Annotated in this window: 55 protein-coding genes, 3 tRNA genes and 3 rRNA genes (2 of these 61 running past the window's edge); 39 read left to right on the forward strand and 22 right to left on the reverse strand. The window is 67.8% G+C overall.

Annotated features, from left to right (window positions below):
• The 4 genes from HALDL1_02375 to HALDL1_02390 all read right to left on the reverse strand — a co-directional run.
• Positions 1-281 carry the beginning of a leucyl-tRNA synthetase gene (locus tag HALDL1_02375; protein ID AHG02600.1) on the reverse strand. Its footprint begins 2,560 nt before the window's first position, so 281 of the gene's 2,841 nt are visible here — the first part of the coding sequence; it begins with the start codon at positions 279-281; the stop codon falls past the left edge of the window.
• Between the two features lie 165 nt (positions 282-446).
• A complete protein-coding gene (locus HALDL1_02380; GenBank protein ID AHG02601.1) occupies positions 447-842 on the reverse strand; it encodes a heat shock protein Hsp20 in 396 nt (131 codons plus the stop codon).
• Between the two features lie 266 nt (positions 843-1,108).
• On the reverse strand, positions 1,109-1,918 hold the full coding sequence (locus HALDL1_02385; GenBank protein AHG02602.1) for a prephenate dehydratase: 810 nt from the start codon (positions 1,916-1,918) through the stop codon (positions 1,109-1,111).
• A 48-nt stretch (positions 1,919-1,966) separates the two neighbouring features.
• A complete protein-coding gene (locus HALDL1_02390; GenBank protein ID AHG05093.1) occupies positions 1,967-2,119 on the reverse strand; it encodes a hypothetical protein in 153 nt (50 codons plus the stop codon).
• Between the two features lie 302 nt (positions 2,120-2,421).
• Between HALDL1_02390 and HALDL1_02395 the strand changes: the two genes are divergently transcribed.
• Positions 2,422-2,574, forward strand: coding sequence for a hypothetical protein (locus HALDL1_02395; GenBank protein AHG05094.1), 153 nt, complete (start codon positions 2,422-2,424; stop codon positions 2,572-2,574).
• Positions 2,575-2,682: 108 nt separating this feature from the next.
• On the opposite strand, the gene HALDL1_02400 is transcribed toward HALDL1_02395, so the two are convergent.
• The 5 genes from HALDL1_02400 to HALDL1_02420 all read right to left on the reverse strand — a co-directional run bounded on the left by HALDL1_02400 (position 2,683) and on the right by HALDL1_02420 (position 8,976).
• Positions 2,683-4,107, reverse strand: coding sequence for a dihydrolipoamide dehydrogenase (locus HALDL1_02400; protein ID AHG02603.1), 1,425 nt, complete (start codon positions 4,105-4,107; stop codon positions 2,683-2,685).
• The gene (locus HALDL1_02405; protein ID AHG02604.1) at positions 4,107-5,579 is read right to left on the reverse strand and encodes a branched-chain alpha-keto acid dehydrogenase subunit E2; all 1,473 of its coding nucleotides are present in this window, start codon (positions 5,577-5,579) and stop codon (positions 4,107-4,109) included. Before HALDL1_02405 ends, HALDL1_02400 begins: the two co-directional genes overlap by 1 nt.
• Before the next feature lies 1 nt (position 5,580).
• Positions 5,581-6,558: a 2-oxoisovalerate dehydrogenase subunit beta gene (locus HALDL1_02410; protein ID AHG02605.1), complete on the reverse strand. Its 978-nt coding sequence runs from the start codon at positions 6,556-6,558 to the stop codon at positions 5,581-5,583.
• Between the two features lies 1 nt (position 6,559).
• A complete protein-coding gene (locus tag HALDL1_02415) occupies positions 6,560-7,675 on the reverse strand; it encodes a 2-oxoacid dehydrogenase (protein ID AHG02606.1) in 1,116 nt (371 codons plus the stop codon).
• A gap of 362 nt (positions 7,676-8,037) precedes the next feature.
• Entirely contained in the window at positions 8,038-8,976 is a 939-nt protein-coding gene (locus HALDL1_02420; GenBank protein ID AHG02607.1) for a lipoyl synthase, read from the reverse strand.
• A 120-nt stretch (positions 8,977-9,096) separates the two neighbouring features.
• Here HALDL1_02420 and HALDL1_02425 point away from each other — a divergent pair, with 120 nt between their 5' ends.
• The gene (locus tag HALDL1_02425) at positions 9,097-10,488 is read left to right on the forward strand and encodes a multidrug transporter MATE (protein AHG02608.1); all 1,392 of its coding nucleotides are present in this window, start codon (positions 9,097-9,099) and stop codon (positions 10,486-10,488) included.
• Positions 10,489-10,651: 163 nt separating this feature from the next.
• A complete protein-coding gene (locus tag HALDL1_02430) occupies positions 10,652-12,988 on the forward strand; it encodes a DEAD/DEAH box helicase (protein ID AHG02609.1) in 2,337 nt (778 codons plus the stop codon).
• A gap of 18 nt (positions 12,989-13,006) precedes the next feature.
• Here the strand turns inward: HALDL1_02430 and HALDL1_02435 are convergent, their stop codons facing one another.
• Positions 13,007-14,089: a hypothetical protein gene (locus HALDL1_02435; protein ID AHG02610.1), complete on the reverse strand. Its 1,083-nt coding sequence runs from the start codon at positions 14,087-14,089 to the stop codon at positions 13,007-13,009.
• Between the two features lie 92 nt (positions 14,090-14,181).
• Between HALDL1_02435 and HALDL1_02440 the strand changes: the two genes are divergently transcribed.
• The gene (locus HALDL1_02440; GenBank protein ID AHG02611.1) at positions 14,182-14,916 is read left to right on the forward strand and encodes a DNA topoisomerase I; all 735 of its coding nucleotides are present in this window, start codon (positions 14,182-14,184) and stop codon (positions 14,914-14,916) included.
• Between the two features lie 27 nt (positions 14,917-14,943).
• Here HALDL1_02440 and HALDL1_02445 read toward each other — a convergent pair whose 3' ends face one another.
• Positions 14,944-16,020: a hypothetical protein gene (locus tag HALDL1_02445; GenBank protein AHG05095.1), complete on the reverse strand. Its 1,077-nt coding sequence runs from the start codon at positions 16,018-16,020 to the stop codon at positions 14,944-14,946.
• 101 nt (positions 16,021-16,121) lie between these two features.
• Here HALDL1_02445 and HALDL1_02450 point away from each other — a divergent pair, with 101 nt between their 5' ends.
• The 4 genes from HALDL1_02450 (at position 16,122) to HALDL1_02465 (ending at position 22,382) form a co-directional block, all read left to right on the forward strand.
• Positions 16,122-17,156, forward strand: a complete 1,035-nt coding sequence (locus tag HALDL1_02450; GenBank protein ID AHG02612.1) for a tRNA splicing endonuclease — start codon at positions 16,122-16,124, stop codon at positions 17,154-17,156.
• A gap of 4 nt (positions 17,157-17,160) precedes the next feature.
• On the forward strand, positions 17,161-18,714 hold the full coding sequence (locus tag HALDL1_02455; GenBank protein AHG02613.1) for a tryptophanyl-tRNA synthetase: 1,554 nt from the start codon (positions 17,161-17,163) through the stop codon (positions 18,712-18,714).
• A 450-nt stretch (positions 18,715-19,164) separates the two neighbouring features.
• Positions 19,165-20,673, forward strand: a complete 1,509-nt coding sequence (locus tag HALDL1_02460; GenBank protein AHG02614.1) for a phenylalanyl-tRNA synthetase subunit alpha — start codon at positions 19,165-19,167, stop codon at positions 20,671-20,673.
• Entirely contained in the window at positions 20,673-22,382 is a 1,710-nt protein-coding gene (locus HALDL1_02465) for a phenylalanyl-tRNA synthetase subunit beta (GenBank protein ID AHG02615.1), read from the forward strand. The genes HALDL1_02460 and HALDL1_02465 overlap by 1 nt, the downstream gene beginning before the upstream one ends.
• Positions 22,383-22,394: 12 nt before the next feature.
• Here the strand turns inward: HALDL1_02465 and HALDL1_02470 are convergent, their stop codons facing one another.
• The 3 genes from HALDL1_02470 to HALDL1_02480 are packed head-to-tail and all read right to left on the reverse strand — an operon-like array spanning position 22,395 to position 24,195.
• Positions 22,395-22,898, reverse strand: a complete 504-nt coding sequence (locus tag HALDL1_02470; GenBank protein ID AHG02616.1) for a GCN5 family acetyltransferase — start codon at positions 22,896-22,898, stop codon at positions 22,395-22,397.
• 44 nt (positions 22,899-22,942) lie between these two features.
• Positions 22,943-23,992, reverse strand: a complete 1,050-nt coding sequence (locus HALDL1_02475; protein AHG02617.1) for a dihydroorotate dehydrogenase — start codon at positions 23,990-23,992, stop codon at positions 22,943-22,945.
• A 5-nt stretch (positions 23,993-23,997) separates the two neighbouring features.
• A complete protein-coding gene (locus HALDL1_02480; GenBank protein ID AHG02618.1) occupies positions 23,998-24,195 on the reverse strand; it encodes a hypothetical protein in 198 nt (65 codons plus the stop codon).
• Positions 24,196-24,405: 210 nt separating this feature from the next.
• On the opposite strand from HALDL1_02480, the gene HALDL1_02485 reads away from it, so the two are divergent.
• From HALDL1_02485 to HALDL1_02535, 11 genes are all read left to right on the forward strand, one after another.
• On the forward strand, positions 24,406-24,717 hold the full coding sequence (locus HALDL1_02485; GenBank protein AHG02619.1) for a nonhistone chromosomal protein: 312 nt from the start codon (positions 24,406-24,408) through the stop codon (positions 24,715-24,717).
• 756 nt (positions 24,718-25,473) lie between these two features.
• Positions 25,474-26,950 (forward strand): 16S ribosomal RNA (locus HALDL1_02490).
• 104 nt (positions 26,951-27,054) lie between these two features.
• A tRNA-Ala gene (locus tag HALDL1_02495) sits at positions 27,055-27,126 on the forward strand.
• A 391-nt stretch (positions 27,127-27,517) separates the two neighbouring features.
• Positions 27,518-30,406, forward strand: a 23S ribosomal RNA gene (locus tag HALDL1_02500).
• Between the two features lie 117 nt (positions 30,407-30,523).
• Positions 30,524-30,645: ribosomal RNA gene (locus HALDL1_02505) — 5S ribosomal RNA — on the forward strand.
• Together the 16S, 23S and 5S rRNA genes with 2 tRNA genes alongside form the textbook arrangement of a ribosomal RNA operon.
• A gap of 122 nt (positions 30,646-30,767) precedes the next feature.
• A tRNA-Cys gene (locus HALDL1_02510) sits at positions 30,768-30,843 on the forward strand.
• A gap of 124 nt (positions 30,844-30,967) precedes the next feature.
• Complete coding sequence (locus HALDL1_02515; GenBank protein ID AHG05096.1) at positions 30,968-31,777, forward strand: hypothetical protein; 810 nt, start codon at positions 30,968-30,970, stop codon at positions 31,775-31,777.
• A 101-nt stretch (positions 31,778-31,878) separates the two neighbouring features.
• Positions 31,879-32,679: a hypothetical protein gene (locus HALDL1_02520; protein ID AHG02620.1), complete on the forward strand. Its 801-nt coding sequence runs from the start codon at positions 31,879-31,881 to the stop codon at positions 32,677-32,679.
• A 54-nt stretch (positions 32,680-32,733) separates the two neighbouring features.
• Positions 32,734-32,934 (forward strand): hypothetical protein, encoded by a 201-nt coding sequence (locus tag HALDL1_02525; protein AHG02621.1) that lies wholly within the window; start codon positions 32,734-32,736, stop codon positions 32,932-32,934.
• Positions 32,935-33,218: 284 nt separating this feature from the next.
• Positions 33,219-34,142, forward strand: a complete 924-nt coding sequence (locus HALDL1_02530) for a histidine kinase (GenBank protein AHG02622.1) — start codon at positions 33,219-33,221, stop codon at positions 34,140-34,142.
• A 6-nt stretch (positions 34,143-34,148) separates the two neighbouring features.
• Positions 34,149-34,571 carry a chemotaxis protein CheW gene (locus tag HALDL1_02535; GenBank protein ID AHG02623.1) on the forward strand — a complete coding sequence of 141 codons (423 nt, stop codon included), beginning with the start codon at positions 34,149-34,151 and terminating at the stop codon, positions 34,569-34,571.
• Between the two features lie 200 nt (positions 34,572-34,771).
• Here the strand turns inward: HALDL1_02535 and HALDL1_02540 are convergent.
• A tRNA-Lys gene (locus HALDL1_02540) sits at positions 34,772-34,845 on the reverse strand.
• 92 nt (positions 34,846-34,937) lie between these two features.
• Here HALDL1_02540 and HALDL1_02545 point away from each other — a divergent pair.
• On the forward strand, positions 34,938-36,182 hold the full coding sequence (locus tag HALDL1_02545) for a peptidase M20 (protein ID AHG02624.1): 1,245 nt from the start codon (positions 34,938-34,940) through the stop codon (positions 36,180-36,182).
• On the opposite strand, the gene HALDL1_02550 is transcribed toward HALDL1_02545, so the two are convergent.
• The 3 genes from HALDL1_02550 to HALDL1_02560 are packed head-to-tail and all read right to left on the reverse strand — an operon-like array spanning position 36,174 to position 37,085.
• Positions 36,174-36,836, reverse strand: coding sequence for a hypothetical protein (locus HALDL1_02550; GenBank protein ID AHG02625.1), 663 nt, complete (start codon positions 36,834-36,836; stop codon positions 36,174-36,176). The genes HALDL1_02545 and HALDL1_02550 overlap by 9 nt on opposite strands.
• 49 nt (positions 36,837-36,885) lie before the next feature.
• Positions 36,886-36,999 (reverse strand): hypothetical protein, encoded by a 114-nt coding sequence (locus tag HALDL1_02555; GenBank protein AHG02626.1) that lies wholly within the window; start codon positions 36,997-36,999, stop codon positions 36,886-36,888.
• Positions 36,996-37,085, reverse strand: coding sequence for a hypothetical protein (locus HALDL1_02560; protein ID AHG05097.1), 90 nt, complete (start codon positions 37,083-37,085; stop codon positions 36,996-36,998). The genes HALDL1_02555 and HALDL1_02560 overlap by 4 nt, the downstream gene beginning before the upstream one ends.
• Before the next feature lie 154 nt (positions 37,086-37,239).
• Between HALDL1_02560 and HALDL1_02565 the strand changes: the two genes are divergently transcribed.
• The 3 genes from HALDL1_02565 to HALDL1_02575 are packed head-to-tail and all read left to right on the forward strand — an operon-like array spanning position 37,240 to position 39,638.
• The gene (locus HALDL1_02565) at positions 37,240-37,569 is read left to right on the forward strand and encodes a hypothetical protein (protein AHG02627.1); all 330 of its coding nucleotides are present in this window, start codon (positions 37,240-37,242) and stop codon (positions 37,567-37,569) included.
• Between the two features lie 42 nt (positions 37,570-37,611).
• A complete protein-coding gene (locus HALDL1_02570) occupies positions 37,612-39,372 on the forward strand; it encodes a ferredoxin--nitrite reductase (GenBank protein ID AHG02628.1) in 1,761 nt (586 codons plus the stop codon).
• Between the two features lie 2 nt (positions 39,373-39,374).
• Positions 39,375-39,638 (forward strand): hypothetical protein, encoded by a 264-nt coding sequence (locus HALDL1_02575; protein ID AHG02629.1) that lies wholly within the window; start codon positions 39,375-39,377, stop codon positions 39,636-39,638.
• A 37-nt stretch (positions 39,639-39,675) separates the two neighbouring features.
• On the opposite strand, the gene HALDL1_02580 is transcribed toward HALDL1_02575, so the two are convergent.
• From HALDL1_02580 to HALDL1_02590, 3 genes are all read right to left on the reverse strand, one after another.
• Positions 39,676-40,068, reverse strand: coding sequence for a hypothetical protein (locus HALDL1_02580; GenBank protein ID AHG02630.1), 393 nt, complete (start codon positions 40,066-40,068; stop codon positions 39,676-39,678).
• Between the two features lie 197 nt (positions 40,069-40,265).
• On the reverse strand, positions 40,266-41,543 hold the full coding sequence (locus tag HALDL1_02585) for a beta-lactamase (protein AHG02631.1): 1,278 nt from the start codon (positions 41,541-41,543) through the stop codon (positions 40,266-40,268).
• Between the two features lie 66 nt (positions 41,544-41,609).
• A complete protein-coding gene (locus HALDL1_02590) occupies positions 41,610-42,320 on the reverse strand; it encodes a hypothetical protein (GenBank protein AHG05098.1) in 711 nt (236 codons plus the stop codon).
• A gap of 261 nt (positions 42,321-42,581) precedes the next feature.
• Between HALDL1_02590 and HALDL1_02595 the strand changes: the two genes are divergently transcribed.
• The 15 genes from HALDL1_02595 (at position 42,582) to HALDL1_02665 (ending at position 56,004) form a co-directional block, all read left to right on the forward strand.
• Entirely contained in the window at positions 42,582-42,995 is a 414-nt protein-coding gene (locus HALDL1_02595; GenBank protein AHG02632.1) for an urease subunit beta, read from the forward strand.
• Complete coding sequence (gene ureC / locus HALDL1_02600) at positions 42,992-44,698, forward strand: urease subunit alpha (GenBank protein ID AHG02633.1); 1,707 nt, start codon at positions 42,992-42,994, stop codon at positions 44,696-44,698. Before HALDL1_02595 ends, ureC begins: the two co-directional genes overlap by 4 nt.
• The gene (locus tag HALDL1_02605) at positions 44,695-45,084 is read left to right on the forward strand and encodes an urease subunit gamma (protein AHG02634.1); all 390 of its coding nucleotides are present in this window, start codon (positions 44,695-44,697) and stop codon (positions 45,082-45,084) included. The genes ureC and HALDL1_02605 overlap by 4 nt, the downstream gene beginning before the upstream one ends.
• Positions 45,081-45,704, forward strand: coding sequence for an urease accessory protein UreG (locus tag HALDL1_02610; GenBank protein AHG02635.1), 624 nt, complete (start codon positions 45,081-45,083; stop codon positions 45,702-45,704). The genes HALDL1_02605 and HALDL1_02610 overlap by 4 nt, the downstream gene beginning before the upstream one ends.
• The gene (locus tag HALDL1_02615; protein AHG02636.1) at positions 45,704-46,603 is read left to right on the forward strand and encodes an urease accessory protein ureD; all 900 of its coding nucleotides are present in this window, start codon (positions 45,704-45,706) and stop codon (positions 46,601-46,603) included. Before HALDL1_02610 ends, HALDL1_02615 begins: the two co-directional genes overlap by 1 nt.
• Positions 46,603-47,226, forward strand: coding sequence for an urease accessory protein UreE (locus tag HALDL1_02620; protein AHG02637.1), 624 nt, complete (start codon positions 46,603-46,605; stop codon positions 47,224-47,226). Before HALDL1_02615 ends, HALDL1_02620 begins: the two co-directional genes overlap by 1 nt.
• Positions 47,223-47,909, forward strand: a complete 687-nt coding sequence (locus tag HALDL1_02625; protein ID AHG02638.1) for an urease accessory protein UreF — start codon at positions 47,223-47,225, stop codon at positions 47,907-47,909. Before HALDL1_02620 ends, HALDL1_02625 begins: the two co-directional genes overlap by 4 nt.
• Before the next feature lie 51 nt (positions 47,910-47,960).
• A complete protein-coding gene (locus HALDL1_02630) occupies positions 47,961-48,497 on the forward strand; it encodes a halocyanin (protein ID AHG02639.1) in 537 nt (178 codons plus the stop codon).
• A 203-nt stretch (positions 48,498-48,700) separates the two neighbouring features.
• Entirely contained in the window at positions 48,701-49,192 is a 492-nt protein-coding gene (locus HALDL1_02635) for a copper-binding protein (GenBank protein AHG02640.1), read from the forward strand.
• 1 nt (position 49,193) lies between these two features.
• Positions 49,194-51,200: a nitrous-oxide reductase gene (locus tag HALDL1_02640; GenBank protein ID AHG02641.1), complete on the forward strand. Its 2,007-nt coding sequence runs from the start codon at positions 49,194-49,196 to the stop codon at positions 51,198-51,200.
• A gap of 192 nt (positions 51,201-51,392) precedes the next feature.
• Complete coding sequence (locus HALDL1_02645; protein AHG02642.1) at positions 51,393-52,142, forward strand: hypothetical protein; 750 nt, start codon at positions 51,393-51,395, stop codon at positions 52,140-52,142.
• A gap of 6 nt (positions 52,143-52,148) precedes the next feature.
• Entirely contained in the window at positions 52,149-53,528 is a 1,380-nt protein-coding gene (locus HALDL1_02650) for a copper-binding protein (GenBank protein AHG02643.1), read from the forward strand.
• The gene (locus HALDL1_02655; GenBank protein ID AHG02644.1) at positions 53,521-54,474 is read left to right on the forward strand and encodes a copper ABC transporter ATP-binding protein; all 954 of its coding nucleotides are present in this window, start codon (positions 53,521-53,523) and stop codon (positions 54,472-54,474) included. Before HALDL1_02650 ends, HALDL1_02655 begins: the two co-directional genes overlap by 8 nt.
• A complete protein-coding gene (locus HALDL1_02660) occupies positions 54,471-55,385 on the forward strand; it encodes an ABC transporter permease (GenBank protein ID AHG02645.1) in 915 nt (304 codons plus the stop codon). Before HALDL1_02655 ends, HALDL1_02660 begins: the two co-directional genes overlap by 4 nt.
• Before the next feature lie 28 nt (positions 55,386-55,413).
• Complete coding sequence (locus HALDL1_02665) at positions 55,414-56,004, forward strand: NosL (protein AHG02646.1); 591 nt, start codon at positions 55,414-55,416, stop codon at positions 56,002-56,004.
• 4 nt (positions 56,005-56,008) lie between these two features.
• Here HALDL1_02665 and HALDL1_02670 read toward each other — a convergent pair whose 3' ends face one another.
• A complete protein-coding gene (locus tag HALDL1_02670) occupies positions 56,009-56,287 on the reverse strand; it encodes a hypothetical protein (GenBank protein ID AHG02647.1) in 279 nt (92 codons plus the stop codon).
• 88 nt (positions 56,288-56,375) lie between these two features.
• Between HALDL1_02670 and HALDL1_02675 the strand changes: the two genes are divergently transcribed.
• On the forward strand, positions 56,376-56,625 hold the start of the coding sequence (locus tag HALDL1_02675) for an aldehyde dehydrogenase (protein AHG02648.1). It continues 1,220 nt past the right edge of the window; the window shows 250 of its 1,470 coding nt (coding positions 1-250); its start codon is at positions 56,376-56,378; its stop codon lies beyond the right edge, outside the window.

Consider the following 56,625-nt stretch of genomic DNA (forward strand, 5'->3'; position numbering starts at 1 on the left):
TGCAGGCGGTTCACCGCGCCGATGATGGGCGTGCCCGTGACGTGCCACGCGATGGGGAACAGCACGTTGTCGCCCTGCAGCCGTCGGTAGCGGGCGTACACGTCGGGCACGGTGTAGGTGCGGGCGTGTCCGATGTGCATCCCCCCGGAAGGGTAGGGGTAGGGAACGGTGACGAACGTCGCGTCCTCGTCGGCGTCGGGCTCAGGGTCGGCGTGATAGCGACCGCCCTCGGCCCAGCGGTCCTGCCACTTCTCCTCGATTTCCCGTGGCTGGTAGGTCATACCCGACGTGACTCTCCCGCAGTCCAAAAGCCCTCCCATAGTGACTGTCGGTCCTGTCAGATACTGGCAAAGAATGCCGGGTGGTACCGCGGCGCACGCACTGGGGCATTAACGCGCTCCGTCCGCGAGTGAGCACGCCAGAACGACAGCACAGGGTCGCGGCTACTACTCGATGTCCACCATCGTCCCGTCGCCGGACGCGCTCACCTTCGGCAGTTCGACGGTGAGGACGCCGTGCTCGAACGACGCGCTCGTCGCCTCCACGTCGACGGCCTCCGGGAGCGTGAGATCTCGACTGGCCGAGCGCTCGCTCCGCTCCCGACGGATGTACTGCTCGTCGTCGATTTCGGTCTCCTCGCTCCGCTCGGCGTCGATGCGGACCGTCCGGTCCTGGACCTCTACCTGGATATCCTCCGTCTCGAACCCGGGGAGGTCGGCGGTGACCGTGAACTGGTCGTCGGCGTCCTCGATATCCACCGCGAACTCGCTGCCGCCGCGGGCGTCGTCCAGTCGCTCGAGAACCCGTTCCAGGTCGTCGAATGGAATGCCGCGAGATGTCATGCACGAATGTTCTCCGCGCACTCCCGAAAAGCCACCGGCCAGTTACACGTTCGACAATTGGACGGTCGAGCATCCGCGACCCGAGCGGGTCGAAGACCCCGGAAGGGGCGCGGTTCACTACGCGAACCAACACAGTGAGTGAGCGGAGGCCGACGAGCGACTAACGCGAGCGTAGCGAAGCGGCAGGAACGAGGAGTGCTTTTTCCGCAAGTTTTTGCCGAGCGGGGTGCGCCGGAGGCGCACCCCCGCAGCGCAAAAAGTGCGTTCTAGACGACGTGCTCGACGTCGTAGGAGCCGAGGCGGTGGACCCAGCCCTCGGCGGCGATGGCCTCGATCTCCTTGAGGGCGGCCTGCGTGCGCTCCTCGTAGAGGCCGGCGGCGACGTCGATGTGGAAGACGTAGTCGCCGAGGCGTTCGCCGGAAGGCCGGGACTCGACCCGGGAGAGGTTGATGTCGCGGTCGGCGAACGGTTCGAGCAGTTCGAGCAGTAGCCCGGGGTAGTTCGCGTTCGGGTAGACGACGAACGAGGACTTCCCGCCGGCGTCCGAGCGGTCCTCGGGGGGTGCGACGACGAAAAAGCGCGTGGAGTTGCTGGTGCGGTCCTGGATGTCCTCGGCGACGAGCTGGAGTTCGCCGGTGGCGTTGTCGGGATGGGCGATACCGGCGACGGTCGGATCCTCGCGGGCGAGTTCGACGCTCCGTGCGGTGGAGGCGACGGCTTCGCGGTGGACGTCGGGGTAGTTCTCGTCGAGGAACGAGCGGACCTGCGCGAGCGCCTGTGAGTGGCTGGCCACGGTGTCGAAGTTCCCGCTCTGGGCGATGAGCGCGTGCTTCACGGGTGTGACGACCTCACGCACGACGGCGAGGTCGGTGTCCGCGAGCGCGTCCAGGGTCTCGGTGACGGAGCCCTCGATGCTGTTCTCGATGGGGACGACGCCGCGTTCGGCGCTCCCGTCTTCGACCGCGTCGACGATACCGCGGACGGACTCCGAGAACGCGATGTCGCCGTCGTCGGCGACGGCGAGCGCTGCGCGGTGGGAGTACGTTCCGGTCGGCCCGAGCGTGACCGTCTGCATGCCTCCCTGGTAGCGGTGGACGCGGGAAAAGGCCGTCGGGCCGACAGGCTACCCCAGCCGGTAGCCGCCGACGACGAGCGCGGTGCCGAAGATGGCGAGGACGACGGGGTAGGCGTCCGGCAGCCAGCCAGGGAGCAGGAGTGCGAGCAGCGTCACCTGCACGCCGATTAGCATCGTCTTTGCGCCCTCGGAGTCGGTCATGCGCGAGTGGTTTCGGGAAGCGAGGAAACGCGTTATGGTTCGTAACTCTCGAGCCAGCGACCCGGGGGCGCCGGTCTGCTGCCTTCCAGCGAGCGGCGCCGAAGGGGACCGCTACTCGCAGTCGATCGACTCACCCCGTCACGGAATCACGTGGCCGCGTCGTCGACGCCGGGTAGTGGCAGCCGGGGGTGAGACAACGACGCCTTACGCCACTCCTCGGCAGCAAAAGGCCTCCTTTCCCGTTCGTACCATCTGTGTAACAATGCCCGACTGCGTGCATCGTTAGCACGGTGTCCAGAACAATGGCATACCAGGCTAGCTGTCAGGAGGACGAGTTCATGGTGAAGTCCGACGACGAACAGGAGGTCCTGAGTAACCTCAAGGACCACGCCCACGAGAAACACGACATGGAGATGAGCGACGACGATGCGCGGGACATGATGGAGCAGACGTAGATCAGCAACTCGCGACGCGGGGCGGCCTGCACACTTTTCTTTCGCCGACCACGGCACCGGCTCGAGAATATGCCGGGCGAGAACTGAGCGAAGCGAGAGGGGTGAGGGTTACCGGTTGAGCGTGTGGATGGCGTGGCCGAGCGCGTGCTCGGAGGCCTCCTTGACGGCTTCGGCGAGTGTCGGGTGGGTGTGGATGGTGGAGGCGACGTCCTCGAGGGTGGCACCCATCTCGACGGCGAGCGCGAGCTCAGCGATGAGTTCGCTGGCCTCCGGGCCGACGATCTGCGCGCCGAGGATGAAGCCGCTCTCCTCGTCGGCGACGACGCGCACGAAGCCGTCGCTTTCGCCCGTGGTGAGCGCGCGGCCGCTGGCGTTGAACGGGAACTTCCCGACCGCCGGTTCGAAGCCCTGCTCTTCGGCCGCGTCCGCGGTGAGGCCGACGGTCGCAATCTCGGGGTCCGTGAACACCGCGGCGGGGACGGCCTGGTAGTCGAGGGCCGCGGGTTCGCCAGCGACGACCTCGGCGGCGACCTCGCCCTCCTTGCTCGCCTTGTGCGCGAGCATCGGGCCGGGCGCGACGTCACCGATGGCGAAGACGTTCTCGGCGTCGGTCCGGGCCTGGTCGTCGGTCGCGAGGCGGCCGTCGTCGTTCGGTTCGAGGCCGACCGCGTCGAGGTTCAGAGTGTCCGTGACCGGCTGACGGCCCACCGCGACGAGCACTTTCTCGGTCTCGAAGTCGGTGGTCTCGCCGTCCTCGTCCTCGGCGGTGAGAACGACGCCGTCGCCGGACTCCTCCCAGGAGTCGGCGGCGAGGCCGAACTCGAAGTCGATACCGAGTTCCTCTGCGCGCTGCTTGACGGGGCGCGTGAGGTCGTCCTCGTAGCCGACGAGCGCCTCGTCGAGCATCTCGACGACGGTGACGTCGACGCCGAGTTTCGCGAGGACGGTCGAGATCTCCATGCCGATGTAGCCCGCGCCGACGACGACCATCGACTCGGGATACTCCTCCATCGCGAGCGCCTGCCGGGAGTCGATGACGTGCTCGCCGTCGAACTCGAAGCCCGGCACCTCGATGGGCTTCGAGCCGGTGGCGACGATGCAGTGCTCGTAGGTGATGGTCTCGGAGCCCTGGCCGTCGCCGCCGTGGACGACGCGGAGCTTGTCGTTGCCCGCGAACTCCGCGCGCCCCTCGATGAGGTTGACGCCGTTGGCCTTGCAGAGCTTCTCGACGCCGCCAGTCAGCTGGTCGACGACGCTGTCCTTCCATTCGACCATCTCGCCGACGTCGACCTCGGGGTCGGCGTAGACGCCCATCTCCTCGGCGTCGCCGGCGTCGTGGGCGACGTCAGTCGCCGTGATCATCGCCTTCGAGGGGATGCAGCCGTAGTTCAGGCAGGTGCCCCCGTAGGCGTCCTTCTCGACGAGCGTCACGTCGAGGCCGAGCTGTCCGGCGCGGATGGCCGCGACGTAGCCGCCGGGACCGGCCCCGACGACCGCAACTTCCGTTCCAGTGGATACGTCTCCGACAACCATTATTCGAGTAGTAGTAGTTCGGGCTCGGTCAAGTAGTCCATGACACGGTTGGTGAACGCAGCGGCCTCCGCGCCGTCGATGACGCGGTGGTCGATGGAGAGCGACAGCGGGAGCGTCATCGCCGCCCGCACCTCGCCGTCCTCGGCGACCGGGCGCTCGTCGATGGCGCCCAGCCCCATGATGGCCGTCTCCGGGTAGTTGATGATGGGCGTGGCGTACTCCCCGCCGATGGCGCCGAAGTTCGTGACCGTGAACGTGCCGCCCTGCATCTCCTCGCGGGAGATGGAGCGGTCACGCGCCTTCTGTGCGAGTTCGTTCACCTCGCTGGCCACCTGGAGCATCGACTTCTGGTCGACGTGCTTCACGACGGGCACCATCAGGCCGGCGTCCGTCGCCACCGCGATGCCGACGTTGTAGTCCTGCTTGATGGCGATCTCCTCGTCTTCCTCGCGGAGTTCGGAGTTCAGGATGGGGAACTCCTGCAGCGCTGCGACGATGGCCTTCATCACGAACGGCATGTACGTCAGCTTCACGTCCTTCTCGGCGGCGCGCTCCTTCAGTTTCGCGCGCGTCTCGACGAGCGCGTCGATGGGCGCGGTGTCGTGGTGGGTGACGTGCGGGGCCGTGTACTTCGACTCGGCCATCTGCTTGCCGATGGTGCGGCGGATGCCGCGGTAGGGTTCCGTCGTCTCGCCGCCCTCGGCGTACTGGCGGGCCGCGCCGCCGGTAGCCCCGGCCTGCGCTGCCTGGCCGCCCTCGGCGTACTGCTGGACGGCCTCGGCGGTGACGAACGCCTCGCCGTCGCGCTGCTCGACAGCCGGCACGTCGTCGATGTTCACGCCGAGTTCGCGGGCGAGGCCGCGGGTCGCGGGCGCCGCGAGCGTGCGGTCCCGTCCGGCGGCCTCCTGGCGGCCCGTCGCCGCCGGCTGTGTCGACGGCTCCGCGGCCTGCGTCGTCTGCGTGGTTTCGGCGGGTTCGGTCGACGCGTCGGTGGCCTCGGATTCGCCACCCTCGGCGGCCGCGCGCACGTCGCCCTCGGTGACGCGACCGGACGGCCCGGTCCCCTCGACCGAATCGAGGTCGACGCCGAGTTCGCGTGCGAGTCGGCGCACACTCGGCGGCGCGAACGTCCGCGACTCGGCCTTCGACGTGGCGGACTTGCTCTCGCTCTCCGCTTCGTCCGCGGGTTCCGACTCGGCGTCGGCCGTCTCCTCGGCCGGTTCCGCGGTTTCGCCCTCGACGTCGAAGGTGACGATGACGTCCCCGACGGGGACGACGTCGCCGGCGTCGAAGTGGATCTGCTTCACCGTGCCGTTCACGGGCGACGGGACCTCGACGACTGCCTTGTCGGTCTCGACCTCGGCGACCGGCTGGTCCTCGGTGACGGTGTCGCCCTCGGAGACGAGCCAGCTGACGATCTCGCCCTCCGCGACACCCTCGCCGACGTCCGGGAGTTTGAATTCTCGTGGCATCTCAGAAATCGAACGCGTCTCGGATGCCCGACTCGATGCGCTCGGGCTCCGGCAGGTAGTAGTCTTCGAGCGCGGCCAGCGGGAACGGAACGTCGAAGCCGGTGATGCGCTCGACCGGTGCCTCCTGGTACAGCAGCGCCTCCTCCTGGATGGTCGCGGTGACCTCCGCGCCGACGCCCGCGGTCTGGGGCGCCTCGTGGACGATGGCCGCTCGGCCCGTCTTCTTGAACGACTCGACGACCGTGTCGATGTCGAGCGGGCTGAGCGTCCGGAGGTCGACGACCTCGACGTCTATCTCGCCGTCGAGGTTCTTGGCGGCCTCGATGGTCGGGCGCGTCATGGCGCCCCACGTGAACACCGAGACGTCGGTGCCCTCACGGCGCACCGCGGCTTCACCCAGCGGCACCTCGTAGGTGTCGTCGGGCACCTCCTCGCGGAAGGCGCGGTAGATCTTCTTCGGCTCCAGGAAGATGACCGGGTCCGGCGAGCGGATGGCCGAGATGAGCATTCCCTTCGCGTCGTGGGGCGTGCTCGGCATCGCGACCTTCAGGCCGGCCTCGTGGACGTAGAACGCCTCCTTGGACTCGGAGTGGTGTTCCGGCGCGCGGATGCCGCCGCCCATCGGGGCGCGCAGCACCATCGGACACGTGTACCGGCCGCGGCTCCGCGTCCGGAGGCGGGCCATGTGGCTCACGATCTGGTCGAAGCCCGGGTACATGAACCCGGAGAACTGGATCTCGGGCACCGGCTTCAGGCCGTAGGCAGCCATCCCGATGGCCGTGCCGATGATGCCGGACTCCGCCAGCGGCGTGTCGATGACGCGCTCCCCGCCGAACTCGTCGTAGAGTCCCTCGGTCGCGCGGAACACGCCGCCGTTCTTCCCGACGTCCTCGCCCATCACGAGCACGTCGTCGTCTTCGGCCATCTCGTCGCGGAGGCCGTCCCGTACCGCCTGCACTAGGGTCAGGTTCTCACTCATCTTAGTCCTCCAGTAGCGCGTCGTCGCCGTGTTCGTCCCGAATGGACTGGAACCACTCGAGTTGCTGTTCGAGACGCTTGGGCATCTCCGCGTAGACGTTCTGGAACATCTCTACGGGGTCCGGTCGCGGCGTCTCCTCGGCCGCCGCGATGGCGTCCGCGACGTCGTCCTCGATGTCCGCCTCTATCTGCTCGACGTCCTCGTCGGTGAGTCGGTCGGTGCGCTTCAGGAACTTCTCCATGCGCGGGAGCGGGTCCTTCGCGAGCCACTTCTCGACCTCCTCCTCGTCCCGGTAGACCGACGGGTCGTCCGCCGTGGTGTGCGCGCCGAAGCGGTACTGCACCGCCTCGATGAGCGTTGGGCGAAGGTCGCCCTCCTCGGGGTCCTTGGCCTTCTCGACGGCAGCTTTCGTCACCTTGTACACCGCGAGCGGGTCCATCCCGTCGACCTGCACGCCCTCGAAGCCGTACGCCTGAGCCTTCTGGGCGAGCGTCTTAGAGGCCGTCTGTCGCTCCCGCGGCACCGAGATGGCCCACTGGTTGTTGTTGCAGAAGAAGACGTTCGGCGTGTCGAAGACGCCCGCGAAGTTCAGTCCCTCGTGGAAGTCGCCCTCGCTGGTCGCACCGTCGCCGAAGTAACAGAGGAACGCCTTGTCCTGCTCGTCGCGGAGCTTCGACGCCCACGCCAGTCCCGTGGCGTGGGGAATCTGGGAGGCGATGGGCACCGCGACGGTGAAGATGTTCGCGTCCTCGGGGATGCGGTTGCCCGCCTCGTGGCCCATCCAGAACAGCAGCGTCTGCTTCAGTGGCAGCCCGCGAACCAGCCCCGCGCCGTGTTCGCGGTAACTCGGGACGGTCCAGTCGTCCTCGGCGAGCGCCATCGCGGAGCCAATCTGGGCGCCCTCCTGGCCGGAGAGCGGTGGGTAGGTCCCGATGCGGCCCTGGCGCTGGAGGCTGACGGCACGCTCGTCGAACCGTCTCGCCAGTTTCATGTTGCGATACATCTCGACGAGCTCGTCGTCCGTGAGGTCCGGCACCTCCGCGTCGTCGACGACCTCGCCGTTCTCGTCGATCACCCGAACCATGTCGTCGGGCGCTCGGTGAACGGTCTCAGTCACGGGTACCCCCGTCCTGACATGTTCGCAAGGTCAACCCGTGCGACCATATGGTTTTCGTAACGTCCGCTTCGGAGCACTGCTCAGGCGTAGATTTTCGTTACTAGCGTCCACCACGCTGCCTTATAGGTGGACGAACGAACGGCAAAATCGGGTATACTGGACGAAATAGAATAAACTGTTCTGGGGGTGTCCGTTAGCTGGACGCACGTTCAGTCGGCTGGCCCTAGTCGGCGTCCACGCGACTCGTGCATTGCTCCGCGCTCGTTCGTTCCGCGGCCTCGTTCCACTCGGCCGCGTGCCTCACGGCTCACGTACGTTCACCGTTCGTTCAGTTCGTGGACTCGCTGCGCTCGTCCACGCGCCTAGTCGGACGCGCTCCGTCGCCGCGCCTCCTCCCGGGCGGCCTCCACGCTCTTGCCCTCCCGGAGCACGGCGTCGACGAACAGTTCGCCGGCCTTGTACGACGACCGCACCATCGGGCCGGAGGCACAGTAGAGGAAGTCGAACTCCGCCTCGGCGACGCGGCGCCACGTCTCGAACTTCTGGGGGTGGACGTAGTCCGCGACGTCGAGGTGGGTGCGCGACGGCTGGAGATACTGGCCGAGGGTCACCACGTCGACGCCCACCTCGCGGAGGTCGCCGAGCGTCTGGTACACCTCGTGGTCGTACTCGCCGACGCCGAGCATCAGGCTGGTCTTCGTGTAGATGTCGGACTCGCGGTCCACCTGGTCGAGCACCGAGAGGGACTGCTCGTAGCCCGCGCGGCGGTCCCGCACCGGAAACTGGCGGCGCTCGACGGTCTCGACGTTGTGCGCGATGACGTCCGGGCCGGCGTCGATGATCTTCCGGACGAGTCGCTCCTCGCCCTGGAAGTCCGGGATGAGGACCTCGACGAGGATGCCGGGGTCCCGGTCCTTGATCTCCCGGATGGTCTGGGCGAAGTGGCCGGCGCCCTGGTCGTCGAGGTCGTCGCGGTCCACCGACGTGAGCACGACGTAATCCAGCCCGATTTTCGCGACGGATTCCGCGACGTTCGCGGGTTCGTCGGGGTCCAGGGGTTCCATGCCGCCGGTTTCCACGTCGCAGAAGTTGCAGCCCCGCGAGCACCGGTGGCCCATCAGCATGAACGTCGCGGTGCCCGGGCCGTTGCGGCCGCTCCAGCACTCCCCGAGGTTCGGACAGGACGCCTCCTCGCAGACCGTGTGGAGGTCGTGCTCCCGGAGCGTCTCCTTGATGTCGGTGAACCGTTCGCCGGACGGCGGCCGCATCTTCAGCCAGTCCGGCTTGCGCCGACCGCTCATACCCACCCGTTTGGCGGCCACTGCTAAAACGATGCGGATTGGGACACCTCTGTTCGGTCGACCTCCATCCCATATGTTAAATAGGAGGGGGAGTGTATTAATCTCCGAACGCTAGAAATAATGTTCGACGTTTCGAGCGAGGAGATCACCGAGGGGTCGCTGTCGCGGGCGCTCGCCATCCTCGCCGCTCCCCTGGTGGCCCAGCAGGTCGTCGTCGCCCTCGGTTCGGTCGTGGACATCTTCTGGCTCGGCAGACTGAACGAGTCGGCCGTCGCCGCGGTCGGCCTGGTCATCCCGGTGACCGGCCTCCTCGTCCTGCCCGTACTGCTCGTCTACAAGGGTGGCCAGATACTGACCTCTCAGAGCGTCGGCGCGGACGAACGCCGGCGCGCCACCCGCATCCCCGTCCAGGCGGCGCTCCTCGGCCCACTGGTCGCACTCGTGATTGCGGGCGCGACGGTCCTCGCTGCGCCGTCGGTCGTCGACCTGCTCGGCGCGGACGGAGAGACCTACGCGTACGCGGTCACGTACCTCTCGACGTACGTCTTCGCCTACGTGCCGATGGCCGTCAGCGACGGCCTTGAAGGCGGGTTCATCGGCTGGGGGGACTCGGGAACGGCGTTCGCGCTGAACGCCACGAGCATCGTCGTCAACGTCGTCCTCGACCCGCTCCTCATCTTCGGCTACGGACCGTTCCCCGAGTGGGGGGTGTTCGGCGCCGCCGTCGCCAGCGTCACCGGTCTCACGGTCAGCGCGGTGCTCGCCGTCGCCATCGCGGCGAGCGGCCGCCGCCAGTTCTCCGTCTCGCGTGACGCGCTGGCCGTCAGGGCGGACGTCCTTCGGGACATCCTCTCGGTCGGCGCCCCGGTCGCGATGCAGAGCGTCGGCCGGCAGGCCGCCCGCCTCGGCATGGTCGCTATCATCTCCATCGCCGGGTCGACGGCAGCGCTCGCCGCCTACAACGTCGGCGCCCAGCTCGCGACGCTCGCGTTCGTGCCCGCGGGTGGCCTCGCCGGTGCCGCCACCACGGTTGTCGGCCAGAACCTCGGCGCCGACCGGCCCGGTCGTGCGAGCCGGGCGACGTGGCTCAGCACCGGGTTCGTGGTCGTCGCGCTGCTCGGACTCGGCGTCCTGCAGTGGCTGTTCCCCACGCTCATCGCGGAGACGTTCGCCCCCGCCCTCGGCGAGGAGGCGTTCGGTCTCACCGTCGACTACCTCCAGATTCTCGCGGTCGGCTACTGGGCGCTCGGCGCCATCTACACGCTCGAATCCGGGTTCAACGGCGCGAGTCGAACGAGCGTCAGCATGTACGCGACGCTCGTCCAGTACTGGGCCGTTCGCCTCCCCATCGCGGCGGCCGGCGTGTTCGTCTTCAACTACGGCGTGCTCGCGGCGTTCTGGGGCGTCACGATATCGAACGTCGCGGCGGCCCTCGGCCTCGGTCTCTACTTCTGGTACTCGACGGACCAAGGTCTGCTGGAGCGGGCAGCGTCGACGGCCGCGGCGGACTGACCAGTTCGCTGTCGCCGTTCGAGCGTTCCGTTGTCCTCCAGTCGTCGGACAGCGCGGCTCGCGGTTCACTTCGTTCACCGCTCGCTCGGAACGTGGCCTCCCTACGGTCGGCCACGCGGCGCACTAGAAACGCCTATCCGAGCGGCCCTCTTCCCACGCCCTGATGGAGGTTGCCGAGGTCGTTCCACAGTTCGCCGAGGCGTTCCCCTTCGACGAGTTCAACGAGATGCAACGCGAGGCGGTCCCCGCGCTGCTGGAGTCGGACGCCAACGTCGTGGCGTCGGCGCCCACCGGTTCGGGGAAGACCGCGCTCGCGGAACTCGCCATCTGCCAGACCCTCGAGGCCGGCGGCACGGCGCTGTTCGTCGCGCCGCTGCGCGCGCTCACCAACGAGAAGGAGGCGGAGTGGGACCGCTTCGAGGAACTCGGCTACTCGGTGTACGTCGTCACGGGCGAGCGCGACCTGAACCCGCGGCGCGCCGAACGCGCGGACGTTCTCGTGATGACACCGGAGAAGGCCGACTCCGCGACCCGGAAACACGACTCGCCGCGCTACTCGTTCGTGACGGACGTCGACTGCGTGGTCATCGACGAGGTTCACCTGCTGGACTCGGAGAAGCGCGGGAGCGTCCTGGAGGTCGTGGTCTCGCGGCTCCGCCGGCTCTGCGACCCGCGCGTGGTCGCGCTGTCGGCGACGATGCCGAACATCGGCGACGTCGCGGCGTGGCTCGACGCCACCCCCGAGACCACCTTCGAGTTCGGCGACGAGTACCGCCCCGTGGACCTGCACGCGGGCGTACGGACGTACACCCACGGCGACAACCCGTTCGCGGACAAATACCGCCGGCTGTTCACCGCCCTGGACCTCGCGGAGCCACACCTCCGTGAGGACGGGCAGGCGCTCGTCTTCGTCTCCTCGCGGCAGGACACCGTACAGGCGGCGAAGAAGACCAGGGACGAGATCGGCGAGCGCGACATCCCGGTCAGCTCCCGTGGGGACTACGAGTTCCACACCGAGGCCGAGGACCTCGACAACTCGACGCTCCGGAAGAGCGTGCTCGACGGCGTCGCGTTCCACCACGCCGGCCTCTCGACCCACGACAAGAACCTCGTCGAGCGGTGGTTCCGCGAGGGGAAGATACGCGTCCTCTTCTCGACGTCGACGCTCGCGTGGGGCGTGAACCTCCCCGCCAGGTGCGTCGTCATCCGGGACACGAAGCTCCACGACCCCCTGGAGGGCGAGGTGGACATGAGCCCGCTCGACGTCCTCCAGATGCTCGGACGGGCGGGCCGCCCCGGCTACGACGACGTCGGCTACGGCTGGGTGGTCTGTGACGACTCTGACGCCGACAAGTACCGCGCGCTCCTCGAGGAGGGCAAGGAGATCGAGTCCCGCCTCGCGGGCAGCCTCGCGGAACACCTCAACGCCGAGATAGCGATGGGCACCATCCGCGGCCTCGGCGACGTGATGGACTGGCTGGAGACCACGTTCTACTACCAGCGCGCGCAGTCCGCGCCGGAGCAGTACGACTTCCCGAATCTCCGGGAGCGCGTCCGGGACACCCTCGACTCGCTCGTCGCGGACGGGTTCGTCGAGACCGACGAGGACCTCGGCCTGTCGGCCACGCGACTCGGCGTGCTCGCCTCGACGTACTACCTCCGCCTCGACACCGCCCGCGAGTTCCGCGAGGTCGCCGACGAGGCGGCGGACGCCGACAGTATCTTGCGCGCCGTCGCCAACGCTGGCGAGTTCGACAGTGTGAGTGCGAGACAGTCCGAGCGCGACGCCATCGACCGTGTACTGGGCGCCACGGGCGAGGAGATGGAGTCCGGCCCGCGAAAGGTGTACGCCATCCTGCGCGGGAGCATGGACGGCAGCGTCCCGGGCGAACTGCGCTCGGACGCCTGGGTCATCCGGCAGAACGCGCTTCGCCTGCTCGCCGCGCTCGGCGCGTTCTTCGAGCGCTACGACGACCCCCACGGCGCGAACGTCGCGGCCCGCCTCGAGGCCCGCATCGACAACGGCGTGCCAGAGGTCGCGGTGGGCCTCACCGCCCTCGACGGGGTGGCCGCCGGCCGCGCGCACAAACTCCACGACGAGGGCATCGACACCCCCGCGGACGTCTGCGAGGCGGGCGTCGACGGCCTCGTGGACGCGGGCCTCTCCGCCGGCGTCGCCGAGAGCGTCTACGAGCAGGCCAGGGGGATGCCCGCTGTCACGGTGGACTGGGGGGACTTCCCCGACAGCATCGCCGTCGGCGAGAACGAGATGTGCGAGGTTGTCGTGCGCAACAGCGGCGGCGGCGCGGCCGCGGGCGTCCGCGTCACCGTCAACGGCGTCGAGATGACCGAGCGCTCGGGCTACCTCGACGACGCGCTGCGCGCGCCCGTCGGCGTCTTCGGGGCGAACGCAGACGCCCTCGAGTTCGAGGTAACCGTCTCCTTCTCGGAATTACCGCTGCTCCCCGTCACAGACACGCGTACCGTGCGCGTCGAGTAGGGCGGCCGTCGCTCACCGCTACGACCGGAACTCCTTGGCGACGACCGGGAACACCTGCCGGCTGACGACGACGACGACGATGAGCATGATGGGTCCGAAGAAGACGCCCCACCAGCCGAAGGCGATGGACCCGATGACGTACGCGAGCATCACCAGCCCCATGTTCAGGTCGCCCGCGGAGAAGTACGACCGCAGGAAGATGTCGGGGACGATGTCGACGAGCACCTGCGTGAGCACGAGGAAGGTGATTGGGAACCAGAGTGGACCGCCGGTGAAGTACGTGACGACGAAGAGGTACGCCGCCAGCGGGTAGTAGACGACCTTGATACCGATGCCGGGAACGATGGTGCCGACGCCGGTGAGGAGACCGAGCAGGAAGGGGTACGGCACGGAGACGTCCTGGGGGGCGATGAGGTCCATGCCGTTGTAGACGACGAGCGCTATCGTGCCCAGGGCCACGATGCTGATGAAGTTCCCGACGAAGAGGGTCTCGAGGTGGTCGTCGGCGTCCTCTAGGACGGACACCACGAGGGCGTCCTCGCCGACGCTCTCCCGGAACCAGCCGGCCAGTTTGTGGTCGTCGCGCAGCAGGTAGAAGAGGAACACCAGCATCAGGAACACCCGGACGCCGATGAAGAACACGAGGCCAGCGGCGGTCGTGACCCGGCCGAGCGCCCCGGACAACAGGTTCCGGAGCTGCTGGTCGAACACCTCCTGTGGGTTCTGCCGTATCCGCTCGAAGAGGGCCTCTGGACTGGACTGCGCCAGGTCGATGTACGGCTGCAACAGCGGCCTGTACTGCTCCAGTTGCGCGTGCGTGAGGATGTCGCTGATCTCCTTGAACGCGGTCCACGCCGCGTAGCCGACGATGAGCAACACCGGGAGCAACACCACCAGCAGGGTGGCCGTGACCGCGACGTTGGGGTGCTCGGTTCGGTCCTCCAGCCAGGCGTACACCTGCCGCATCGCGTAGTACACCCAGACGGCGAAGACGAGCGCCCCGAACACCGGCTCGACCACAGTGACGAGGAAGAAGACCAGGGCGAGAATGACGAGGATCCAGCCGACGGTGCGCCACGACTCCTCTCGCGGGAGGTCCATGGTTCTAATTGGGTCTACCGCTGGAAAAGCGTCGGGGCAGTAACCCGTCGTGGGCCCGAAGTTCAAGTACGAGAGCGCGACCAACCCGGCCCATGCAGGACGCCATCCGCGTGCTCGCAGGCGAGTGTGCCGTGCGCTACGAAGTGGGCGGCGAGACGGAACGCAACCTCCGCGGCGACGTGGTCGTCATCGTGAAACCCGACGACACCGTCCTCGTCCACGACGCCGACGGCTACCAGCCGGCGGCCTGGCTCACTCGCCCGGGCGTCGTCCGCTACACCCGCGACGCCCGCGGGTTCCGCCTCGACGCCGCCGACGGCGACGAGCGCCTCGTCGTCGAGAGCGCGACCGAACACGGCGACGCCCACTACCCCGCCTCGCCCGCCGGCCCGCCCGTCGGGTCCTGTGAGTGCGAGGGCACGCTCGTCCGGGACGGCGGCCGCGTGGTCTGCGTGGACTGCCGCGCGGACTACCCCATCCCCCGGGACGCCGCCGTCACCGGCGAGACCTGTCCGGACTGCGGGCTCCCCCTGCTGCGCGTGGCCCGCGGCGTCGAGGTGACGGCCTGTCTCGACCGGGACTGCCGTCCCATCGCGGCCGCGGTCAGGGAGGTCGTCGACGGCGAGTGGACCTGCCGCTGCGGCGAGCCACTCGGTATCGAGACGAACCGCGGCCTCCACGCCGTCTGCGAGGACTGCGGCGAGCGCCACCGCCTCCCGCGGGGCAGCGCAGACGGGGCGTGTGATTGTGGCCTCCCCGCGTTCGACACCGGCGACGGCTCGCGGTGTCTCGACGCCGAGTGCACGGCGGCGCTGCAGTCGGCGTGAGCTCGACCGCGAGGCGCGAACCCCGCGTCACCGCCGCACCTGGGCGGCCTCGACGAGGTCGGGGACCACCTCCTCGCCGACGTTGAGCGCGACGACGAGCAGGATGGGGCCGAGGAACACGCCCGCCCACCCGAAGGTGAGCGCGCCGAGGACGTACGCGAACATGATGAGTCCCATGTGGAGGCGCCCCGAGGAGAGGTACGGCCGGAGCACGAGGTCCGGGAGCACGTCGACGATGAGCGCCGACACGACGAGGAAGACGGGCGCGAACCACAGCGGCCCGTTCGAGGTCCAGGCGAGCACGAAGATGGCGCCCGCCAGCGGGTAGTAGACGATCTGAATGCCGATGGCGGGGACGAGCGTCGCCAGCCCCGTGAGCATCCCGAACAGGAACGGGTAGGGGACGCCCGTTCCCGCGGGCGCGAGGAAGTCCAGCACGAGGTAGGTGGTGATGGCGAGCACGCCGACGACGCCGATGGTGATGACGTTCCCCACGAACACCGTCTCCAGGTCGTCGTCCGCCCGCTCGAGGACCGTCACGGCCTCGCTGTCCCGGCCGAACGTCTCCCGGACCCAGTCGCCGAGTCGGTAGTCGTCCCGCAGGAGGTAGAACGCGAACGCGAACGCCAGGAAGACGCGGACGACGACGGCGAACGTCTCGCCGGCGATGACGCCCGCCGACCCCAGCGCGGCGATGAGCAGCTGTCTCGTGCGCTCGTCGAGCGCGCTCACCGGGTCCGCGCGTATCGACTCGTAGAACGCCTGGGGGTCCTCGATGTTGGCCGCATCGAGGGCCTCGGACAGCCACGGGAACCCGCCGTTCGAGAGGGTCGCCAGTTCGCCGAGCGCCACCGCCGCCGCGTAGGCGGCCACGAGAAGCGCCGGGACGACGAACGCCAGCAGGGTGAGGAACGTCGCCACGGAGGCGTGGTCGAAGATGTCTTCGAGGTGGCGCTCGAGTCGCCGCGTCGCGTAGTAGATGAACAGCCCAAAGGCGAACGCCCCGAGGACGGTCCGCAGCCCCTGCCACAGCAACAGCGCGAGCACTAGGACGACGACGACCCAGAGGACCGTCCGCGTTCCTTCCGGAGACTCGAACTTCATGCCCTCACAATCGTGTTCCGCCGGGAAATGTCTCCGCCCTAACGTTCGACACTGCGGCCGCGACCGACGCGCCTATGCCGGACGGGGCGCCACCTCGTGACATGGATGGACAGACGACCGACGACGGCGTCAGGGTGGGGGGCGACGCTCGCCAGCGCTTCCACGACGCGCGCGGCTACGGCCACCCGCTCGACGGCAACGACGTCGCGCTGTCCAACGTCGAGGCCGCTCATCTGCTGTTCCGGGGCGACCTGGCGTCGATCGACGGGATGGACTTCCGGACGTTCCTCGCCGACCGCGAACCCGGGTTCGGTGCGCGCTTCCTCGTCTACGCGGACCTCCGGGACCGCGGGTTCTACCTCGCGCCCGACCGCGAACCGTGGTGGCACGACCCCGGCGACGGCGACTTCGTCGTGTTCCCCCGCGGGAAGGGGCCGGACGACGGCGAGGTGAAACACCGCGTCCGCGTGGTTGACGAGCGCACCGTCGTCCCGAGTGCGGGCCTCGCGGACGTCGTGCTCGCGGTGGTCGACGAGGAGAGCGAGATAACGTACCTCGACGTGGCGGCGACCGAGCCGGCGGGCGAGACGGAGTTCGACCCGCCGACCGACGTCGAGGGCGTGCTGCTGGAGACCCGCGTGCTCGTCTGGGACCCGCCAGCGGAACTCCACGACCGGGGGTTCTACGGCCAGCCCCTCGGTGGGCGCGCCGCGGAGTACGACGCGCTCCAGCTATCGCTGCTCGAGGCCGCCTACCTCGCTGCGTCGGGCGCGCTCGTCCTCGGGGACGGCGCGGGCGTCGAGCAGATTGTCGAGCGCGGGCGGGCCGTCGAGGGCGAGCGCTTCGACCGCCGCCTCCGCGTCTACCGCGCGTTCCGGGACCGCGGTATGGTGCCCAAGACCGGCTTCAAGTTCGGCGCCGACTTCCGCGTCTACGCTGACGTCGAGTCCGTCGACGAACTCGGGCACTCCGAGCTGCTCGTGCGGACGCTGCCCGCCGACCACGAGTTCGCGCCGCGGGACCTCTCCCTGGACGTGCGCCTCGCCCACGGGGTCCGGAAGCGAATGGTTTTTGCGCTGGAGTCCGCCAGTGAGGACACGATTCGGTGGCTCGCCGTGAGCCGACTCACTCCCTGATACTATGACTGACACAGACGACGACACGGACGCCGGCGAGGCCGCGCCGGGCGCGGACAGCGTCGCGCTCGACCCGTGGGGCTCCTCGACGGTCTCCGACTACCGCAAGCTCTTCGAGGAGTTCGGCATCGAGTCATTCGAGGACGTCATCGACGAGGTGCCCGACCCCCACTTCCTGATGCGGCGGGCCATCATCTTCGGCCACCGCGACTACCGCCCCGTTCTGGAGGCGATGCGCGACGACGAGCCGTTCGCCGCGCTCTCCGGGTTCATGCCGACGGGCGACCCCCACATCGGCCACAAGATGGTGTTCGACGAGCTCATCTGGCACCAGCAGCAGGGCGCCGACACCTACGCGCTCATCGCGGACCTCGAGGCCCACGCCGCCCGCGGACTGACGTGGGACGAGATCGACGACCACGCCGAGGACTACCTCCTCTCGCTCCTCGCGCTCGGTTTCGACGCCGACGAGGGAACGCTCTACCGGCAGTCCGCGAACCGCGAACTTCAGGACCTCGCGTTCGAACTCGGTGCGGAGGCGAACTTCTCGGAGTTCGAGGCCATCTACGGCTTCGACGGCGAGACTGACGTCTCCCACATGCAGAGCGTCGTCACCCAGATGGCGGACATCCTCTACCCGCAACTCAGCGAGCCGAAACCCACGGTCATCCCGGTCGGCCCCGACCAGGACCCCCACATGCGCCTCGCCCGCGACATCGCGGAGCGCACGCGATTTTTCAAGGTGACCGAGGCGTACGCGAGCGTCGCGTTCGACGACGACGAGCGCCCGCTGGTCGCCGCCGCCTACGACGCCCGCGAGCAGTACGCCGAGGACGCCGACTCGCCGCGCTGCACGGAGGCCGCCGACTGGCTCCGCGACAGCGCGGTGGCGGGGGAGTTCGACGGTGAGACGGTCGACTCGGTCGTCGAGAAACTGGAGAACGCCGGGATGGAGCCGCTGCGCCCCCGCGTGCGCTTCTTCGACCGGCAGGCCACCGACGAGGCCTTCGAGGCGCTCATCGACGCGATCGCCGGCGAGAAGCGCGTCTTCGAGGGGCACGTCGACGCCTTCGAGATGGACCACGAGACCGCCGAGGACCTCGCGCTCGGGGTCGAGGTCGACCACGGCGGCTACGGCTTCGTGCCGCCGTCCTCGGTCTACCACCGCTTCATGACCGGGCTCACTGGCGGGAAGATGTCCTCCTCGGTTCCGGCGAGCCACATCAGCCTGCTCGACGACCCCGAGGCGGGCTACGACAAGGTGAAGTCCGCGACGACGGGCGGCCGCGAGACCGCGGAGAAGCAGCGAGAACTCGGCGGCGAGGCCGACGACTGCCCCGTCTACGAACTGTACGCCTACCTGCTCGCTGGCGACGACGACGAGTTCGCCGAGCGCGTCTACGACGAGTGCGTCGGCGGCGAACGGCTCTGTGGGGACTGCAAGGAGGAGGCCGCCCAGCTGATGGAGGAGTTCCTCGCCGACCACCAGGAGAAACGCGAGGAAGCCCGCGAGGTGCTCGACGACCTGGACGTCGTGCTGGACTCCCAGCGACCGTAGGCTGTTCTGGTCGTTCACCTCTCATTGCGGTGCACGCCTGGGATTTTCCTCGAAAGCCCCGGTCGTCTCGACTCGGGGGTCTCGCTGCGCGCGCTCGCTTCGCTCGCATGCTTGCATCGCCCGCCGTCGTCGAGACGACCGCCCCTTCCAGTCCCATCCGTGGTAGTTGTCCGACCGGCATCGGCTGACTGGGTGCGAACAGGCTGATGCACGGGAGTCGCCGGGTGACACAACGCTTTTACTCGGCCGTGCCATGCTCTCGCACATGGCGTCCGAACCCTACGCCGGATGTGTGACCCACGAGCGAGCCGCTGCTCCGGGGTTCGGCTTCTTCTTCGCCTGAGCGGGTAGGTGGAGGCCGCAGCGGGGTGGGAACCTCGCCGCGGCTGAACCCGCCCGTTCGGGCTCGGTTCGGAACGGATAACTGACTGCCACACACGCCTACGCACAATGAAACTGCCAGCACAGCAGGCCGCGGTGCTCGAAGCGGCGAGCGCCGACGAGCCACGACGAATCGACGACCTCGCGGCTGACCTCGGTGAACCGCCGGAGACGGTCACGGGCGCGGCGTTCGAACTCGCGGACGCCGGCCTCGTGGACGTCACCGAGGAGACAGCCGACGAGGTCGAACTGACCGACGAGGGCCGCGAGTACGCCGACACGGGCCTCCCCGAGGTGCGCCTGTACGAGGCCGCCCTCGACGCGGGCGCCGACGACGAACCCGTCCAGATGGGCCAGGTCATCGGCGCGTCGGGCCTCGAGGGCCCGCAGGTGGACATCGCGCTCTCGAACTACGCCCGGAAGGGGTACGGCGCCATCGAATCGGGCGCGCTCGCCGCAGACCCGAGCGCCGACCCCGAGGACGACGCCGAAGCAGTGGCGCTCCGCGCGCTCGCCGACGACGAATCGGTCCCCGGGGACGCCCCGCTCGACCAGCTCGAGCGCCGCGACCTCGTGGTGCGCCGCGAGCGCACCGTCCGCTCCGTCCAGTTGACCGAGGCGGGCGTCACGGAACTGATGGCGGGCGTCGAGGCCAGCGACGCGGTGGGCCAGCTCACGCCCGAGCTGCTCGCGTCGGGCGACTGGCGGGACGCCGAGTTCGCCGACTACAACGTGGAGGCCGACGCCGCCGAACACACGCCGGGGAAGGTCCACGTGCTCCGGCAGGCAGCCGAGCGCGTCGAGGAAGTGCTGGTCGGGATGGGGTTCCAGGAGATGGAAGGGCCGCACGTCGACGCGGACTTCTACATCAACGACTGTCTGTTCATGCCCCAGGACCACCCGGCGCGCAACCACTGGGACCGCTTCGCGCTGTCGAACCCCGAGAAGATCGAGGACCTGCCCGCGGACCTCGTCGACCGCGTCGAGCGCGCACACCGCGAGGGCGTCGGGCCGGACGGCGACGGCTACCACTCGCCGTGGGACGAGGACTTCGCGCGTGCGCTCGCGCTCCGCGGGCACACGACGAGCCTCACCGCTCGCTACCTCTCCGGCGTCGCCGGCGAGGATATCGAGCCCCCGCAGCGCTACTTCAGCGTCGAGAAGGCCTACCGGAACGACACGCTGGACGCCACCCACCTCCTGGAGTTCTTCCAGATCGAGGGCTGGGTGATGGCCGAGGACCTCTCGGTTCGGGACCTGATGGGGACGTTCCGGGAGTTCTACAGCCAGTTCGGTATCACCGACCTCGAATTCAAGCCGACGTACAACCCCTACACGGAGCCCAGCTTCGAACTGTTCGGCCGACACCCGGAGACCGGTGAACTCATCGAGATCGGGAACTCCGGCATCTTCCGGCCGGAGATGCTCGAACCCCTGGGTGTGGAGGCCGACGTGATGGCGTGGGGGCTCGCCCTCGAGCGACTACTGATGCTTGTCACTGGCTTCGAGGACATCCGGGACGTCCACGGGACGCTGTGTGACCTCGAATTCCTGCGGGACGCGGAGGTGGTGTACTGATGCCCGTCGTCGACGTCGACCCCGACGAACTCCGCACGCTCACCGGCCACACCGGGAAGAGCGACGACGAACTCAAGGACGACCTCTTCGGCCTCGGCATCGAGTACGAGGGCGAGACCGAGGACGGCGAGTTCAAACTGGAGTTCGAGGCCGACCGCCTCGATCGCCTCTCCGTGGAGGGCATCGCGCGCAGCCTCCGCTACCACTACGGCGACACCCGGGGCGTCTACGTCCCCGACACCAACAGCGCCGAGTGGACCATCGAGGTCGAAGACGTGCCCGAGGAACGGCCGTACGTCACCGGCGCCGTCGTCCGCGGCGTGGACCTCGACGAGGACGCTCTCGACTCCCTCATCCAGCTCCAGGAGAAGCTCCACGCGACGATGGGCCGCAAGCGCGCGAAGGGCGCCATCGGCATCCACGACCTGACGATGCTGAAAGGCGAGTCCCAGACCGACGAGGGCGGCCCCGAGCGCTCCATCACGTACACGGGCATCGGCCCGGACGAGGACACGTTCGTCCCGCTCGACGACGACGCCGAGCGCACGCCCGGCGAGGTGCTCACGGAACACCCGACCGGCGAGCAGTACGCCGACCTGCTCGCCGAGTACGAGTCGTTCCCCGCCATCTACGACGACATCGGGCTGTTCAGCTTCCCGCCAGTCATCAACGGCCGCCGGACGGAGGTGTCCACCGAGTCCCGCGAACTGTTCGTGGAACTGACGGGCACCGACCAGTGGACCATCGACCGGATGTGCGCCATCGTCTGCTACGCGCTCGACGCCCGCGGCGCCACCGTCGAGGACGTCACCGTCGAGTACCCCGACCGGGAACTCGTCCGGCCGGACTTCGAGGTGCGGGAGAAGCGCGTCGGCCACGACCGCATCGAGACGCTGCTCGGCATCGACCTCGCGTCCGACGACGTGGTCGACCTCGCGGAGCGCGCCGGTCTGGACGCCGAACCGGTTGGCGAGGAGTACCGCGTCGAGATTCCGCCGTACCGCGTCGACGTGCTCCACCCGGTGGACGTCGTCGACGACGTCGGCCGCGCGTACGGGTTCAACGAACTCGTCCCGCGCTACCCCGACGTGAGCACCATCGGTGGCCGCACCGAGGAGTCGCGCCTCGAGTCCGCCGCCCGCCAGGCCCTCGTCGGCGCCGGCTTCGAGGACCTCCTGAACTTCAACATGACCAGCGAGGCCGAGAACTTCGAGAGCATGCGGATCTCGCCCGGGTCCGGCGACTCCGTCGTCGGCGCCGCCGAACCAGCGACCATCTCCGAACCGTACAGCGAGGACTTCACCATCCTCCGCACGTGGGCGCTGCCGTCGCTCGCGACCGTGCTGGAGAACAACACCCATCGGTCGTACCCCCAGAACCTCGCGGAGATCGGGTTCGCCGCGCACGTCGACGACAGCGAGGAGACAGGCGTCGCCGAGCGCCGCACCGTCGCCGCCGCCCTCGCGGACCACGACGCCTCCTACGAGGACGCGAAGGCACGCCTGCAGGCGCTCTGCGACGAGTTCCACGTCGACCTGGAGACGCCGCCGACCGACCACCCCTCGTTCATCGACGGTCGCACCGCGAGCGTGGTGGTCGACGGTGAGAATGTCGGGGTCATCGGCGAACTCCACCCCGCGGTCATCGTCGACCACGACGTCGAGGTGCCGGTCGCCGGCTTCGAGTTCGAACTCGACGCGCTGCGCTGACTGCGACCGTCTCTACGCCGCGATTCGCTTCTCGTACTGGTACCGGTTGCAGTCGAACTCGTCGTCACGAACGGTGTCGACGCGCTCGAACCCCCGTGCCTCGTAGAACGCGACGGCGTCCTCGTTCGGTGCCACGACCGACAGCCGCAATCGGGTCCTCCCACGCTCAGCGGCCGCCGCCTCCGCGCGCTCCAGCAGCGCCGTTCCGACACCGTCGCCGTGCGCGTCGGGAGCAACGTAGATGCGGTAGAGGACCGCCGTCTCGTCGCCGTCCAGTGTCGTCTCCGCGAACCCGATGACTTCGTCCGCCCCTTCGGCCACGAACAGGTCCCGGTCAGCCGGCTCGACGTCGTCGGCGACCACCTTCTCGGGGTCGAACCACGCGTTCACGTACTCGGTGACGGTGTCCTCGCCCAGCAGGTCGTCGTACGCCGTGTGCCATGACGCACGCGCGACGGCTTGAATCGCGGCTGCGTCCTCGGCCACCGCCTCCCGAATCTCGAACGAATCGGCCATCTAGTCAGTACTCGCACGACCGAACGCGAAAAATGCTGTGGCGACTACAGGTCTGCGCCGACCGCGTCCTCGACGGAGTCGAAGCCGTCGCGCTCCAGCAAGTCGAGCAGCCCCTCGTTGATGCTCCGTGCGACCGAGGGCCCGCGGTAGACGAGACCGGTGTACAGCTGGACGACCGAGGCGCCCGCGCGGATCTTCTCGTAGGCGTCCTCGGCGGTGAAGACGCCGCCCACGCCGACGACAGGCCGGTCGGTGCGCTCCGCGACGAAGCGCACCTGGTCGGTCGCACGGTCGCGAATCGGTCTCCCGGAGAGGCCACCGCCCTCCGCTGCGTTCGGACTCCGCAGGGAATCGGGACGTTCGGTGGTCGTGTTCGTCGCGACGATCCCGTCCAACCCGAGTTCGTTCACCAGGTCGATGGCGTCCGTCACGGCCTCCCGGTGGAGGTCCGGGGAGAGTTTCACGAGCAGCGGCGCCGCGCCAGCGTCCTGGAGCGCGTCGAGAATCGCCGCCAGCTGTTCCCGGTTCTGGAGTTCCCGGAGGCCGGGCGTGTTCGGGCTGGAGACGTTCACCACGAAGTAGTCTCCCGCGTCTGCGACGCGCTCGTACGTGTAGCGGTAGTCCTCGGGGGCCTCCTCCAGGGGCGTGACCTTCGACTTCCCCACGTTCACGCCGAGGGGGACGTCCGGGAGCGTCGCCCCGTCCAGGCGGCGGCCGACAGCGTCCGCGCCGTGGTTGTTGAACCCCATGCGGTTGACCAGCGCCTCGTCCTCGGGGAGGCGGAACAGCCGCGGCCGTGGGTTCCCCGGCTGTCGCTCGGCCGTCACGGCGCCGACCTCGACGTGACCGAAGCCCAGCGCGACGAGTGCACGCGGCGCCTCGGCGTTCTTGTCGAAGCCGGCGGCCAAGCCCACCGGGTTTGCGAACGACTGGCCGAACGCATCGACGGCGAGTCGCTCATCGTGGACGGTGTACTGCTTCGCGTACGCGTGGTGAATGCCTGTGCGCTCGGCGACGCGAAGCAGTCCCATGGTGGCGTCGTGAACGCGCTCGGGTGGGAGACGAAGCAGTGCCGGCTTCAGCAGCTCGTACATCCGGCTCAGAAGTCGTGCTCGACGTCCTCGGGGTCGGCTTTCTGGATGATTATCTTGTCCTCCCTGACGCGAACGAACACTTCGTCGCCGATGCCGAGGCCGGCGACGGAGAGTTCGTCCTCGTGGAGGTTGACGTGGGCGTTGTGATACTCGCCGTCCTCGCCTTTCGCGCCACTCGGACTGAGCTTCTTCTTGCGAACCATCGCGGGTTTCTACGTTGTCCTTCGCCACAGGCCATACTTAAGTTCTTTCGACCACGGGAGCGACGCCCCCCTCCGGCGGGCGTTCCAGCCAGATCACGGCCGTAGGCCGACGCTTTCCCCGAACCACGGAGGAAACCTCATAAATATATCGCCTCAAACGCCGATATATTTATCATGGGGCCTTGTGTTGCCATGGCATGGAGGAAAACCATGGTACGCGAGGACGGTAAGCGCAATTTCGCGCTACGAGAGGCGAACGGTGACGAAACCAGTGTCTTCAGTGGGAACACACCACGACAGGCCGCCCTCAAGGCTGCCCGTCGCCTCGACGGCACAGGCGTCAGCGAGGACGAGGCCGACCGGGAGGATATCCGTCTCCGCGAGAAGGGGACGGACAAAGTCCACATCTACGAAGGCTGGGCGTGGGAGGAAGACGCTCCCGACGACAAGCCGGACTGGATGCCTGGCGACATCACGAAGGCGAACGTATCCAAGCAGGGCATCGAGCACATCGAGGAGTAATCTGCGCGTTCGCCGGTCCCGGCAGACACATTTTGTCCGCGTTCGCGACGCGTAAGCGCTTAGTCACCGACGCGAGTAGTTCGGGCCACGTGGGTACCACTCGGCCCGACCGCACGCACTCGCGCGGGACGACCGGCCGACCTCCGCCCACGTGACACCACGCTGTCGAGCGAATTTCTGGTATGCGGTGGCGTGTCGAAGCGCCTCTGATTCGACGGGGTTTTACGTAACCCACCACTCGGATAGATTGCGAACGACGTGAGGTGGCTCGGTGACCCCGACGCCACTGATTGACGCCTCCGCACCCGTTCGGCGTCGACCGCCTCGCTTCTGGCGAGCCCGGTTCGATGCCCTTAAGTAATAACGGGGCGTTCGGATTAATGCGAACGACAACGAGGTCGCCCGGTTCCCCCGGGCGATTGACGCATGATCCTCTGCCCCGTTTCGGCGACGAACTCGCTCTCACGAGCTGGGTTCGATGCCCTTAAGTAATAATGGGGCGTCGGAGGTAATGCGAACGTCGTCTCGGACCGAGTGTGGTTCGATGGGTTTATACCCGTCTGCGAACTACGTTCAGGTCCGAAGGAATGAGGATTCCACCCCTGCGGTCCGCCGTACAGATGGAATCTGATGTTAGCCTTGATGGTTTGGTGACATCCAACTGGCCACGACGGAGTGTCGTGGTCTTAGGAACACACCTTGTGTTCCCGCCAAACCAGGACTTATTAGTTCTGGTCGCTGGGTTTATCCCAGCACATTCCGGTTGATCCTGCCGGAGGCCATTGCTATCGGAGTCCGATTTAGCCATGCTAGTTGTGCGGGTTTAGACCCGCAGCGGAAAGCTCAGTAACACGTGGCCAAGCTACCCTGTGGACGGGAATAATCTCGGGAAACTGAGGCTAATTCCCAATAACGCTTCACCCCTGGAATGGGTGAAGCCGGAAACGCTACGGCGCCACAGGATGCGGCTGCGGTCGATTAGGTAGACGGTGGGGTAACGGCCCACCGTGCCTATAATCGGTACGGGTTGTGAGAGCAAGAGCCCGGAGACGGTATCTGAGACAAGATACCGGGCCCTACGGGGCGCAGCAGGCGCGAAACCTTTACACTGTACGCAAGTGCGATAAGGGGACTCCGAGTGTGAAGGCATAGAGCCTTCACTTTTGTACACCGTAAGGTGGTGTACGAATAAGAGCTGGGCAAGACCGGTGCCAGCCGCCGCGGTAATACCGGCAGCTCGAGTGATGGCCGATTTTATTGGGCCTAAAGCGTCCGTAGCTGGCCAGGCAAGTCTGTTGGGAAATCTGCGCGCTCAACGCGCAGGCGTCCAGCGGAAACTGCTTGGCTTGGGACCGGAAGACCTGAGGGGTACGTCCGGGGTAGGAGTGAAATCCTGTAATCCTGGACGGACCACCGGTGGCGAAAGCGCCTCAGGAGGACGGATCCGACAGTGAGGGACGAAAGCTAGGGTCTCGAACCGGATTAGATACCCGGGTAGTCCTAGCTGTAAACGATGCCCGCTAGGTGTGGCGCAGGCTACGAGCCTGCGCTGTGCCGTAGGGAAGCCGAGAAGCGGGCCGCCTGGGAAGTACGTCTGCAAGGATGAAACTTAAAGGAATTGGCGGGGGAGCACTACAACCGGAGGAGCCTGCGGTTTAATTGGACTCAACGCCGGACATCTCACCAGCTCCGACAGTAGTAATGACGGTCAGGTTGATGACCTTACCCGATGCTACTGAGAGGAGGTGCATGGCCGCCGTCAGCTCGTACCGTGAGGCGTCCTGTTAAGTCAGGCAACGAGCGAGACCCGCACTCCTAATTGCCAGCAGTACCCTTTGGGTAGCTGGGTACATTAGGGGGACTGCCAGTGCCAAACTGGAGGAAGGAACGGGCAACGGTAGGTCAGTATGCCCCGAATGAGCTGGGCAACACGCGGGCTACAATGGTCGAGACAATGGGAAGCCACTCCGAGAGGAGGCGCTAATCTCCTAAACTCGATCGTAGTTCGGATTGAGGGCTGAAACTCGCCCTCATGAAGCTGGATTCGGTAGTAATCGCGTGTCAGCAGCGCGCGGTGAATACGTCCCTGCTCCTTGCACACACCGCCCGTCAAATCACCCGAGTGGGGTTCGGATGAGGCCAGCATCCGCTGGTCGAATCTGGGCTCCGCAAGGGGGATTAAGTCGTAACAAGGTAGCCGTAGGGGAATCTGCGGCTGGATCACCTCCTAACGTACGGGATTGGGGCGACGCCCCAACCCACATTTCGACGCCGTCGTGACCAGTTGGACACCTACAAACCATCAAGGCTAACGCAACCGCCTCCCACCCGGGAGGTGGGCCCATAGCTCAGTGGTAGAGTGCCTCCTTTGCAAGGAGGATGCCCTGGGTTCGAATCCCAGTGGGTCCATCCCGCTCGGGAGTCAACGTGAACCGTGTCCCTTAAGTGGGAGACGGGGCTACGATGATTCCCGAGAGAAGACTGATGCACCGTCCCGCGAGAGCGAGGATGGGAAGGGTCTATGTACGCTCCTCAGTCACCATGAGGACGTGCGATGACGACCGTGTGTACGTGCAATCCAGGCGCTCACTGGACTCGACCACCGTGGTCGAGTACCGACTGTTGGTCACATCCGTGACTCAACAGCGCTCACCCATTGTGTGGTGAGCATCGTTGACTGCTCTGCAGTCAACATTCATCGTCGTTGGCTGCTCTGCAGCCAACAGCTCGACCACCTCGTGTGGTTGAGTACCATATTCGTCGACTGCTTTGCAGTCGACTACCAACGTGGCTACTGTGCCACCTGGTGAATAGCTCGGCTCGGATGCCGATGAAGGACGTGCCAAGCTGCGATAAGCCTGAGGGAGCCGCACGGAGGCGAAGAACTCAGGATCTCCTAATGGGAATCCCTTCAACAATTGCTTTGCGCAATAGGGAACGGCCGGAATTGAAACATCTTAGTACGGCCAGGAAGAGAAATCGAATGAGACGCCGTTAGTAATGGCGAATGAACGCGGCACAGTCCAAACCGAAGCCTTCGGGCAATGTGGTGTTCGGACTGGCTTTCATCGCCGGAACGTTCTCGTGAAATCTCCTGAAACGGAGTGCGATACAGGGTGACAGCCCCGTAACGTGGACAAGTATGGCGTGCGTCAGCTCCAGAGTATCGGGGGTTGGATATCCCTCGTGAAGATGGCAGGCATCGACTGCCAAGACTAAGTACTCTCCGAGACCGATAGTGAACAAGTAGTGTGAACGAACGCTGAAAAGCACCCCACAAAGGGGGTTGCAATAGAGCTTGAAATCAGGTGGCGATGGAGCGACGGGGCATAAAAGGCCTCACTGGGAACGATCCGGGTGCAAACCCGCAGTAGGACCTGTGAGGAGCCGATGTTCCGTCGTACGTTTTGAAAAACGAGCCAGGGAGTGTACCTGTTTGGCGAGTCTAACCGGATCATCCGGGAAGGCGTAGGGAAACCGACATGGCCGCAGCATTGCGAGGGCCGCCGTGTTCAAGCGCGGGGAGTCAAACGGGTACGACCCGAAACCAGGTGATCTACGCGTGGGCAAGATGAAGCATGGCGAAAGCCATGTGGAGGTCTGTTAGGGTTGGTGTCTTTCAACACCCTCCCGTGACCTACGTGTAGGGGTGAAAGGCCCATCGAACCTGGCAACAGCTGGTTCCAACCGAAACATGTCGAAGCATGACCTCTGCTGAGGTAGTTCGTGGGGTAGAGCGACCGATTAGGGAGTTCAACTCCGAGAGGAGTTGACTCCCTTGTCAAACTCCGAACCTACGGACGCCGTCGACGCAGGGAATCCGGTATGCGGGGTAAGCCTGTGTACCGTGAGGGAGACAACCCAGAGTTAGGTTAAGGTCCCAAAGTGTGAGCTAAGTGCGATTGAAGGTGGTCCCGAGCCCTAGACAGCCGGGAGGTGAGCTTAGAAGCAGCTACCCTCCAAGAAAAGCGTAACAGCTTACCGGCCGAGGTTCGGGGCGCCCAAAATGATCGGGGCTCAAGTTCACCACCGAGACCTGACGGCGCGTATAACAGCGCGATCCAGTAGGTTGGCATTCTGTTCGGGCGGAAGCTCGGGTGAGAACTCGAGTGGACCGAATGGGAACGAAAATCCTGGCCATAGTAGCAGCGTTAGTCGGGTTAGAATCCCGACGACCGAGAAGAGCAAGGGTTCCTCGGCAATGCTTATCAGCCGAGGGTTAGCCGATCCTAAGGCCTGCCGTAATTCGAACAGGTCAAAAGGGAAACTGGTTAATATTCCAGTGCCACCGTACAGTGAAAGTCGACGCCTCGGAGCAGCTTGAGCCGGACTTTCGTCCGGTCGAACCGTCCAAGTCCGTGGAAGCCGTAATGGCAGGAAGCGGACGAACGGCGGAATAGGGAAACTCGAGTCAATCTGGGGCCCGTGAAAAGACGAGTACGGTGTTCGTACCGAGATCCGACACAGGTGCTCTGGCAGAGAAAGCCTAGGTCTGTCGGGAACAACCGACGTTAGGGAATTCGGCAAGTTAGTCCCGTAAGTTCGCGATAAGGGATGCCTGCCCAGCAATTGGGCAGGTCGCAGTGTCTTGGAGGCTCCGACTGTCTAATAACAACATAGGTGACCGCAAATCCGAAAGGACGCGTACGGTCACTGAATCCTGCCCAGTGCGGGTATCTGAACACCCAGTACAATGGGGCGAAGGACCCGTTAACGGCGGGGGTAACTATGACCCTCTTAAGGTAGCGTAGTACCTTGCCGCTTCAGTAGCGGCTTGCATGAATGGATCAACGAGAGCCTCACTGTCCCAACGTTGGGCCCGGTGAACTGTACGTTCCAGTGCGGAGTCTGGAGACCCCCAAGGGGAAGCGAAGACCCTATAGAGCTTTACTGCAGGCTGTCGCTGGGACACGGTCGCTAATGTGCAGCATAGGTAGGAGACGTTACACAGGTGCGTGCGCCAGCACGTCGCCGAGTCATCAGTGAAATACTACCCGTTAGTGACTGTGACCCTCACTCCGGGAGGAGGACACCGGTAGCCGGGCAGTTTGACTGGGGCGGTACGCGCTCGAAAAGATATCGAGCGCGCCCTAAGGCTACCTCATCCGGGTCGGAGACCCGGAGAAGAGCGCAAGAGCATAAGGTAGTCTGACAGTGTCCTACACAACGAGGGACGCTGAGGCGAAAGCCTGGTCTAGCGAACCAATGAGCCTGCTTGATGCGGGCCATTGCTGACAGAAAAGCTACCTTAGGGATAACAGAGTCGTCACTCGCAAGAGCACATATCGACCGAGTGGCTTGCTACCTCGATGTCGGTTCCCTCCATCCTGCCCGTGCAGAAGCGGGCAAGGGTGAGGTTGTTCGCCTATTAAAGGAGGTCGTGAGCTGGGTTTAGACCGTCGTGAGACAGGTCGGCTGCTATCTATTGGGGGTGTTTTGGTGCTTGACAGGAACGTTCATATAGTACGAGAGGAACTATGAACGGGTGCCACTGGTGTATCGGTTGTCCGAGAGGGCAAGTGCCGAGCAGCTACGCACCACGGGGTAAGAGCTGAATGCATCTAAGCTCGAAACCCACCTGGAAAAGAAGCACCGTTGAGGTCACTCGTAGAAGACGAGTTCGATAGACTCGGGGTGTACGCGTCGAGGCAACGAGACGTTCAGCCCGCGAGCACTAACAGACCAATGCCACACACTCATGCACTTAACCACATACGTGGTCGAGTCCAGGCGTTAACTGGATTGCACATACACACGGACGTCCGCCGACGTCGGCGTACAACGGTTCGATTCCGTTGGTCGGTATTAAGGCGGCCATAGCGGCGGGGCCACTCCCGTACCCATCCCGAACACGGAAGATAAGCCCGCCTGCGTTCCGATCAGTACTGGAGTGCGCGAGCCTCTGGGAAATTCGGTTCGCCGCCTGCCATTCATACTTTCATAGCCTCGAACAGCAACAGCGCTGTTCGGGGCTTTCTGCATTTATTTCGCGGAGTAGCGACACTGTGGACCGCTACGTTTAAGCGAGCGAACCAAGTACGACGAACTGCGCCAAGGTGGCAGAGTCCGGCCTAACGCAGCGGCCTGCAGAGCCGCCCATCGCCGGTTCGAATCCGGCCCTTGGCTTTTCGCGAGGACGAAGACGACCGCCGAGAGACATCACTAGTCGGCCGCGACGAGCGCGCCGACCTTGCGGCTGCAGCCCACAGGCTAAGTCGCTGTTCGCCCAACTAGGAATCGAGGCGGAACGATGACCAACGACACCAACCTGGCGACGTTCCGCGTAGTAACGGCCCACGACCAGATCCGGGAGCTGGCCGACAGTCACGGTGCGAGTCCGAACGTCGTCGAGCGCTCAGACGGCCGTCGTCAACTCAGCATCGAGAGGCCGACGAACGGGTCGGCGGAGGCGCTTTCCTGGGAGCAGTTCTTCGAGCGTTTCGAGAGCACGGACCAGGTGCTCGTCTACCGGCCGGCCGAACCGAACGAGCGAGACAACCCAATTTTCGACGTGGTCGACCGTGACGCGGTGGGCATCGGTGACGGCGACGAACCACCGGGCGAGTCGGTCGAAGACCACACCGAGCCGTTGGCGACTAGCGACACGGGCGACCACGAACCGGTCGCGTACGACCACGGAGAGAGCGTGGACCACGGCGACGACGAACCCGAGGACGCGTCGGTCGCACCGGCGGCCGACACCGAGCACGGGCCAACGGCTGCGACGGAGGGACTGGTGCTGGACGAGATTCACGGCGCCCAGTCGGGGATGGGTCGAGACGTCGACGACGAGTTCCTCGTCTTCGAGAACGACGGCGACCAGCGCCTCGACCTCTCCGGGTGGGTCGTCCACAACGACGAGGGGCGGTCCTACCGGTTCCCGGAAGGAACGACGCTCGCACCCAGGGAGCAGGTAACTCTCCATAGCGGGGACGAGCGAGACACGGAGGACCACTACTACTGGGGCGCCGGAGACCCCGTCTGGGGAGACCAGCGGGACACGGTAACCGTCGAGACGCCGGCCGGCGAGCGCGTCCTGAGCGTCTCCTACGAGGTCTGACACCGACGGGGCGCTGACAGGAGGGCGGCTGCACGACCCGCCCGCGGCTGTCTCGGCCGCGGAAAGTAACGATTATACGCCGCCCACTACACGCTTCGAGTATGCAACGACGTGCTGCAGCGATATCCGTCGCTATTCTGGTTCTGCTGGCGGCCGGTTCGTTCGCACTCATCGGCGCCGCAGAGCAGCCGGCGGTGTCGCTGGAGGACCCGGACTACTCTGTCGCATCGAACGAGACCCGGACTGTCGGTGGAACGGAGTACCAGTTCGGTGAGGTCTCCGAGGGTTCGGCGTCGGCGACGTGGGTCAACGAGTCCGCCCAGTACACAGAGACCTGGAGCGAGAACGATACGGTCGCCTACCAGGGTGCGAACTACACGGTCGTGATTCCGGACGGAGAGGACCCGACGACGTTCACGCTCGAGGAGAACCAGACGGTCGACCGCCCCACCGTCGAGCAGAACGGCACGACGTACGTGGTCATCGAGGACGGCGAGAACCGCACGCTCGTGCCCCGCGACGACTACCTCCCGGAGCCGAGCGTCTTCGAGTTCAGCGAGGGGGACGTCGTCGACTACGAGGGCAACGACAACGAGACCACCGTGGCCTCGGTCAGCCCGAGCGAGGTGACCATCGAGTGGTTCGCGCCGATGACGAACGACCTCTCGTTCAGCGAGGGCGAGAACACCACATTCGGTGAGACCGACTACAGGGCGCACTTCGCCCAGCAAGACGGCACCACCGTCCTCCAGCTGACGACCGACTACGCGGACTACAGCGACGACGTCGACGCCCAGCAGTTCTTCAACGAGCGCGTCAACGGCCTCTGGGGCGTCGTCATCCTGACGCTGTCCGCGGCGGCGCTGATCGCGATGCTCGCGTTCCTCCCCTCCCGGTACTGAGCCGACGACTCTCGATTCGTCAGCGTTAACGTCTTCCGCGGCGACCGCTCCTCCATGCAACAGCTGTTCGCGGACAGGCTGGACGTGTTCGGCGTCCTCGTCGGCGCGTTCCTCGCGCTCGTCGGTCTCGGAACGCTCGTCGGGATGCCGTGGCAGTACGGCGCCAGCGGCGTGGTGACGGTCCTCCAGATCTTCGGCGCGCTGGCGGCAGTCGCCGTCGGCGTCGGTCTCGCCTGGCTCACGCACACACAGTAGATATCGAATATCTTTCACGAAGCTCCTACGCGGCTACTAGCCGCGGTTGCGTTGCCGTCGTCTTCCACGCTTGACAGCACCCCCGAATGGTCGATAGTCTGGAACGATCTCGGGTCGGGAGAGTCATTGCACGTTATATCCTCCATTTTGTTTACCGCAGTATATTCCGTCACTCTCGCCCTCTAGTGGATCATTTCGTGGATTTATTGCTATATTTTCCAGGCCGTTATCAGATACGAATCCAATCACATAACGTATTTATAACATTACTGTCATTGTCTGCCATGGCCGAGAGCAATACCACGACTATCGAGGACGATCTCGACGAAGATGTCGTTGACGACGTTGACGGCGACGCCGACGAGGAGATCGTTGAGATACAGGAGTCGCTGGCGGAGTTACACCGGTCCTCCGTCGAGATTGCCGGATCCATCGACGAGATCACCGAACTGTCCGATGGACAGGCAGAGAACATGGCGGAGGTCTCCAGCGAAGTGTCGGAGCTGAGCGCCGCCATCGAGGAGGTAGCGGCGTCCGCTGACCAGGTATCGTCTGCTGGCGAGGAAGCCCGCGCGAGTGCCGAATCCGGCCAGGAGTCCGCCGACGAAGTCATCGACGCTATGGAGAGCATACAGAGCGCCTCCGACACCGTTGCCGAGGACGTCCGGACGATCCAGCGTGGCGTCGAGAAAATCGACGAGATCACCGAGGTCATCAACGACATTGCCGACCAGACGAACTTGCTGGCGCTCAACGCCAGTATCGAGGCCGCACGCGCAGGTGAAGCTGGTAGCGGGTTCGCTGTGGTCGCGGACGAGATTAAGGAACTCGCTAGCGACTCTCAGGACCAGGCCGCCGAAATTGAGGTTATGGTCTCGGAGATTCAGACCGACGCTGAGAACGCTGTCGAGAACCTCGAGACGAACACAGTCGAAGTGGAGGACGGTCTCGAGAAAGTAGAGGAGGCGATGCACACGCTGAACGAGATCTCGGAGGCCGTCGACGAGGTCTCCCACGGCATCGAGGAGGTCGCAAGCGCCAGCGACCAGCAGGCCGCCAGCGCGGAGGAGGTGTCCGCGATGGTTCGGGAGACCTCGGAGCACGCGGCCGACGTCAGCGACGAAACGCGGGATATCGCCGCTGCCGTCGAGGAACAGACCGCGATGGTGAAGGATATCGACGACGCTGTCAACAGTCTAACTGACTGACTGACGATGTCCGTCACCACTACACAGGGCGACGAGCAGGTTCTCACGTTCCAGCTTGACGGCCAGGAATACTGCGTGTCGATCACGGCGGTGGACGAGATCGTGGACTACAACCAGGCGGTCACCGCCCTTCCGGAGACTGACACCCACGTCGCAGGCGTCATGGACCTGCGTGGTCGCACTACCACCGTCGTCGACCCGAAGGAGGTACTCGACACCGAGGGCGACGGCGACGGTGACCACGTCGTCGTCTTCGACAGCGAGGGAGAAGACGCCAACCCTGTCGGCTGGATCGTCGACTCTGTCAGTCAGGTCATCGGGTTCGACCTGGAGGACATCAGCGAGGACGTCGAGAGTTCGCTCGCCCGCGGGGTCGTTCGCAACGACGACGACCGATTTATCGTCTGGCTGGATCCCACTGCGTTCTAACTGGCGGCTTGTTGTCGGCTGTCTCACGCCCGACACTCTCCGTTCTGGGTCACCGAAAAGCGAGCCGGGCGCGATGTTGAATCGCCGGAACTTCGCTCCCACAGGTCGCTCGTTCCGTACTTCAAATCGCTGGCCCGCGGCACGACTACGAAACGACGCGAGCGACATCGCAGTCGCTCGCGGTCGTTGTCTAAGAGTAGCGGGCCGGGCGCGATTTGAACACGCGACCGTCTGGTTAAAAGCCAGACGCTCTGCCAAACTGAGCTACCGGCCCTCGGTTACACGTCTCTTGGCGCGACGTTAAACGTTTACCATCCCCGGAACTCGCCCGGAAGGCTTAGGCCGCCGTCGGTGGACGCCTCTGCCATGGACGACCTCCAGGAGTTCGCGTCGCGCCTCGTCGGCTTCGCCTCCACGACGGGCGACGAGGCTGCCGTGGCGGCGTGGTTCGAGTCACGACTCGCCGGTTGCGGTTTCGAGACGTACACGTGGCAGCCGGACGCCGATCGCCTGGCGTCCCATCCGTCGTTCCCGGACGAGCCCCGGGAGATCGACACGGACGACCGCCCGAGCGTCGGTGGCGTCCTCGAGTTCGGCGACCCGGACGCGGGGCCGACGGTCGTGCTCAACGGCCACCTCGACGTCGTGCCCGCCGACCCCGAGGTGTGGTCGGCGCCGCCGTTCGAGGCGACGTGGAATGGAACCGAACTCACCGGTCGGGGCGCCGCGGACATGAAGGGCGGGCTGGCGGCGTGCGTGTTCGCGGCGTGCGTGTTCGCGGCGAAGCGACTCGCTGCGGACGGCGCAGGCGACCTTGACGGCAGGGTGGTCGTCGAGGGCGTCGCCGGCGAGGAGGAGGGCGGTGTCGGCGCGGCGGCTGCGGCACTCGACAACCCCTACCCATTCGAACGCGACGCCGCGGTCGTCGCCGAACCGACCGAACTCACGCCGGTCGTCGCCTCGGAGGGGAGCCTGATGAAGCGTCTCCGGATCACCGGCCGGTCCTCGCACGCGGCGACGCCGTGGCGCGGCGAGTCCGTCCTTCCCCACTTCGAGGCCATCGAGCGGGCGTTCGAGGAACTCGCGGCCGAGCGCGAGGACCGGGTCACCCACCCGCTGTACGAGGCGTTCCCGACGAAGTGGCCCGTCGTCTGCGGCACCGTCGACGCGGGCGACTGGGCGTCGACCGTTCCGGCGTCGCTGACCGCCGAGTGGCGCATCGGCGTCGCGCCCGGAGAGACAGTCGCGGATGTAGAGGCCGAGTTCGACGCCGCGCTCGAATCGGTCGTCGCGGACAGCGATTGGCTCCGCGAGCACCCGCCCGCGTTCGAGCGGTTCTCCGTGCAGTTCGAACCCTCCGAGGTCGACCCGGACGAACCGGTCGTGCGCGCGGTCCAGGGCGCGATGACGGCCAACGGTTTCGACGACACCGAGGCCCGGGGCGTGACCTACGGCGCGGACGCCCGCCACTACGTCGACGCCGGCATCCCGACGGTCATCTTCGGACCGGGGAGCATCGACCAGGCGCACTTCCCCGACGAAACAATCGACTTCCGGGAGGTCGAGGCAGCCGTCGACGTGCTCGCGGCCACCCTGCGTCGTCTACTCTGAGAAGTACTCGCGGAGCGCGTCAGCGACGACGTCGTCCGGGTCGCGGTCCAGGTCGCTGGCGTGGCGCCGCAGGTCGCGGTACACCGTCGGGGGGAGTCTGAGACGGAGTTCGCCGGGCGTCACCCCGAGGTCCGCGAGCACGTCCCCGACGTCGCGGCCGTCGTTGACCTCGCTGGCGGCCGCCCGGACGTCCCGGACCGTGAGGTCGGTGTCGACGACGGCCCACGCGAGCAGGTACCGGTCGTCGCCGTCGATGCGCGCGATGTGCTTGGCGGCCGACGGCGGGATGGCGCCGCGGGCGACGTGCTCGCGGACCGCCCGCGGCAGGTCGTGGACGCGCGCCCACTTCCGGATGAACGAGACGCCGACGCCCTCGCCGGCGCGCTCCGCGGCGGCCTTGTACGACCCCACCGCGCGCACGAGCGCGGCGCAGGCCGCGGCGCCCCGGAGCACGTGCAGGTGGCTGTCTTCGAGTTCGTTGCGCGCGAACGCGGCGACGGTGTCGGCGGCCTCGGCGACGCTCTCGGGGTTGCCGGGGTCGAACGCGACGGCGTCCCTGGCGTGGTCACCGGTCACCCGCTCGTCGCCGCGAACGACGGGTTCGCCGACGGGTGACTCGCGGTCCGTCGGCGGCCGGCCGTCGTCCTCAGTCATGACGTTCTGTAGCGGTGGCGGCGTAAAGTCCCTGTTGCTCGTCGCAGCGTTACTCCTCGGCCTCTTCGCGGCGCTCGGAGAGGTACTCCCAGATTTCCGTGCAGCCGGCGCCGGGTTCGACGTCCGCGAGGTGGTCGTCGTCGCGGTCTGTGCGGTCGCTCACTCGCCGTCCCCCTCCGTCGGGACGAACAGTTCCGGGGCGACGTCGGCGGACGCGTGCTGGCGGCGGCCGCGTGGTCGTTCTGACATACTCCTCGCTAGGGGAGGGTAGCGCATAACAGTCGCTTCCCCCGCAACGCCCGCCAGTGCTGACCGGTACCGGCGAGCCCTGACGGTGTCCGTGACGACTGGCAGGCGTTGCCCGCGCCGACGAGGGGAGGGGGACGCGGCCCCGAGTAGTGGCATGGCGACGCGACTGCGACTGCTCGACGACGCCGCGTGGGTCAGCGTGAACGACGACCGCGCGGCGGGCGCCAGCGAGGTGTGGCCGGTCGCGGACTCGTTCTGTGCGTGCCCGCTGGCGTGGCTGGCCGTCGAAGCGTTCGTCGAGGTCGGTGCCGACGGCCGTCGCGTGGACGCCCGGGCGACCGGCCACTGCGTGACGTGCGGCGAGGCCGGGACGACGTCCTGGCTCCCGGTCGGGCGCGTGACCGACGACGGGTTTTCGACCGCGACGGGGGTTCGTCGGTCCCGGCAGGGCTCGCCGACATCGGCCTGCCGCACGGAACCTTGACACCAAACGCGGCTTGGTAAGGGTGAGACTCGACTAGTCGGTATGGCCACGGACGTCGAGCGCTGGAAAGACGAAGTTTACGGCAACGACATCCGCGAGCACCTGTTCAGGTTCGCGGAGGAGGGGTGGGACGCCATCCCCGAGGACGAGCACGACGAGTGGTTCGAGCGGTTCAAGTGGTGGGGGCTGTACCACCAGCGGAAGGGTCAGGAGTCCTACTTCATGATGCGCATCGGGACGCCCAACGGCGTCCTCGAACCTGGCCAGCTCCGCACCGTCGCGGAGGTGGCCGACGAGTACGCCCGCGGTCCCGTCGACAATCCGGAGTTCGGCGCGGCGTACTGCGACTGGACGACCCGCCAGTCCATCCAGCTCCACTGGATCAAACTCGAGGACATCCCGGACATCTTCGAGAAACTGGAGGCCGACGGCCTCTCCACGCAGCAGGCGTGTGGTGACTCCTGGCGCAACATCGTCGGCTGCCCGGTCGCCGGCAAGGACACCCACGAGCATATCGACGCGTGGCCGGTCGCCGAGGAACTCCACGAGACGTTCAAGGGCAACGACGAGCACTCGAATCTCCCGCGGAAGTGGAAGGTGTCGGTCACCGGCTGCGACCAGGGCTGCGGCCAGGGCGACATCAACGACCTCGCGTTCGAACCCGCCGAGAAGCACGGCGAACTCGGCTTCAACGTCCGCATCGGCGGGGGTCTCGCGCGCAAGGAGCCGCGGTTCGCCCGCGACGTCGACGTCTGGGTACCCGAGGAGAAGGTCGTCGACATCGCGGACGCGGCGACGCGGCTGTTCCACGACCACGGCGACCGCGACAACCGCTTCAACGCCCGCATCAAGTTCCTCGTTGACGAGTGGGGCGCCGAGAAGGTGCGCCGCGTCCTCGACGAGGAGTACGCCGACTGGGACCTGGAGACCGCGGGCGAGGACCTCCGCGACCAGTACACGTACAACGCGGGCGGCGACGAGCACGGCGACCACGTCGGCGTCCACGAGCAACCCGACGGCAACTACTACGTCGGGCTGAACGTCCTCGTCGGCCGGCAGGGCGTCGACGACGTCATCGAACTTGCGGACCTCGCCGACGAGTACGGCTCCGGAGAGGCCAGGCTGACCCAGCGCCAGAACATCATCGTCACCGACGTCCCCGAGAGCGACCTCGACGACTTCCTCGCCGAGGACCTGCTCGAGGACTACTCGCCTGACCCCCACCCGTTCATGCGCGGGTCCATCGCGTGCACGGGGACGGAGTTCTGCTCGCTGTCCATCGTGGAGACGAAGAACCGCCAGGTGCGCTACGCGCGCTGGCTGAAGGAGAACGTCGATGTCCCCGACGGCGTGACGGACTTCCACATCCACCTCTCGGGCTGCACCGCCTCCTGCGCCCAGCCCCAGATCGCGGACGTCAGCCTCCGCGGGATGAAGACCCGGAAGGACGGCGAACCAGTCGAGGCCCTCGACGTCGGCCTCGGCGGCGGCCTCGGTGAACACCCGCAGTTCGCGGACTGGGTGGAGATGCGCGTGGCCGCCGACGAGGTGCCGGGCTACATCCAGAACCTGCTCGCCGCCTTCGACGAACAGCGGGAAGGCGAGGAGACGTTCCGGGAGTTCGTCGCCGCACGCGACGAGGACGCGCTCGGTGACCTCGCGGACCCCGAGGAGACGGACTACGAGGACCCCTACATGCACAACACGAAGATGACGTGGTACCCGTACGCCGACGAGGACGACCTGGACGCGAGCCCCGCCCCGACGGACGGCGACGGCGAGACCATCTCGGCGGACGACTGACGATGGCCGACCGCGTCCTCAAGGTCAACGCGTTCACGACGTTCACGCTGCTCGACGGTGAGGTCGAGGGCCACGGCTGGCAGACCGACGCTCCCGCCGTGCTGAACGTGACGACCGGCGACGGCGACGTGATCCTCGAACTCGAACTCGACAACACCGAGACCGACGAGGTCCAGTCCCACGCCGACCGCGCTAGCCTCTCGCCCGACGAGGCCCGCGAACTCGCCGCGGAACTCGAATCGTACGCCGACCGCGCCGAGGAGTAACCGTCCTCGCGGTGCTCCGTCTCGGTGCACACCCCTTCTATTCGGTGTCGCCCTCCCAGTCCGCGCGCTCGCGCCACTCCCGTTGCTGGCGGCGCTCGGTGACGTGTTCCTCGCCGCCAGCGAGTTCGTCGCGGACCGCGGTCTCGAACTGCGTGACATCCGTGAGCAGGCCGTGCCGGAACGCCTCGACGAGTTCGTAGCTCCACTGGTCGCCGACGGCGCCGGCGGGCAGGTGGTCGTCCCGGAGCGCGTCCGCGAACTCATCGTGACCGGTCTCCCGCAGCAACTGCTCGGCCTCGTCGAGGTGGTCGACGCCGCGGCCGAGGCTGTGGTGGAAGCCGAGGAGGCGTCCGTACGCGCGGTAGACGTGCTCGACGCCCAACTGGAGTTCGTGGAGCGCATCGCGCTCGTCGGGGGTGGGGTCGTCCATGTACATTCGTAGCACGGCGACCCGGTTATTCCTGCGGGCACCCCGGCACCGAACGCCTCATGCAGTGGCTGTTTGCGCGCCCCGGCCGACCACCCCGGAATGTCGGCTGCGTCCGCGTCCCGCGGCTCCCGCTGGTTCGTCGTCGTGGGCGGCGGCTTCCTGGTCGCGTTCTAGTCCGCCGCGCTCGCGGGCCGTAATTAGACGGTGACGCGCTCGCCGAGTTCGGGCGCGCTCGCCGCGAAGCCGTCGGCGCGCAGCTCCTCGGCGAAGTCGGCGCAGCGGTCGCCGTGGTTGACGAGCAGTTCGCTCCCGCGGTACTCGTCGAGGAACGCCAGCAGACCGTCGCGGTCGGCGTGCGCGGAGAAGTCGTGGCTCTCGACCTGCGCGGCGACGCGACGGTGGCGGCCGTCGAGTTCCGCGCTCCCCGTCTCGAGGAGCTCTCTGCCCGGCGTTCCCTCGACCTGGTAGCCCGTGAACGCGACCTTGTGCTGGGGGTTGCCGGCGATGGCGGGGACGTAGGTCATCGCCGGGCCGCCCGCGAGCATCCCGGCGGTGGTGACGATGGCGGTCTGCTTCTCCGCGATGCGGCGGCGCTGGCCGTTCCGCGTGCTCGCGTCGACGAAGCGCGCGTGGCCGCAGGCCCGCCCGAAGGCGTCGGGGTCCCGGAGGAACTCGGGGGTCTCCCGGAACCGCTCGGTGACCGCGACGCCCATCCCGTCGACGTAGCACGGGACGTCGTAGGCGTCACAGACGAGCATCGCCTCCTGGGTGCGCCCGATGGCGAACGCGGGGACGACGACGGTGCCGCCCTCGTGGATGGTCTGGGTCACGGAGCGCGCGAACCCCTCCTCGACCGTCGCGCGGTCGGGCCGGGTCACGTCCGCGTACGTCGACTCGCAGAGCACCACGTCGGCGTCCGGGCGCGCGGTCGTCCCGGAGAGCAAGCGCTGGTCCTCGGTGTTGAAGTCCGCGGTGTACAGCAGGCTCGTCTCGCCGTCGTCGACGAGGACGTGGGCGCTTCCGGGGATGTGGCCGGCGTCGAAGAACGTCACCTCGTGGCCAGCGGCGTCGAACGGCTCCCCGTAGCCGTGGGTCTCCGAGACTTCGCCGAGGCGCGCGACCTCGGTGTGCGTGAACGGGCAGTCGTAGCGCCCGCCGCGGTCGTTCCACTTGTGGTGGTCGCCGGGCGCCATCCCCTGGAGTTTGAGTGTGTCCTGCGCGAGGAGGCGCGTGAGGTCCCGCGTGGGCGGCGTCCAGTGGATGGGCGGGCGGCGGTCCCCGGAGAGGAGCGCGGGCAGCAGGCCGACGTGGTCGAGGTGGCCGTGGCTCGCGACCACGGCGTCGGGGTCCACCGAGTCGACGGGGAACTGCGGCGGGGTGCCGGACTGCATCCCGTAGTCCAGCAGGAGGCTGTCGTTGACGAGGATGGCGCTCCGGCCGACCTCCCGGGCGCCGCCGAGGAACCGAATCTGCATTGGCGGGGTGTAGTGCGCCGGCGCGTTTGACGCCGTCGGTCGACCGGTCCCGGTAGCGGGGCGCCGCTACCCGAGGACGCCGACCAGCAGCGACGCGGCGAGCGCTACGACGGCGACGCCGGCGACCGTCTGCGCGGCGGCGTGGGTGCGGGCGCTGACGCCGCGGGTCGCGCTGAACAGGGCGCCCGCGCCAGCACCGAGCGCGCTCATTGTCGCCGTGATGGCGACGGCGTAGGTAGCGACGGCGGCCGCGACGACGCCGGGGCCGTAGTTCCCGAGCAGCGTGGAGGCGAAGACGAGCATGGAGACGGGCGGGGAGAGCGTGAACAGCGCGCCGACGGCGCCCGTCCTGAGGTAGGCGACGGTGTCGTGGTCGTGGTCGCTGGCGTCGAACCCCGGGAGCGGGAGGGCGACGTGGGGGTGGCTGTGCGTGGTGTCGCCGTGGTCGTGTTCGGCCGTCGAGAGGGCGCGTCGCGCGCCGCCGATAGCCATCGCGGCGCCGAGCGCGCCGAGGACGACGCCGACGCCGGCGGTGCCGACGGCGTCGAGGACGGCGGGGAAGTCGGTCTGGCCGAGCAGGACGGAGGCGGCGGCGAGCCACGCGACGACGAGCGCGACGTGGCCGAGGCTGAAGCACGCGCCGGCGAGCGCCGACAGCCGCGAGTCGCCGTACTCGCCGGTGAGTGACGCGATGCCGGCGACGTGGTCGGGTTCGATGGCGTGGGTGACGCCGAGGACGCCGGCGGTGGCGAGCGCGCCGAGGGCGGTGGCGCTCACGGCCCCCGAGTCACCCGCGCTATCGTGGCCGACGCAACTGGCTCGCCGGACAGGGTTCGTTCGACGTCGACGGCTGGTGGGGCGTCGCGGTCGCGGACTCGACTCATCGAACCGATGTAGACGAACGGACACCAAATGAGTTCCCGACTGCGCAAATTTTGTGCTGCTCGCGCGAGTTTATTACATTGCCGGTGGAATAGGGGCGCACGATGAAAGAAAACGAAGTACGCAACTCGGGCGCGGTCGGGGGTGTCGACGGCGATGGCTGAGGACCTCGTGCCGGGCGAACTGCTGGCCGGTGAGGGGAGCGTGACGCTGAACGAGGGCCGCGAGACGGTCGACGTGACCGTCGCGAACACCGGCGACCGGCCGGTGCAGGTCGGCTCGCACTTCCACTTCTTCGAGGCGAACGCGGCGCTCGCCTTCGACCGCGAGGCGGCGTTCGGCACCCGACTGAACGTTCCTGCGGGGACCGCCGTTCGCTTCGAACCCGGCGACGAGCAGCGCGTCGAACTCGTCGACATCGGCGGGAACCGCCGCGCACACGGAATGAACGGCCTCGTGAACGGGAGCGTCGACGGTGACCCGGGCGAGGCGCTGGAACGCCTGCGCGAGGCGGGGTTCGCGGACACCGGTGCGGAGCAGGCCGGTGAGGGGGGTGGGAAGGCCGAATGACGCGGGATATCGACCGCGAGGCGTACGCCGAACTGTACGGCCCGACGGCGGGAGACCGGGTGCGTCTCGGGGACACGGAGTTGCTCGTCGAGGTGGAGGAAGACCGCCGGACGCCGGGCGACGAAGCAGTGTTCGGCGGCGGGAAGACGCTCCGGGACGGCCTCGGGCAGTCCCCGGACACCACGCAGGCCGGGGGCGCGCTGGACTGGGTCATCACGAACGCGACGGTGCTCGACCCAGTCGTTGGAATCGTGGCCGCCGACATCGGCATCCGGAACGGGGAGATCGCGGGCATCGGGAGCGCCGGCAACCCGGACACGATGGACGGCGTGGATATGGTCGTCGGCCCGTCGACGGACGTCTACCCCGCAGAGGGGAAGATCGCGACTGCGGGCGCCCTCGACGTCCACGTCCACTGGAACTCCGCGCAACTCCACGAGCACGCCCTGGCATCGGGCATTACGACGATGCTTGGCGGCGGGTTCGGCGGCGGCGCGACCACCTGCACGCCAGGCCCCGAGAACGTGAAGAGGTTCCTCCAGGCGGCCGAGGCGTGGCCGGTGAACGTCGGCTTCTACGGGAAGGGGAACGCCTCCGACCCCGAACCGCTCCGCGAGCAGGTCGAGGCGGGCGTCTGCGGGCTGAAACTCCACGAGGACTTCGGGTCGACGCCCGCGGCCATCGACACCTGCCTCTCCGTCGCCGACGATGAGGACGTCCAGGTCTGCATGCACACGGACACGCTCAACGAAGCCGGGTTCGTGGAGACAACCTTCGACGCCGTCGAGGGGCGGACGATGCACCTCTTCCACATCGAGGGCGCGGGCGGCGGCCACGCGCCGGACATCATGGAACTCGTCGGGGAGTCGAACATGCTGCCGTCCTCGACGAACCCCTCGATGCCGTACACCGACAACACGTTCGACGAGCACCTCGACATGGTGATGGTCTGTCACCACCTCAACCCGGACGTCCCCGAGGACGTGGCGTTCGCGGAGTCACGGGTGCGCGCGGAGACCATCGCCGCCGAGGACGTGCTCCACGACGTCGGCGCCATCTCGATGATGACCTCCGACTCGCAGGCGATGGGGCGGGTCGCGGAGGTGGTCTCCCGGACGTGGCAGACCGCCTCGAAGCTGAAGGGCCAGCGCGGCCCGCTTCCCGAGGACGAGGGGCGGGGCGCGGACAACCACCGCGTGAAGCGCTACCTCGCGAAGTACACCGTCAACCCCGCCATCGCGGCGGGCATCGACGACTACGTCGGCACCCTTGAACCCGGGAAACTCGCCGACGTGGTGCTGTGGGACCCCGCGTTCTTCGGTGTGAAGCCCGCGATGACGTTCAAGGGCGGCTTCCCCGTGCACTCCGAGATGGGGGAGGCCAACGGCTCGCTGATGACCTGTGAACCCATCAAGCAGCGCGAACGCGCGGGCGCCGTCGGCAAGGCGAAACACGCGCTCTCGCTCTCCTTCGTCTCGCCGGCCGCCGCGGCGGCGGACGTCGGCGCCGAGTACGGCCTCGACACGCCCGTGGTGCCGGTCTCTGGCACGCGGGACCTCGGGAAGGCGGACATGCTGTACAACGACTACTGTCCCGACGACATCGAGGTCGACCCGGAGACCTTCGAGGTGCGCGTCGACGGCGACATCGTCACCTGCGAACCGGCCTCGGAACTACCACTCGCCCAGCGCTACATGCTATGAAACTCACGCCAAAGGAGGAGGAACGGCTCACGGTGTTCACCGCCGCAGAGGTCGCGCGGCGCCGCAAGGACCGCGGCGTCCTGCTGAACCACCCGGAAGCGGTCGCGTACGTCAGCGACTGGTGCATCGAACGCGCCCGCGAGGGCGAGTCAGTCGCCGAGATTCGCGCCGGCGCCTCCCAGCTGCTCGGCCGCGACGACGTGATGGACGGCGTCCCCGAGATGGTCGGGATGATACAGGTCGAACCGGTGTTCCCGGACGGCACGAAACTCGTCACCGTCCACGACCCCATCCGCTCGGACTGCGTCGGAACCGCCGAGGCGGAGGAGGCCGCCGACGCCGAGACCGACGACGACGAACCGACCGGGACGGAGGACGAGCAGTGACCCCCACCCACCGCGACGTCGCGACGGTCGGCGTCGGCGGCCCGGTCGGGTCCGGGAAGACGTCGCTGTTGATGGAACTCGTCCCGCGACTCCGCGAGGCTGGCCTCGACGTCGGCGTCGTGGCCAACGACATCCTCACGCAGGCGGACGCCGACCGCCTCCGGGACCGGTTCGCGGGCATCGTCCCCGAGGACCTCGTCGCGGGGGTCGAGACGGGCGCCTGTCCGCACACGGGCATCCGCGAGGACCCCTCGATGAACCTCCGGCAAATCGACGCGTTCCTCGAGGCCCACCCGGACCTCGACCTCGTGCTCGTCGAGAGCGGCGGCGACAACCTCGCGGCGACGTTCAACCCCGAACTCGCGGACTACTCGCTGTACGTCATCTCGGTCGCGGAGGGCGACGACATCCCGCGCAAGCGCGGCCCCGGCGTGGTGGACTGTGACCTCCTGGTCGTGAACAAGACGGACCTCGCGCCCCACGTCGGCGCGGACTTAGACGTGCTGGAGCAGGACGCCCGCGAGGTCCGCGACGGCCCCTTCGAGTTCACCGACTGCAAGGCCGGCGACGGCGTCGACGCCGTCCTCGACCACGTCCGCGAGGGGGTGTTGTTCGCCTGATGGCGGCCGACGCGCCGCACCCGGCGTTCGAACCGTACGCCGCCGAAGCGGTCCCGCAGGCCCCCGTTGGGTCGCCCGGGAAGGACGGCGTCCTCGACCTCCGCTTCGCGGCGACGGCCGACGGCACGGCGCTCGTCCGTGACTACGCGACGGCGCCGTTCCACGTCTCCGGGACGCTGGGCCACGACCCGCACCCGCGCGCGACGACGGTGTTCGTCCAGTCCTCGACCGGCGGCGTCGCCCAGGGCGACCGCCGCGAGGTCACCGTCGCCGCCGAAGACGACGCCGTCGCCGTCGTCACCACCGGGAGCGCGACGAAGGTCCAGTCGATGACGCGCAACTACGCGGCCGAGTCCGTGCGCCTCGAAGTGGGGGCGGATGCCCACCTCGACTACGTCCCGGAACCGACCATCCTCCACGCCGACACCCGGTTCTGCCAGGACCTCTCGCTGGACGTCGCGCCGGGCGGGACGGCCGTCGTCGGCGACGTCGTCGTGCCCGGACGACTCGCCCGCGGCGAGCGCTTCGCCTTCGAGCGCTACCTCTCCCGTGTCGAGGCGACCGGCCCGGAGGGCCTGCTGTTCGCGGACGCGACGCACCTCGCGCCCGCGGACGCCGACCCCTCCGCCCCGGGCGTCCTCGGCGAGTTCGCCGTCTACGGGACGCTGTTCGTCGTCGCTCCAGACGCGGACACCGACGCCCTGAGCGACGACCTGCACGCGGCGGTCACGGACGCGGACGGACGCGCCGCAGCGACCGAACTGCCGAACAGTGCGGGGGTCGTCGTGCGCGCGCTCGGCGACCGTGCTGCGGACGTCGAGAGCGCCGTCCACACCGCCTGGGACGCCGCGCGCCGCGAACTGCTGGACGCCCCGGCGCCGTCCGGGAGGCGGTTCTGATGCTGGTCGCAGACAGCTACCTCGGCCACCGCGACGACCCGATTGTCGCCGACCGACTGGCCGGCGCCGATCCCCACCGCGTCGTCCTCTCGGAGACCGAGCGGCGCCGCTCGCGAGTCCGCACGGAGACCGCCGACGGGCGGGAACTCGGCGTCGTCGTCGGGCACGTGCTCGCCGACGGCGACGTCCTCGAGACCACCGACGGCGACCTCGTCGTGGTCGAACTCGCGGCCGTGGAGGCGCTCGTCCTCGACTTCGCGGACGCCGAGATAGCGCCGGCCGAGGCCCTCGAACTCGGCCACACCGCGGGGAACCGCCACTGGGTACTCGCTGTGCAGGACTCCACGGCGCTGTTCCCGGTGACGGAGTCCCGCGAGCGCATGGAGGCGACGCTCGCCGACGTGCTCCCGGCCGACGTGGAACTCGGCTACGAGGACGTGCCGCCGACCACGTTCGACGACGCGGGTGGGCACGGTCACTCGCACGACCACCAGCACGCCGACGGCCACTCGCACGACCACGGCCACAGCCACCAGCACTCCCACGACGGGACACACTCGGACCACAGCCACGGAGCGGACGGCGAAGCGGACCACACTCACGGAGGAGGTGGCGCCGAGTGAGCGACGACGCGGCGCTCGAGGCGTTCCGGCTGGCGGACTCGTTCCTCCCCGTCGGGACGAACAGCGTCTCCTACGGCCTCGAGCAGTTCGTCGCGGACGACCGCGTAGCCGACGCCGACGACGTCGAGGCGCTGCTGGCGACCCACCTCCGCCGGCTGTTCGGTCCGGGTGAACTGGTCGCGCTGCGGGCCGCCCACGCCAGCGCACTCGACGAGGACCTCGAGGGCGTCTGTGAAGCCGACCGCCGACTCGCCGCGGTGACGCTTCCGGCGGAGTTCCGCGAGAGCGCCGCACACGCGGGCGCGCGCCTGCTCGACGTCCAGCGCGAGGTCCGCGACGACGCGTTCCTCGCGGCCTACGCCGAGCGCGTCCCAGGCGAAGCGCCCGGCTTCCACGCGGTCGTGCTGGGCGCGACGGCGGCCCGGGCCGACATCTCCGAGCGCGAGGCGTGCCTGGTCTGCTGTCACGGCTTCGTCACCGGCTTGCTCGGCGCGGCCCAGCGGCTGCTCTCGCTGGGGCACAGCGACGTCCAGCGGGTGCTCGCCGACCTCCAGTCGACCATCGCCGACGCGGTCGAGGACAGCGCCGACCGCTCGCTCGCGGAGCTGACGCCGTTCGCGCCGCTCGTCGACGTGCTCGCGGCCGACCACGAGCGCGCCGACCGCCGGCTGTTCCTGAGCTGACCCTCCGTATCCTGCGCGGGGTTTAGGGAGTTCGCAGACGTACCTACGAACATGAACGAGTCCTATTCGAGGCGACAGTTTGTCGCTGGCGTCAGCGTCGCCAGCGCAGTCGCACTCGCGGGCTGCGGAGGTACCGGCGACGACGGTGACGGTGGCGGCGAGACGACCGAACCGGCGGACGGCGGTGGTGGGGGGACGACGGAGGCGACGACCGAGGCCGGCGGTGGCGAGGAGACGACGACGGAGTCGGGCGGCGGTGGGGGTGGCGGCGAGAACCTCGTCGCCGCAGGCCCGAACGCGGAACTCGTGTTCGAGCCCGAGGAGATCACCATCTCCAGCGGCGAGACGGTGACCTGGGAGTTCGAGAGTGCCGGACACAACGTCTCCGCGTGGCCGGAGATGAACGAGGAGATAGCCATCCCGGAGGGCGCCGAGGGGTTCGGCACGATGGAACAGGGCGGCGACGAGTTCGCCGTCGTCCCCCAGGGTGAGACGTACGAGCACACCTTCGAGACGACGGGCGAGTACACCTACATCTGCGTCCCCCACGTCGCGTCCGGGATGATCGGCACCGTCGTCGTCGAGTGACGCGCGCCAACCGCCACGACGCCTCCAGACGGGGTAACGTCCCCTCTGCGGGGTTCCTTCTCGCCGGGTAGCCCGTTCGACTGCCGGCCCGGAGCACCGGCCGTCAACGGTTGTCCTCACATGTTCGGCCGCGTTCCCGGCTCCCTGTACTCTGCTCGCCGGTTTACGTAGAACCCTCCCCGAGCCCCAGTCGAGGCAACAGTATGAGGAAACACTCACGACGCACGTTCCTGGCATCGGTCGGCACGGCGAGCGCACTCGCGCTCGCGGGCTGCTCCTCCGGGTCGGGACAGAGCGAGGACGATGGTGGCGACACGACCACCGAGTCCGACGACTCCGGGGGCGGTGGCGACTCGGGGTCGTTCACGGAGACCAGCACCATCGAGATGAACGACGAACTCGCGTTCGCACCCAAGCAGGTCCAGGTCTCGGCGGGGACCACGGTCACGTGGGAGAACGTCGGTGCGGTCGCCCACTCCGTCACCGCCTACGAGGACGAGATTCCCGACGGGGCGGCGTACTTCGCCTCGGGCGGGTTCGACGCGGAGCAGGCCGCCAACGAGGCCTACCCCGACGAGGGGAGCATTCCGGAGGGCGAGACCTACGAGCACACGTTCGAGACGACCGGCACGTACGAGTACTACTGCATCCCCCACGAGATGAGCGGGATGGTCGGCACCATCAAGGTGGTCTGAGATGACAGAAACACCGTCCGACGGCACCGACAGCACCGACCTCGACCCGGAGGCGGTCGTCGAGCGACACGAGCGCCAGATCGAGGACCTCCTCGCCGAGGTCGACGAACCGACCCCGCGCGACGACGACTCGCCGACGCTCGAGCTCGCTGGCCTGGAGCTCAACCGCCGGGACTTCGTGAAGGCCGGCGTCGCGACCGGCGCGATGGCCGGGCTCGCGGGCTGTTCCGGCGACATCATCAATCGCGGTGGCTCCGGTGGGGGCTCCGGCGGTGGGAGCAAGAGCGGGTCGGCGCCCGACCACAAGGTCCCGCCGGGCGAACACGACGAGTACTACGGCTTCTGGTCGGGCGGCCAGTCCGGCGAGATCCGCGTCGTCGGCATCCCGTCGATGCGTGAACTGATGCGCATCCCGGTGTTCAACAAGGAGGCCTCCCGCGGCTACGGCTTCGACGACGAGACCAGGGAGATGCTGGAGGGCGCCGGCGACTACACGTGGGGTGACAACCACCACCCCGTGCTCTCCGAGACGGACGGCGACTACGACGGCGAGTACCTCTGGGTGAACGACAAGGCCAACGGCCGCATCGCCCGGGTGAGCCTGAAGTACTTCGAGACGGACGCCATCACGGACGTCCCGAACGTCCAGTCCGTCCACGGCTGCGCCGTCCAGAGTCCCGACACGGGCTACATCTTCGGCAACGGGGAGTTCCGCGTGCCGCTGCCGAACGACGGCCGCGACGTCCACAGCCCCGAGAACTACGCGTCGCTGTTCTCGGCGGTCAACCCCGAGACGATGGAGACGGAGTGGCAGGTGAGAGTTGACGGCAACCTCGACATCGTCGACACCGACAAGGACGGCCGCTGGGCCATCGCGTCGGCGTACAACTCCGAGGAGGCCACGGAGGCCTCCGGGATGACCCACGACGACCGCGACTTCGTGAAGGCGTTCGACGTCCCTCGTATCGAGAAGGCCGTCGAGGCCGGCGAGTACGAGGAGGTCAACGGCGTCCCCGTCGTCGACGGGACCAAGGACAGCCCGCTGAACAGCGGCGGTAGCCCCATCGTGCGGTATATCCCGACGCCGAAGAGCCCGCACTGCGTCGAGGTCGGGCCGAACGGGAAGTACGCGTTCATCGCCGGGAAGCTGTCGCCGACAGTGACGATGCTCGACATCGAGGCGCTCGACTCCTCGAGTGACCCCGACGACGTCGTCGCCGGCCGCCCGAAGGTCGGCCTCGGGCCGCTGCACACGACCTTCGACGGGAACGGCCACGCGTACACGTCGCTGTTCATCGACTCGCAGGCCGTCAAGTGGGACATCGAGGCGGCCGTCGACGCGGACGCGGGCTCGACGGACCCGGTGATGGAGAAGGTCGACGTCCACTACAATCCGGGCCACATCCAGGCCGTCGAGGCGATGACCACCGACCCGGACGGCGAGTGGCTGGTCAGCCTCAACAAGCTCTCGAAGGACCGGTTCCTGCCGGTCGGCCCGATCCACCCGGACAACGACCAGCTCATCCACATCGGGCAGGGCGAGACGGAGATGGAGGTCGTGGCCGACCACCCGGCCTACCCCGAGCCCCACGACTGCGTGTTCGCCCACCGGGACAAACTCGACCCCGCGACGACGTACGACAAGGCCGACTACGAGGGCGAGAAGCCGTTCGTCAAGCAGTCCGACTCGGGCATCGAGCGCACGGGCGAGCGCTCCGTCGACGTGAAGATGTCCTCGATGCGGTCGGAGTTCGGCCTCAAGGAGTTCACGGTGACGGAGGGCGACGAGGTCACGTTCACCGTCACGAACATCGAGGGTGTGCGCGACATCATCCACGGCGTCGCCATCCCCGAGTACGACATCCACCTCGCCATCGCGCCCCAGGACACCCGGGAGGTCACGTTCACCGCGGACGAGCCCGGCGTGTACTGGTTCTACTGCACGTACTTCTGCAGCGCGCTCCACCTGGAGATGCGCTCGCGGATGATCGTGGAACCGCGCGAGTAGCGACGACGAACGACCAGTAGTCGGCCAGGGCGACCGACTCGGACGCCGGCCGCGGTCGGCCGGCACCGACGACGACCGGCGGTCGTGCGGGGTGCGAGTGGGGCGGCGTGTCAGTATCTGGCGTCGCTCCGCCCGCGGCCCGCGCGGCCGACACCGGTGGTTCGTCACGACGGACCCCGGCCAGGTGACACCATGGACTACGAATTCCCAGGCACGTCGGCGTTCGCACAACTGCGCCGTGGGCTCCCGGTGGTAGCGGCAGTGCTGTTCGTCGCCGCGCTGCTGTTCCCCATGTGGCGCATCGAGGTACACGCCGTCCAGTACCCGAGCACGGTCCTCGAGCTCCAGCTCTACGCCTATCCGCGCATCACGGGCGACTACGTGGAGATGGCGAACCTCAACAAGTACATCGGCTTCTACTACCCCGACCCGGTCTACTGGCAGCCGAACTTCGAGCCACACCCCCGGGCCATCGACGTGCCCGAGTGGTCGCTGGGTCCGCTGGCGTTCGTCGTCGTCTCGGCGTGCAGCCTCTTCGTCGCGCTCGCGCCCGACGTGCGGCGACTCAAGCGCGGACTCGTCGCGCAGTTCGCGGGGACGGCGGTCGTGTTCGGCGTGCTGCTCGCCGACATCCAGTACCGTCTCTACCAGGCGGGACACACGCTCGACCCGGACGCGCCGGTGATGGGCGTCGACGGGTTCACGCCGCCGCTGTGGGGGCGCTACGACGTGGCGAACATCACGAGCTACTCCCGGTTCGGGACGGGCGCGTACCTCTCGGTACTCGCCGTCGCCCTGCTCGCCGTCGCGTTCTACTACCGCGACCGCGACACCACGTTCGGCGACCTCGCGGCCGCCGCGAAGCGCCGAATCGGCGCGGGCGATGGGGGCGACGAGCCGGACGACGACCCCGTGCGCGCCGACGAGACGGGTGGGAGGTGACCGCCCGTGCGTGACCGACGCGTCGAGCGCTGGTTCGCGGTCGCGGCCGCCGTGCTGCTCGTCGTGAGTGTCGGCGCCGTCGTCGCCACGCCGGCGGAGAACCCCAGCCGGGACCAGACCGTCGACTTCGACGCGTCGGTCCCCGCGGAGTACGAGTTCGCCGCCCCACCGGCCGACGGCCACGCGACCGTCGACGACCAGCGCTACGACACCCTCGACGGCGCGCTCGCCGCCGCCGCTCCCGGCGACACCGTCCGCGTGACGGGCACCGTCGAGGGCCCGGTGACCCTCGACACCCCCGGCGTCACCGTCGTCGGCACCTCTCCCTCGGAGTCGGTCGTCCGCGGACAGGGCGAGGGGACGGTGCTGACGGTGAACGCCAGCGACGTGACCGTCCGCGACGTCTGGGTCACGGACGCTGGCTACAGCACCACCGACAACGACGCCGCCGTCTGGGTGGCCGGTGCGAATGCGACCGTGGACGGCGTCCGCGTCACGAACACCACGTTCGGCGTCTGGGTCGACGGCGCGTCCGGGGCCACGATTCGCGACTCGGCCATCGTCGGCCGGGAGTCGATCGCCCGGCTCTCGGACCGCGGCAACGGCATCCAGCTCTGGGAGGCCGACGGCGCCGTCGTCGCCAACAACACCATCACAGACGCCCGCGACGGCATCTACTTCTCCTGGAGCACGGACGTGCTCGCGCGGAACAACACGATGTGGGACCTCCGCTACGGCGTCCACTACATGTACTCCGACCACAACCGCCTGGCGAACAACACCGCGTTCGACAACGACGTCGGCTACGCGCTGATGGTCTCCGACGACATCGACGTCGTCGACAACGTCGCCGTCAACAACTCGGGGACCAGCGGGCACGGCGTCCTCCTGAAGGAGGTCGACCACTCACGCGTCGCCCGCAACGACCTGGTCGGCAACGGCAACGGGCTGTTCGTCTACAACTCCATGGACAACGACGTCGTGGACAACCTCGTGCTCGCCAACGACGTCGGCGTCCACCTCACCGCGGGGAGTACCGACGCCCGCGCCAGCGGCAACTCCTTCGTCGACAACGGCGACGCGATGAAGGCCGTCCTCGGCGAGCAGGTCGCCTGGAACGGCAGCGACCGCGGGAACTACTGGGACGGCGCCCGGCCCGTGGACGTCGACCACGACGGCGTCAGCGAGGTCCGGTTCCAGGCGACCGGCGTGCTCGACGAGATGAGTCACAGACAGCCGGAGGTGGAGGTGTTCGCGTCGAGTCCCGCCTTCGACGCGGTGCGACTGGCGACGCGCTCCGTGCCGCTGCTCGAGACACCGGGCGTCGTCGACCACCACCCCCTGGCGAGACCGGCACACGACGACTGGAGGCGATACTATGAGTGAAATCGAAATCAGCGACGTGGAGAAACGCTACGGCACCGTCACCGCCCTCGACGGCGTCTCCCTCACCGTCGACCGCGGGGAGACGTTCGGCCTCGTCGGCCGCAACGGGGCCGGCAAGACGACGCTGTTCAAGATGCTCGTCGGCCACGCGACGCCGGACGCCGGCAGCGTCTCGGTCGGCGGGCTCTCGCCGACGGCGGGCACCGCGCTTCGCGAGCGCGTCGGCTACCTCCCCGAGCAGGCCGGCTTCCCGCCGTCGTTCACGGGACGGGAGGTGCTCGGGTTCCACGCCCGCGTCCGCGACGTCCCCGGCGACGTCCGCGACCAGCGCGTCCAGCGCGTGCTCCAGACCGTGGGGCTCGCGGACGCCGCCGACCGCCACGTCGGGGGGTACTCCAACGGGATGAACCGACGGCTCGGGCTCGCGACCACGCTCGTCGGCAACCCCGCGGTGCTCCTGCTGGACGAACCGACCGCCGGCCTCGACCCCGCGGGCGTCGCCGACTTCCACGACATCGTGGAGACGCTCTCCCGGGAGACCGACGTCACCATCGTCGTCACCTCCCACGTGCTCGGCGAGATCGAACGCCTCTGCGACCGCGTCGCCATCCTCGACGAGGGACGGGTCACCGTGGAGGGCGACGTCACCGACCTCCGGCGGTCCGCCGGCGACACCGTCTCCGTGGTCGCGACGGTCGAGGACGCCGAGGGCGCCGCCGACTACCTGGCAGACAGCGCGGGCGTCGTCGCCGTCGCCGCGGACCCGCCACAGGTCCGCCTGGAGTGCGAGCGCGCCGCCGTCTTCGACGTGCTCGACGACCTGCGGAACGCCGCCGAGGTGGCGGACGTCGAGGTCGCCGAGCCGGGCCTCGACGCCGTGTTCCGGGACGCGGTCGCCGCAGGACGCGGTGTCGACTTCGGACTCGCCGGAGGTGAGCGCCGATGAGCGACGACGAGCCCGCTACCGACGGCAGCGGCGTTACGACCGCCGGCGTCGAACTCGGACTCGAGACCGAGGCCCGGACCGGCACCGGGTCGGTGTCGGCGCTCCGCGCGGCCGCCGTCGACACCGGTCTCGTCGCCGTCAGGGAGTACCGTCTCGCGGTCCGGCGGCGCTGGGCGCTCGGCGTCGCGGTGCTGTTCGCGCTGTTCTCGGTCGCGCTCGTCTTCCTCGGCGGCTCCGCGGTCGGCCCCACGCGGGTGGCCGCCGTTCTCGCGAGCTTCGCGCAGCTCGGCGTCTACGTCGTGCCGCTGGCCGCGCTCGCGGTCGGCTTCGACACCATCGTCGGCGCCGACGAGAGCGGCTCCCTGGAGATGCTGCTCGCGCTCCCGCTGTCGAACGCCGCCGTCGTCGTCGGGACGTATCTCGGGCGGGCGGCCGCGCTCGGCGGCGGGATGCTCGTCGGCTTCGCCGTCGGTGGCGCGCTCCTCGTCCGGTTCGCTGGCGTCGGCGTGGTCGGCTCGTACGCGAGCGTCGTCCTCACGGCAGTCGCCACTGCGCTCGCGTTCCTCGGAGTGAGCGTCCTCGCGTCCACGCTCGCCAGCGAGAAGACCCACGCGCTCGGCGCCGCGCTCGCCGCGTGGGTGTGGTTCGTGCTCGTCCACGACCTCGTCGCGCTCGGCCTCGTCGCGACCCTCGACCTCCCCGAGTGGGTCGTCGGCGCCGCCGTGCTCGCGAACCCCGCGGACCTCTTCCGCGTGTTCGTGCTGCGCGGCGTCTCCACCACAGCCGGGGGCATCGCGGGCGTGCTCACCGGCACCGGCCTGACGACGCCCGTCCTGCTCGCCGCGCTCGCAGCCTGGATCGTCCTGCCCGTCGCCGGCGCGGTGCTCGCGTTCCGCCGCCGGTCGGTCTGACCTCCGGCGGCCTGCCGTCTCCCCGAATATGACACGATACCCAACTCGTCGCACGTTCGTCGCGACCGGTGTTGCAACGCTCACGACCGCGATCGCCGGCTGTACCGCCCTCGGCGGTGCCTCCGGGAGTGACGACTCGGGCCCGAAACCGGGCCCTATCGACCTCTCGGGCGGCAAGTCCGACGACCAGGGCGGGATGCTCATCGGCGAGCACTTCGGGCCGAACGGCCAGGTGTTCTACGCCGACAACAGTCCGGAGGGTCACGACAACCCCGCGTGGTTCCACACGCTCGCCGTCGGCCTGTTCCCGTACCACCTCGCGCGCGAGCAGCAGGGGTGGACCGCCGAAGCGGTCTACGTGACGGACTACTCGGCGGTGGACTACGACCTCACCGAGCGCAAGGGACAGCAGTACATCAGCACGCACACCGCCGCAGACACGTTCGGCGACGCCGAGACGCTGACGTACGTCGCCGGCAGCCGCGTCCACGGCGGCATGGGCACGGAACTCGTCCCGTTCTCCGACGACAGCGACGCGTCGGCGTTCGTCAGCACCCACGGCGGCCGGACGCTGTCGTTCGACGAGGTCGACCGGGCGTTCCTCCAGTCCTACCGGTAGCCGGTCACGCCTCCCCGTCCCACGCCGTCACGCGGAACTGGCGGTAGCCGCCGTGGGACGCCTCCAGGGCGCCCATCCACCAGTTCCAGCGCTCCGCGGGCGTCCCCCGCGGCGCGTCCGAGAGGTGTTCGAGGACCACCTCTGCCGTCAACTCCACGTCGAGGTCACCCTCCAGTTTTCCCGCGTCCACGAGGTCCCCCGCCGCCCGTGCGACCGTGCGCCGCTCGGCTGCCGTTCCGCCGAACGCCTGTCGCAGGTGCAGCATGAGGACTTCGCGGTCCATCGTCGGCACCTACGATGTCCCGCGGCTTCAACACTCGGGTGGGGCGATTGGGGTAACGTTACGAGCGTGGACATCCAAGCCCACACCGATGTCCGACCTCGACCTCACCGACGTCGACTGGACCGCACAGTACATCGACGGCGAGTACGTCGCACCCGACGACGGCGACACCATCTCCGTCGAGGACCCGTCGACGCGCGAGCAGTTCGCCGAGGTGCCCGCGGGCACCACTGGCGACGTCGACGCCGCCTACGAGGCGGCCGCCGCCGCGCAGGACGAGTGGGCTTCCCGCCCGCCCCAGCAGCGAGCCTCCGTCGTCCGGACCGCACGCGACCTCC

This window comes from Halobacterium sp. DL1 (genome assembly GCA_000230955.3).
Taxonomy (GTDB): Archaea; Halobacteriota; Halobacteria; order Halobacteriales; family Halobacteriaceae; genus Halobacterium.

Coding starts and splice junctions, on each gene's coding strand:
- HALDL1_02400 (AHG02603.1), bottom strand. CDS start 4,107: ATGGTTGTCGGAGACGTATCCACTGGAACGGAAGTTGCGGTCGTCGGG.
- HALDL1_02645 (AHG02642.1), top strand. CDS start 51,393: ATGGACTACGAATTCCCAGGCACGTCGGCGTTCGCACAACTGCGCCGT.
- HALDL1_02575 (AHG02629.1), top strand. CDS start 39,375: ATGGCCGACCGCGTCCTCAAGGTCAACGCGTTCACGACGTTCACGCTG.
- HALDL1_02515 (AHG05096.1), top strand. CDS start 30,968: ATGACCAACGACACCAACCTGGCGACGTTCCGCGTAGTAACGGCCCAC.
- HALDL1_02465 (AHG02615.1), top strand. CDS start 20,673: ATGCCCGTCGTCGACGTCGACCCCGACGAACTCCGCACGCTCACCGGC.
- HALDL1_02665 (AHG02646.1), top strand. CDS start 55,414: ATGACACGATACCCAACTCGTCGCACGTTCGTCGCGACCGGTGTTGCA.
- HALDL1_02485 (AHG02619.1), top strand. CDS start 24,406: ATGGTACGCGAGGACGGTAAGCGCAATTTCGCGCTACGAGAGGCGAAC.
- HALDL1_02430 (AHG02609.1), top strand. CDS start 10,652: ATGGAGGTTGCCGAGGTCGTTCCACAGTTCGCCGAGGCGTTCCCCTTC.
- HALDL1_02640 (AHG02641.1), top strand. CDS start 49,194: ATGACAGAAACACCGTCCGACGGCACCGACAGCACCGACCTCGACCCG.
- HALDL1_02570 (AHG02628.1), top strand. CDS start 37,612: ATGGCCACGGACGTCGAGCGCTGGAAAGACGAAGTTTACGGCAACGAC.
- HALDL1_02595 (AHG02632.1), top strand. CDS start 42,582: ATGGCTGAGGACCTCGTGCCGGGCGAACTGCTGGCCGGTGAGGGGAGC.
- HALDL1_02520 (AHG02620.1), top strand. CDS start 31,879: ATGCAACGACGTGCTGCAGCGATATCCGTCGCTATTCTGGTTCTGCTG.
- HALDL1_02605 (AHG02634.1), top strand. CDS start 44,695: ATGAAACTCACGCCAAAGGAGGAGGAACGGCTCACGGTGTTCACCGCC.
- HALDL1_02450 (AHG02612.1), top strand. CDS start 16,122: ATGGATGGACAGACGACCGACGACGGCGTCAGGGTGGGGGGCGACGCT.
- HALDL1_02480 (AHG02618.1), bottom strand. CDS start 24,195: ATGGTTCGCAAGAAGAAGCTCAGTCCGAGTGGCGCGAAAGGCGAGGAC.
- HALDL1_02445 (AHG05095.1), bottom strand. CDS start 16,020: ATGAAGTTCGAGTCTCCGGAAGGAACGCGGACGGTCCTCTGGGTCGTC.
- HALDL1_02380 (AHG02601.1), bottom strand. CDS start 842: ATGACATCTCGCGGCATTCCATTCGACGACCTGGAACGGGTTCTCGAG.
- HALDL1_02530 (AHG02622.1), top strand. CDS start 33,219: ATGGCCGAGAGCAATACCACGACTATCGAGGACGATCTCGACGAAGAT.
- HALDL1_02550 (AHG02625.1), bottom strand. CDS start 36,836: ATGACTGAGGACGACGGCCGGCCGCCGACGGACCGCGAGTCACCCGTC.
- HALDL1_02440 (AHG02611.1), top strand. CDS start 14,182: ATGCAGGACGCCATCCGCGTGCTCGCAGGCGAGTGTGCCGTGCGCTAC.
- HALDL1_02560 (AHG05097.1), bottom strand. CDS start 37,085: ATGTCAGAACGACCACGCGGCCGCCGCCAGCACGCGTCCGCCGACGTC.
- HALDL1_02405 (AHG02604.1), bottom strand. CDS start 5,579: ATGCCACGAGAATTCAAACTCCCGGACGTCGGCGAGGGTGTCGCGGAG.
- HALDL1_02525 (AHG02621.1), top strand. CDS start 32,734: ATGCAACAGCTGTTCGCGGACAGGCTGGACGTGTTCGGCGTCCTCGTC.
- HALDL1_02545 (AHG02624.1), top strand. CDS start 34,938: ATGGACGACCTCCAGGAGTTCGCGTCGCGCCTCGTCGGCTTCGCCTCC.
- HALDL1_02425 (AHG02608.1), top strand. CDS start 9,097: ATGTTCGACGTTTCGAGCGAGGAGATCACCGAGGGGTCGCTGTCGCGG.
- HALDL1_02620 (AHG02637.1), top strand. CDS start 46,603: ATGCTGGTCGCAGACAGCTACCTCGGCCACCGCGACGACCCGATTGTC.
- HALDL1_02535 (AHG02623.1), top strand. CDS start 34,149: ATGTCCGTCACCACTACACAGGGCGACGAGCAGGTTCTCACGTTCCAG.
- HALDL1_02410 (AHG02605.1), bottom strand. CDS start 6,558: ATGAGTGAGAACCTGACCCTAGTGCAGGCGGTACGGGACGGCCTCCGC.
- HALDL1_02585 (AHG02631.1), bottom strand. CDS start 41,543: ATGCAGATTCGGTTCCTCGGCGGCGCCCGGGAGGTCGGCCGGAGCGCC.
- HALDL1_02615 (AHG02636.1), top strand. CDS start 45,704: ATGGCGGCCGACGCGCCGCACCCGGCGTTCGAACCGTACGCCGCCGAA.
- HALDL1_02475 (AHG02617.1), bottom strand. CDS start 23,992: ATGTACGAGCTGCTGAAGCCGGCACTGCTTCGTCTCCCACCCGAGCGC.
- HALDL1_02630 (AHG02639.1), top strand. CDS start 47,961: ATGAACGAGTCCTATTCGAGGCGACAGTTTGTCGCTGGCGTCAGCGTC.
- HALDL1_02435 (AHG02610.1), bottom strand. CDS start 14,089: ATGGACCTCCCGCGAGAGGAGTCGTGGCGCACCGTCGGCTGGATCCTC.
- HALDL1_02470 (AHG02616.1), bottom strand. CDS start 22,898: ATGGCCGATTCGTTCGAGATTCGGGAGGCGGTGGCCGAGGACGCAGCC.
- HALDL1_02660 (AHG02645.1), top strand. CDS start 54,471: ATGAGCGACGACGAGCCCGCTACCGACGGCAGCGGCGTTACGACCGCC.
- HALDL1_02635 (AHG02640.1), top strand. CDS start 48,701: ATGAGGAAACACTCACGACGCACGTTCCTGGCATCGGTCGGCACGGCG.
- HALDL1_02670 (AHG02647.1), bottom strand. CDS start 56,287: ATGGACCGCGAAGTCCTCATGCTGCACCTGCGACAGGCGTTCGGCGGA.
- HALDL1_02385 (AHG02602.1), bottom strand. CDS start 1,918: ATGCAGACGGTCACGCTCGGGCCGACCGGAACGTACTCCCACCGCGCA.
- HALDL1_02390 (AHG05093.1), bottom strand. CDS start 2,119: ATGACCGACTCCGAGGGCGCAAAGACGATGCTAATCGGCGTGCAGGTG.
- HALDL1_02565 (AHG02627.1), top strand. CDS start 37,240: ATGGCGACGCGACTGCGACTGCTCGACGACGCCGCGTGGGTCAGCGTG.
- HALDL1_02395 (AHG05094.1), top strand. CDS start 2,422: ATGGCATACCAGGCTAGCTGTCAGGAGGACGAGTTCATGGTGAAGTCC.
- HALDL1_02460 (AHG02614.1), top strand. CDS start 19,165: ATGAAACTGCCAGCACAGCAGGCCGCGGTGCTCGAAGCGGCGAGCGCC.
- HALDL1_02580 (AHG02630.1), bottom strand. CDS start 40,068: ATGGACGACCCCACCCCCGACGAGCGCGATGCGCTCCACGAACTCCAG.
- ureC (AHG02633.1), top strand. CDS start 42,992: ATGACGCGGGATATCGACCGCGAGGCGTACGCCGAACTGTACGGCCCG.
- HALDL1_02420 (AHG02607.1), bottom strand. CDS start 8,976: ATGAGCGGTCGGCGCAAGCCGGACTGGCTGAAGATGCGGCCGCCGTCC.
- HALDL1_02655 (AHG02644.1), top strand. CDS start 53,521: ATGAGTGAAATCGAAATCAGCGACGTGGAGAAACGCTACGGCACCGTC.
- HALDL1_02455 (AHG02613.1), top strand. CDS start 17,161: ATGACTGACACAGACGACGACACGGACGCCGGCGAGGCCGCGCCGGGC.